The 56,131-nt window shown below is 64.9% G+C and carries 54 protein-coding genes and 1 pseudogene (2 of these 55 cut by a window edge); 17 read left to right on the top strand and 38 right to left on the bottom strand.

Annotated features, from left to right (window positions below):
• A protein-coding gene (locus tag DBY63_RS03760; protein WP_108581293.1) for an S-(hydroxymethyl)glutathione dehydrogenase/class III alcohol dehydrogenase crosses the window boundary here: on the bottom strand, nt 1-818 show its 5' portion. Its footprint begins 295 nt before the window's first position; only the first 818 of its 1,113 coding nucleotides appear in the window; its start codon is at nt 816-818; the stop codon falls past the left edge of the window.
• A 101-nt stretch (nt 819-919) separates the two neighbouring features.
• Between DBY63_RS03760 and DBY63_RS03755 the strand changes: the two genes are divergently transcribed.
• From DBY63_RS03755 to yedF, 4 genes and pseudogenes are all read left to right on the top strand, one after another.
• The gene (locus tag DBY63_RS03755; RefSeq protein WP_108581292.1) at nt 920-1,825 is read left to right on the top strand and encodes a LysR substrate-binding domain-containing protein; all 906 of its coding nucleotides are present in this window, start codon (nt 920-922) and stop codon (nt 1,823-1,825) included.
• 106 nt (nt 1,826-1,931) lie between these two features.
• Entirely contained in the window at nt 1,932-3,098 is a 1,167-nt protein-coding gene (locus tag DBY63_RS03750; protein ID WP_108581291.1) for a hypothetical protein, read from the top strand.
• Between the two features lie 71 nt (nt 3,099-3,169).
• A pseudogene (gene yedE, locus DBY63_RS03745) lies at nt 3,170-4,396 on the top strand (selenium metabolism membrane protein YedE/FdhT).
• Nucleotides 4,362-4,610 (top strand): sulfurtransferase-like selenium metabolism protein YedF, encoded by a 249-nt coding sequence (yedF, locus tag DBY63_RS03740; RefSeq protein ID WP_007159471.1) that lies wholly within the window; start codon nt 4,362-4,364, stop codon nt 4,608-4,610. Before yedE ends, yedF begins: the two are co-directional and overlap by 35 nt.
• 3 nt (nt 4,611-4,613) lie before the next feature.
• On the opposite strand, the gene ispD is transcribed toward yedF, so the two are convergent.
• From ispD to rpsB, 23 genes are all read right to left on the bottom strand, one after another.
• Complete coding sequence (gene ispD, locus DBY63_RS03735) at nt 4,614-5,315, bottom strand: 2-C-methyl-D-erythritol 4-phosphate cytidylyltransferase (RefSeq protein WP_074583784.1); 702 nt, start codon at nt 5,313-5,315, stop codon at nt 4,614-4,616.
• Nucleotides 5,315-5,593, bottom strand: a complete 279-nt coding sequence (locus DBY63_RS03730; protein ID WP_007159473.1) for a septum formation initiator family protein — start codon at nt 5,591-5,593, stop codon at nt 5,315-5,317. Before DBY63_RS03730 ends, ispD begins: the two co-directional genes overlap by 1 nt.
• Nucleotides 5,594-5,760: 167 nt before the next feature.
• A complete protein-coding gene (gene eno / locus DBY63_RS03725) occupies nt 5,761-7,050 on the bottom strand; it encodes a phosphopyruvate hydratase (RefSeq protein WP_007159474.1) in 1,290 nt (429 codons plus the stop codon).
• A gap of 79 nt (nt 7,051-7,129) precedes the next feature.
• On the bottom strand, nt 7,130-7,978 hold the full coding sequence (kdsA, locus tag DBY63_RS03720; RefSeq protein ID WP_007159475.1) for a 3-deoxy-8-phosphooctulonate synthase: 849 nt from the start codon (nt 7,976-7,978) through the stop codon (nt 7,130-7,132).
• A gap of 2 nt (nt 7,979-7,980) precedes the next feature.
• Nucleotides 7,981-9,609 carry a CTP synthase gene (locus DBY63_RS03715; protein ID WP_007159476.1) on the bottom strand — a complete coding sequence of 543 codons (1,629 nt, stop codon included), beginning with the start codon at nt 9,607-9,609 and terminating at the stop codon, nt 7,981-7,983.
• Between the two features lie 142 nt (nt 9,610-9,751).
• Nucleotides 9,752-11,068, bottom strand: a complete 1,317-nt coding sequence (gene tilS / locus DBY63_RS03710; RefSeq protein ID WP_108581290.1) for a tRNA lysidine(34) synthetase TilS — start codon at nt 11,066-11,068, stop codon at nt 9,752-9,754.
• Nucleotides 11,069-11,078: 10 nt separating this feature from the next.
• Nucleotides 11,079-12,029 carry an acetyl-CoA carboxylase carboxyltransferase subunit alpha gene (locus tag DBY63_RS03705; protein WP_017639042.1) on the bottom strand — a complete coding sequence of 317 codons (951 nt, stop codon included), beginning with the start codon at nt 12,027-12,029 and terminating at the stop codon, nt 11,079-11,081.
• A 140-nt stretch (nt 12,030-12,169) separates the two neighbouring features.
• Nucleotides 12,170-15,691: a DNA polymerase III subunit alpha gene (gene dnaE / locus DBY63_RS03700; protein ID WP_044341493.1), complete on the bottom strand. Its 3,522-nt coding sequence runs from the start codon at nt 15,689-15,691 to the stop codon at nt 12,170-12,172.
• 76 nt (nt 15,692-15,767) lie between these two features.
• On the bottom strand, nt 15,768-16,403 hold the full coding sequence (gene rnhB / locus DBY63_RS03695) for a ribonuclease HII (protein ID WP_108581289.1): 636 nt from the start codon (nt 16,401-16,403) through the stop codon (nt 15,768-15,770).
• Nucleotides 16,403-17,563, bottom strand: a complete 1,161-nt coding sequence (gene lpxB, locus DBY63_RS03690) for a lipid-A-disaccharide synthase (RefSeq protein WP_108581288.1) — start codon at nt 17,561-17,563, stop codon at nt 16,403-16,405. Before lpxB ends, rnhB begins: the two co-directional genes overlap by 1 nt.
• Nucleotides 17,547-18,323 carry an acyl-ACP--UDP-N-acetylglucosamine O-acyltransferase gene (gene lpxA / locus DBY63_RS03685; protein ID WP_108581287.1) on the bottom strand — a complete coding sequence of 259 codons (777 nt, stop codon included), beginning with the start codon at nt 18,321-18,323 and terminating at the stop codon, nt 17,547-17,549. Before lpxA ends, lpxB begins: the two co-directional genes overlap by 17 nt.
• Nucleotides 18,320-18,760, bottom strand: coding sequence for a 3-hydroxyacyl-ACP dehydratase FabZ (gene fabZ / locus DBY63_RS03680; protein ID WP_007159483.1), 441 nt, complete (start codon nt 18,758-18,760; stop codon nt 18,320-18,322). The genes lpxA and fabZ overlap by 4 nt, the downstream gene beginning before the upstream one ends.
• A 45-nt stretch (nt 18,761-18,805) precedes the next feature.
• Complete coding sequence (lpxD, locus tag DBY63_RS03675) at nt 18,806-19,882, bottom strand: UDP-3-O-(3-hydroxymyristoyl)glucosamine N-acyltransferase (RefSeq protein WP_169742423.1); 1,077 nt, start codon at nt 19,880-19,882, stop codon at nt 18,806-18,808.
• On the bottom strand, nt 19,879-20,382 hold the full coding sequence (locus DBY63_RS03670) for an OmpH family outer membrane protein (RefSeq protein ID WP_007159485.1): 504 nt from the start codon (nt 20,380-20,382) through the stop codon (nt 19,879-19,881). The genes lpxD and DBY63_RS03670 overlap by 4 nt, the downstream gene beginning before the upstream one ends.
• 38 nt (nt 20,383-20,420) lie before the next feature.
• Nucleotides 20,421-22,814, bottom strand: coding sequence for an outer membrane protein assembly factor BamA (gene bamA, locus DBY63_RS03665; protein ID WP_007159486.1), 2,394 nt, complete (start codon nt 22,812-22,814; stop codon nt 20,421-20,423).
• 73 nt (nt 22,815-22,887) lie between these two features.
• Complete coding sequence (rseP, locus tag DBY63_RS03660; RefSeq protein WP_108581286.1) at nt 22,888-24,240, bottom strand: RIP metalloprotease RseP; 1,353 nt, start codon at nt 24,238-24,240, stop codon at nt 22,888-22,890.
• Nucleotides 24,241-24,306: 66 nt separating this feature from the next.
• Nucleotides 24,307-25,488, bottom strand: coding sequence for a 1-deoxy-D-xylulose-5-phosphate reductoisomerase (gene ispC, locus DBY63_RS03655; protein ID WP_177411424.1), 1,182 nt, complete (start codon nt 25,486-25,488; stop codon nt 24,307-24,309).
• Entirely contained in the window at nt 25,485-26,300 is an 816-nt protein-coding gene (locus DBY63_RS03650; RefSeq protein ID WP_108581285.1) for a phosphatidate cytidylyltransferase, read from the bottom strand. The genes ispC and DBY63_RS03650 overlap by 4 nt, the downstream gene beginning before the upstream one ends.
• Nucleotides 26,300-27,049, bottom strand: a complete 750-nt coding sequence (gene uppS / locus DBY63_RS03645) for a polyprenyl diphosphate synthase (RefSeq protein WP_027602572.1) — start codon at nt 27,047-27,049, stop codon at nt 26,300-26,302. Before uppS ends, DBY63_RS03650 begins: the two co-directional genes overlap by 1 nt.
• 18 nt (nt 27,050-27,067) lie before the next feature.
• Nucleotides 27,068-27,625 (bottom strand): ribosome recycling factor, encoded by a 558-nt coding sequence (frr, locus tag DBY63_RS03640; protein ID WP_007159491.1) that lies wholly within the window; start codon nt 27,623-27,625, stop codon nt 27,068-27,070.
• Nucleotides 27,622-28,365 carry a UMP kinase gene (gene pyrH, locus DBY63_RS03635; RefSeq protein WP_007159492.1) on the bottom strand — a complete coding sequence of 248 codons (744 nt, stop codon included), beginning with the start codon at nt 28,363-28,365 and terminating at the stop codon, nt 27,622-27,624. The genes frr and pyrH overlap by 4 nt, the downstream gene beginning before the upstream one ends.
• A 192-nt stretch (nt 28,366-28,557) precedes the next feature.
• Nucleotides 28,558-29,427: a translation elongation factor Ts gene (gene tsf, locus DBY63_RS03630; RefSeq protein WP_007159493.1), complete on the bottom strand. Its 870-nt coding sequence runs from the start codon at nt 29,425-29,427 to the stop codon at nt 28,558-28,560.
• A gap of 131 nt (nt 29,428-29,558) precedes the next feature.
• Nucleotides 29,559-30,296, bottom strand: a complete 738-nt coding sequence (gene rpsB, locus DBY63_RS03625; RefSeq protein WP_007159494.1) for a 30S ribosomal protein S2 — start codon at nt 30,294-30,296, stop codon at nt 29,559-29,561.
• A gap of 286 nt (nt 30,297-30,582) precedes the next feature.
• On the opposite strand from rpsB, the gene map reads away from it, so the two are divergent.
• From map to dapC, 3 genes are read left to right on the top strand one after another with little or no spacing between them, the layout of a single operon-like run.
• The gene (gene map / locus DBY63_RS03620) at nt 30,583-31,365 is read left to right on the top strand and encodes a type I methionyl aminopeptidase (protein WP_007159495.1); all 783 of its coding nucleotides are present in this window, start codon (nt 30,583-30,585) and stop codon (nt 31,363-31,365) included.
• 10 nt (nt 31,366-31,375) lie between these two features.
• Nucleotides 31,376-34,075, top strand: coding sequence for a [protein-PII] uridylyltransferase (locus DBY63_RS03615; protein WP_108581284.1), 2,700 nt, complete (start codon nt 31,376-31,378; stop codon nt 34,073-34,075).
• A 24-nt stretch (nt 34,076-34,099) separates the two neighbouring features.
• Nucleotides 34,100-35,293, top strand: a complete 1,194-nt coding sequence (gene dapC / locus DBY63_RS03610) for a succinyldiaminopimelate transaminase (protein WP_042136070.1) — start codon at nt 34,100-34,102, stop codon at nt 35,291-35,293.
• On the opposite strand, the gene DBY63_RS03605 is transcribed toward dapC, so the two are convergent.
• Nucleotides 35,290-36,924: a Na+/H+ antiporter gene (locus DBY63_RS03605; protein ID WP_007159498.1), complete on the bottom strand. Its 1,635-nt coding sequence runs from the start codon at nt 36,922-36,924 to the stop codon at nt 35,290-35,292. The genes dapC and DBY63_RS03605 overlap by 4 nt on opposite strands.
• Before the next feature lie 211 nt (nt 36,925-37,135).
• On the opposite strand from DBY63_RS03605, the gene DBY63_RS03600 reads away from it, so the two are divergent.
• Nucleotides 37,136-37,450 carry a hypothetical protein gene (locus DBY63_RS03600; RefSeq protein WP_007159499.1) on the top strand — a complete coding sequence of 105 codons (315 nt, stop codon included), beginning with the start codon at nt 37,136-37,138 and terminating at the stop codon, nt 37,448-37,450.
• A 50-nt stretch (nt 37,451-37,500) separates the two neighbouring features.
• Here the strand turns inward: DBY63_RS03600 and cysN are convergent, their stop codons facing one another.
• The 3 genes from cysN to DBY63_RS03585 form a co-directional block, all read right to left on the bottom strand.
• A complete protein-coding gene (gene cysN / locus DBY63_RS03595) occupies nt 37,501-39,399 on the bottom strand; it encodes a sulfate adenylyltransferase subunit CysN (RefSeq protein WP_027597084.1) in 1,899 nt (632 codons plus the stop codon).
• Nucleotide 39,400: 1 nt separating this feature from the next.
• Nucleotides 39,401-40,318, bottom strand: coding sequence for a sulfate adenylyltransferase subunit CysD (gene cysD, locus DBY63_RS03590; RefSeq protein WP_007159501.1), 918 nt, complete (start codon nt 40,316-40,318; stop codon nt 39,401-39,403).
• Between the two features lie 165 nt (nt 40,319-40,483).
• A complete protein-coding gene (locus DBY63_RS03585) occupies nt 40,484-41,239 on the bottom strand; it encodes a Nif3-like dinuclear metal center hexameric protein (protein ID WP_027597085.1) in 756 nt (251 codons plus the stop codon).
• A gap of 115 nt (nt 41,240-41,354) precedes the next feature.
• Here DBY63_RS03585 and DBY63_RS03580 point away from each other — a divergent pair, with 115 nt between their 5' ends.
• Complete coding sequence (locus DBY63_RS03580) at nt 41,355-42,476, top strand: trypsin-like peptidase domain-containing protein (RefSeq protein WP_077171862.1); 1,122 nt, start codon at nt 41,355-41,357, stop codon at nt 42,474-42,476.
• Between the two features lie 13 nt (nt 42,477-42,489).
• Here DBY63_RS03580 and hisC read toward each other — a convergent pair whose 3' ends face one another.
• The 10 genes from hisC to DBY63_RS03530 all read right to left on the bottom strand — a co-directional run bounded on the left by hisC (nt 42,490) and on the right by DBY63_RS03530 (nt 50,450).
• Nucleotides 42,490-43,545 carry a histidinol-phosphate transaminase gene (gene hisC, locus DBY63_RS03575; protein ID WP_108581283.1) on the bottom strand — a complete coding sequence of 352 codons (1,056 nt, stop codon included), beginning with the start codon at nt 43,543-43,545 and terminating at the stop codon, nt 42,490-42,492.
• A complete protein-coding gene (gene hisD / locus DBY63_RS03570; RefSeq protein WP_042136077.1) occupies nt 43,542-44,861 on the bottom strand; it encodes a histidinol dehydrogenase in 1,320 nt (439 codons plus the stop codon). Before hisD ends, hisC begins: the two co-directional genes overlap by 4 nt.
• A 290-nt stretch (nt 44,862-45,151) precedes the next feature.
• Nucleotides 45,152-45,784, bottom strand: coding sequence for an ATP phosphoribosyltransferase (gene hisG / locus DBY63_RS03565; protein ID WP_077171860.1), 633 nt, complete (start codon nt 45,782-45,784; stop codon nt 45,152-45,154).
• 9 nt (nt 45,785-45,793) lie between these two features.
• Complete coding sequence (murA, locus tag DBY63_RS03560; protein ID WP_007159507.1) at nt 45,794-47,059, bottom strand: UDP-N-acetylglucosamine 1-carboxyvinyltransferase; 1,266 nt, start codon at nt 47,057-47,059, stop codon at nt 45,794-45,796.
• Between the two features lie 22 nt (nt 47,060-47,081).
• Nucleotides 47,082-47,321: a BolA family protein gene (locus DBY63_RS03555; RefSeq protein WP_007159508.1), complete on the bottom strand. Its 240-nt coding sequence runs from the start codon at nt 47,319-47,321 to the stop codon at nt 47,082-47,084.
• 73 nt (nt 47,322-47,394) lie between these two features.
• On the bottom strand, nt 47,395-47,709 hold the full coding sequence (locus tag DBY63_RS03550; protein ID WP_027597089.1) for an STAS domain-containing protein: 315 nt from the start codon (nt 47,707-47,709) through the stop codon (nt 47,395-47,397).
• Nucleotides 47,706-48,356, bottom strand: coding sequence for an ABC transporter substrate-binding protein (locus DBY63_RS03545; protein WP_007159510.1), 651 nt, complete (start codon nt 48,354-48,356; stop codon nt 47,706-47,708). The genes DBY63_RS03550 and DBY63_RS03545 overlap by 4 nt, the downstream gene beginning before the upstream one ends.
• A 14-nt stretch (nt 48,357-48,370) precedes the next feature.
• Complete coding sequence (gene mlaD / locus DBY63_RS03540; protein WP_007159511.1) at nt 48,371-48,847, bottom strand: outer membrane lipid asymmetry maintenance protein MlaD; 477 nt, start codon at nt 48,845-48,847, stop codon at nt 48,371-48,373.
• Nucleotides 48,847-49,641 (bottom strand): lipid asymmetry maintenance ABC transporter permease subunit MlaE, encoded by a 795-nt coding sequence (gene mlaE / locus DBY63_RS03535; protein WP_007159512.1) that lies wholly within the window; start codon nt 49,639-49,641, stop codon nt 48,847-48,849. Before mlaE ends, mlaD begins: the two co-directional genes overlap by 1 nt.
• A complete protein-coding gene (locus DBY63_RS03530; RefSeq protein ID WP_027597091.1) occupies nt 49,641-50,450 on the bottom strand; it encodes an ATP-binding cassette domain-containing protein in 810 nt (269 codons plus the stop codon). Before DBY63_RS03530 ends, mlaE begins: the two co-directional genes overlap by 1 nt.
• Nucleotides 50,451-50,654: 204 nt before the next feature.
• On the opposite strand from DBY63_RS03530, the gene DBY63_RS03525 reads away from it, so the two are divergent.
• The 8 genes from DBY63_RS03525 to rapZ form a co-directional block, all read left to right on the top strand.
• Entirely contained in the window at nt 50,655-51,629 is a 975-nt protein-coding gene (locus tag DBY63_RS03525) for a KpsF/GutQ family sugar-phosphate isomerase (RefSeq protein ID WP_108581282.1), read from the top strand.
• Between the two features lie 84 nt (nt 51,630-51,713).
• A complete protein-coding gene (gene lptC / locus DBY63_RS03520; protein WP_027597093.1) occupies nt 51,714-52,286 on the top strand; it encodes an LPS export ABC transporter periplasmic protein LptC in 573 nt (190 codons plus the stop codon).
• Nucleotides 52,273-52,815: a lipopolysaccharide transport periplasmic protein LptA gene (lptA, locus tag DBY63_RS03515; RefSeq protein WP_007159516.1), complete on the top strand. Its 543-nt coding sequence runs from the start codon at nt 52,273-52,275 to the stop codon at nt 52,813-52,815. Before lptC ends, lptA begins: the two co-directional genes overlap by 14 nt.
• Nucleotides 52,812-53,540, top strand: coding sequence for an LPS export ABC transporter ATP-binding protein (gene lptB, locus DBY63_RS03510; protein WP_027597094.1), 729 nt, complete (start codon nt 52,812-52,814; stop codon nt 53,538-53,540). Before lptA ends, lptB begins: the two co-directional genes overlap by 4 nt.
• A 102-nt stretch (nt 53,541-53,642) precedes the next feature.
• Nucleotides 53,643-55,142 carry an RNA polymerase factor sigma-54 gene (locus DBY63_RS03505; RefSeq protein ID WP_027602565.1) on the top strand — a complete coding sequence of 500 codons (1,500 nt, stop codon included), beginning with the start codon at nt 53,643-53,645 and terminating at the stop codon, nt 55,140-55,142.
• A gap of 89 nt (nt 55,143-55,231) precedes the next feature.
• On the top strand, nt 55,232-55,540 hold the full coding sequence (gene raiA, locus DBY63_RS03500; protein ID WP_007159519.1) for a ribosome-associated translation inhibitor RaiA: 309 nt from the start codon (nt 55,232-55,234) through the stop codon (nt 55,538-55,540).
• A gap of 18 nt (nt 55,541-55,558) precedes the next feature.
• A complete protein-coding gene (ptsN, locus tag DBY63_RS03495) occupies nt 55,559-56,023 on the top strand; it encodes a PTS IIA-like nitrogen regulatory protein PtsN (protein ID WP_007159520.1) in 465 nt (154 codons plus the stop codon).
• Nucleotide 56,024: 1 nt separating this feature from the next.
• Nucleotides 56,025-56,131, top strand: the beginning of a protein-coding gene (gene rapZ / locus DBY63_RS03490; RefSeq protein ID WP_007159521.1) for an RNase adapter RapZ. The gene runs 748 nt beyond the window's last position; the window shows 107 of its 855 coding nt (coding positions 1-107); its start codon is at nt 56,025-56,027; its stop codon lies off the right edge, out of view.

Below are 56,131 nucleotides of genomic sequence, written 5' to 3'. Positions count from 1 at the left end.
GCACGCATCAGGTTGACGTTGCCGACGCACTCGAAGCTGTAGTCGACGCCGCCATCGGTCAGCTCGACGACGACCTCCTGGATCGGCTTCTGGTGATCCTTGGGATTGATGAAGTCGGTGGCGCCCAGTTCACGGGCGATGTCGAACTTGGACGGATTGATGTCGATGGCGATGATGCGGCTGGCCTTGGCCATCTTGGCGCCGATGATGGCGGCCAGGCCGATGCCGCCCAGGCCGAAGACGGCGACGGTGGCGCCCTCTTCCACCTTGGCGGTGTTGAGCACGGCGCCGATGCCGGTGGTCACGCCACAACCCAGCAGGCAGACCTTTTCCAGGGGCGCTTCCTGGGGGATCTTCGCCACCGAGACCTCCGGCAGCACCGTGTACTCGGAAAAGGTGGAGCAACCCATGTAGTGGTAGATCGGCTCGCCGTTGTAGGAGAAACGGGTGGTGCCGTCGGGCATCAGGCCCTTGCCCTGGGTGGCGCGTACCGAGCTGCACAGGTTGGTCTTGCCGGATTTGCAGAATTTGCACTGACCGCATTCGGCGGTGTACAGGGGGATGACGTGATCGCCCACTGCGACCGAGGTCACGCCCTCGCCCACCGCCTCGACGATGCCACCGCCCTCGTGACCGAGGATGCAGGGAAAGACCCCTTCGGAATCCTGACCCGAGAGGGTGTAGGCATCGGTGTGGCAGACACCGGTGGCGACGATGCGGATGAGCACCTCACCGGCCTTGGGCGGCTCGACGTCCACTTCGACGATCTTGAGGGGCTCGTTGGGCGCGAAGGCTACGGCGGCGCGGGACTTGATCATGGTCGACTCCAGAGGGGCGAAAAAACGAGAGGACCAGTTTAGACGCCAGAATTCCTGGAACAATCGGGCATACTGGAATTCATTTTTGCCACAGGGAAACAATCATGGGCTGGGAGGGCATCGACGAATTCGTCGCCGTGGCGAGCACCCTGCACTTCGGCCAGGCCGCCGATCGGCTCGGCACCTCGACCTCTCACGTGAGCCGGCAGGTGGCTCGACTGGAAGAACGGCTGCAGGCGCGTCTGCTCTATCGCAGCACCCGCAGCGTCGCCCTCACCGAAGCCGGCCACACCTTTCTGCAGCACTGCCGCCGGCTGCAGGAGGCGCGCGACGAAGCCCTGCGCGAGGTCAGCGATCTCTCCAGCCAGCCCAAGGGGCTGATCCGCATGACCTGCGCCGTGACCTATGGCGAGCGCTTCGTCGTGCCCCTGGTCAACGACTTCCTCGCCCGTTATCCCGAGGTCAGCCTGGAACTGGACCTGACCAATCGCACCGTCGATCTCCTGCACGAAGGCTACGACCTGGCCATCCGCCTGGGGCGCCTGGCCGATTCACGCCTGGTAGCGACCCGCCTGGCGCCGCGGGAGCTCTATTTGTGTGCCGCGCCCAGCTACCTGGAGCGCTTCGGCGCACCCCATACCCTGTCGGAACTCGGGCGCCATCGCTGCCTGGTGGGCACCAGCGATATCTGGAGCTTTCGCGAAAACGATCGCGAGGTGCTGCACCGGGTCCAGGGTTCCTGGCGCTGCAACAGCGGCCAGGCGGTGCTGGACGCCGCCCTGCGTGGCTTCGGTCTGTGCCAGTTGCCGGACTACTACGTGCTGCCGCATCTGGCCCGTGGCGAGCTGCGCGCCCTGCTGGACAATCGCCAGCCGCCCAACAGCGCGGTCTGGGCGCTCTACCCGCAGCGGCGCTTTCTCTCGCCGAAGATTCGCCTGCTGGTGGAACACCTCAAACAGGGCCTGAGCACCCCGCGCCCAGGCGCTCGCCACCCATCCGGAAGCTGAGCGCAGCGGAGGAACCGGGTCTTTCGAGCGGCCTTCGAAAGGGTGTCGGTCGTCCTGACCCCGCCCTGCCGGTGGCGTCACGGCGACTCCTGCAGCCGGAGGTCCCATGAACGACACCCTCGATCATCACGCACTCGCCACCTGGATGAAGGAGGCGACCCCACCATGCCTGTCTCTCTACATGCCCACCGAGCGCGCCTTTCCGCAGCGTGAGCAGAATGTCATCCGCTTCAAGAATCTGTTGCGGCAGCTGGAAGCGGATCTCGTCGAGCGCTTTCCCGAAGCCGATCACGCCACGCTGCTGGCGCCGCTGCAGACCCTGGTGGACAACGCCGATTTCTGGCACTACCCGCGCGGCGGTCTGGCCATCCTGCGCGACCGCGATCAGTTCCGGGTGCTCAAGGTGCTGGACCCCCTGGAAGAGACCGCCCGGGTCAACCACCACTTCCAGCTGCAGCCGCTGCTGCGCCTGGCCCAGGCGCGGGATCGCTATCAGGTGCTGTGCCTGACCCGCAATCAGGCGCACCTGTTCGAAGGCAACCGCGACAACCTGGTGGAGGTGGAGCTGGGCGAAGGGGTGCCGCGCACCCTGGAAGACGCCCTTGGCACCGAGCTGACCGAAGGCAACCAGCGCGGCCTACCCCAGGGCTTCAGCCGGGCCGGCGAGCGTGGCGACTCCATGCAGCACAACGCCGGCGGCATCAGCAAGCATGACGAGCAGGACGCCGACCGCGAGCGCTACTTCCTGGCCCTGGACCGCGCCCTGACCCGGGTGCACAGCAACACCGCTCGCCTGCCCCTGGTGCTGGCCGCGCTGCCGGAGCACCAGGCCGCCTTTCGCCGCCTGAGCCAGAACCCCCATCTCTTGCCGGAAGGCATCGCCGGTGATCCCGGCCCCCTGGACAACGACGCCCTGCGTGCCAGGGCCTGGGCGGTGATGGCGCCCCGCATGGAACAGCGACTCGACGACCTGCTGGATACCTACGCCCAGCGTCATGGCCAGGGGCTGGCCTCGGATCGCCTGGAAGACATCGGCGGCGCCCTGCTGGACGCCCGGGTCGACACCCTGCTGGTGGAAGCCGATCGCCATATCCCGGGCTATCTGGACCTGGAACGGCGCATGCTGGTCCCCGCCAAGCCGGAGGGCGCCAATGCCGACGACCTGCTGGACGAACTCAGCTTCCAGGCCCTGCAGCAAGGTGGCGAGGTGCTGGTCCTGCCGCGCGAGCGGATGCCTGGCGGCACCGGCGTGGCGGCCATCTATCGCTACTAGCCGCTGCGCTGGACCGGATTGGCGCTTGAACTAGACTTCAGCGCCAATCCGCCCCTGCCAAGGTTGTAACCATGTCTGCCCTAGCCGCCTTTCGCGAGCGCTATCTGCTGCGCTTCTGGGCGCCCCTGCCCACGCTGATCGCCCTCGGCGTCGCCTCGGCCTACTACTTCGCCCTGACCGGAACCTTCTGGGCCGTGACTGGCGAATTCACCCGCTGGGGCGGCCATGTGCTGGCCTGGTTCGGCGTCCCGGTAAGGGACTGGAGCTATTTCCGGCTGATCGGCCTGCAGGGCACGCCCCTGGATCGCATCGATGGCGTCATGATCATCGGCATGCTGCTGGGCGCCCTGGCCTGCGCCCTCTGGGCCGGCAACGTCGGCCTGCGCTGGCCCACCAGTCGCCGCCGGCTGCTCCAGGGCCTGGCCGGCGGCATCATCGCCGGCTTCGGTGCCCGCCTGGCCATGGGTTGCAACCTGGCGGCCTTCTTTACCGGCATCCCCATGTTCTCGCTGCATGCCTGGGCCTTCATGCTGGCCACGGTGGCCGGCGCCTGGCTTGGCGTGAAGCTGACCCTGCTGCCCTGGCTGCGCATTCCGCTGAAGGTCACCGCCCACGCCGCCGTCCTGCCCGATGCCGGGCAACTGGCCCGGCGCGCGCGTCGCCAGGCGCGGCTGGGTCTCGCCGTGCTGGTGGTGGCGCTGCTCTTCGCCGCCTGGCGCTTCGAGGTCTCCCTGGTCCTGGGTCTGGCCACCCTCTTCGGCCTGGTCTTCGGCGGCCTGATCGAGCGGGCGCAGATCTGCTTTACCAGCGCCGCCCGCGACCTCTGGACCACCGGCCGCACCCAGGCGGCGACCGGCATCCTGCTGGGCATGGCGGTGGCCTGCCTCGGCACCTTTGGCGCCATCCAGCTGGGCATGGCGCCCAAGATCTTCTGGATGGGCCCCAACGCCGTGATCGGAGGCCTGCTGTTTGGCGTCGGCATCGTCCTCGCCGGTGGCTGCGAGACCGGCTGGATGTACCGCGCGGTGGAAGGCCAGCTGCATTTCTGGGTGGTGGGCCTGGGCAACGTCATCGGCGGGACCCTGGTGGCGGTCTACTAGGACCGCCTGGGCAGCGCCCTCGCCCTGCCCTATCCCAGGATCAATCTGCTGCAGCAGGCAGGCCCCGGCAGCGGCCTGCTGCTGACCTTTGCCGGCCTGGCCCTCTGCCTGCTGCTGGTCCAACTCAACGCCCGCCGTTTCACTCGCCCCCGGAAGCCTGTCCATGACACTCGCCAAGACGCCGACGCTGTCGCTTGATCTGCGCGGCGAACACTGCCCCTACAACGCCATCGCCACCCTGGAGACCTTGCAGACCCTGCAGCCCGGCGATCTCCTGGAGGTGATCACCGATTGCGCCCAGTCGATCCACGGCATTCCGGAAGATACCCGGCGCCAGGGCTACGATTGCCAGGCGGTGGAACAGCATGGCGCGCTGTTCCGCTTTCTCATCGAGGTGCCGCTGCGGGCCTGAGGGCTAGGCCTCGGCGAAGACACTTTGCAGTCGCTGCAGGTCTTCGGGGGTGGTGACCTTGATGTTGTCCGCGCGGCCTTCGACCAGGCGCGGCGCATGCCCCGCCCACTCCATGGCCGAGGCCTCGTCGGTGATGGCGGCGCCCGCGGCCAGGCCGGCGCTCAGGGCGTCACGCAGCGCGCCGAGGCGGAACATCTGCGGCGTATAGGCCAGCCAGACCTGGCTGCGGTCGACGGTCTCGCTCACCCGGCCATCGCGGCCGACGCGCTTGAGGGTATCCCGCGCCGGGACGCCCAGAAGACCACCCACCGGGTCCTGGGCCAGTTCGGCCAGTAGCCGATCCAGATCGGCGCGGCAGAGATTGGGCCGTGCGGCATCGTGCACCAGCACCCAGTCGCCATCGCTGGCGCCCTGCTCGCTCAGCAGCAGCAGGCCGCCCAGCACCGAGTCGGCGCGCTCACGACCGCCCGGGGCGCGCAGGATGCGGGCATCGCGGGCGCAGGCCAGCGTCGGCCACCAGGGGTCTTCCGGCGCCAGGCTCACCGCCAGCCCGCGCAGGCGCGGATGGTCGAGAAAACAGTCGAGGGTGCGCTCCAGCAGGCTGCGGCCGCACAGGTCGAGGTATTGCTTGGGTCGGTCGGCACGCATCCGCGCACCCACACCCGCGGCGGGAATGACCGCCCAGAAGGAAGGCAGAAGGGACATTATTTGGATTGCAGGAAAAGGGTTTCGCCTTGTTTGACCATGCCGAGTTCGTGGCGGGCACGCTCCTCGACGGTCTCCATGCCTTTCTTGAGCTCGACGACCTCGGCTTCGAGGATCTCGTTGCGCTCCAGCAGGCGCTTGTTCTCACCATTCTGGTCGGCGATCTGCTGCTTGAGTTCGCGCACCTGGGCGAAGCTGCCATCACCGACCCACAGGCGATACTGAAGACCGCCAAGCAGCAGGAGCAGGAAGGGGAACAGCCAGTAGGGACTTCGCATGGGAGATAACGGATTCGCGGACGGCGGATGCCGCAAAGGCGGCGGCAGAGACGAAAACAGGATAGAAGCCCGGCTCTACGCTTGTAAACTGGGCATCTATCCTGTGGTCCGTCGGACGTGGCGGAAGGCGACGATCTCTGTCATCGCCTCCCCGGTCGCGCAAACCCTTAGCTGCGGAATTCGGCACGACCGCGGTAAGGCGCCTTGGCACCCAGCTGCTCTTCGATGCGCAGCAGCTGGTTGTACTTGGAGACGCGATCGGAACGGCACAGCGAACCGGTCTTGATCTGACCGGCGGCGGTGCCCACGGCCAGGTCGGCGATGGTGGAGTCTTCGGTCTCGCCGCTGCGGTGGGAGATCACCGCGGTGTAGCCGGCGGCCTTGGCCATCTGGATGGCTTCCAGGGTCTCGGTCAGGGAGCCGATCTGGTTGAACTTGATCAGGATCGAGTTACCGATGCCCTTCTCGATGCCCTCCTTGAGGATCTTGGTGTTGGTGACGAACAGGTCGTCGCCCACCAGCTGCACCTTGCTGCCGATCTTGTCGGTCAGGGCCTTCCAGCCAGCCCAGTCGGACTCGTCCATGCCGTCTTCGATGGAGATGATCGGGAACTGCTCAGTCAGCCCGGCCAGGTAGTCGGCGAAACCGTTGGCGTCGAAGGCCTTGCCCTCGCCGGACAGGTCGTACTGGCCGTCCTTGTAGAACTCGCTAGAGGCGCAGTCCAGGGCCAGGGTCACGTCGGTACCCAGCTCGTAACCGGCATTCTTAACCGCTTCGGCGATGGCGGCCAGGGCGTCGGCGTTGGAGGCCAGGTTGGGCGCGAAGCCGCCTTCGTCACCCACGGAGGTGCTCAGGCCACGGGCCTTGAGCACGGCTTTGAGGTGATGGAAGATCTCGGCACCCACGCGCAGGGCGTCGGCAAAGCTCTTGGCGCCGACCGGCTGGACCATGAATTCCTGGATGTCGACGTTGTTGTCGGCATGCTCGCCGCCGTTGATGATGTTCATCATCGGCACCGGCATGGAGTACTGACCGGGGGTGCCGTTCAGGTTGGCGATGTGGGCGTAGAGCGGCAGGTCCTGGTCTTCGGCAGCGGCCTTGGCGGCCGCCAGGGACACGGCCAGGATGGCGTTGGCGCCCAGCTTGGCCTTGTTGTCGGTACCGTCCAGCTCGATCATGGCGCGGTCCAGGGCCTTCTGGTCGCTCGGATCCTTGCCCAGCAGCAGGTCACGGATCGGGCCGTTGATGTTGCCCACGGCCTTCAGGACGCCCTTGCCCAGGTAACGGCTCTTGTCGCCGTCGCGCAGCTCCAGTGCCTCGCGCGAACCGGTGGACGCGCCGGACGGCGCGGTGGCGCGACCGACGATACCATTGTCCAGGATCACGTCCGCTTCAACGGTGGGGTTGCCGCGGGAATCCAGGACCTCACGTCCCTTGATGTCGACGATGTTAGCCATTTTTGTATCGATCTCCATGTTACCGGTCATTGACGGATCAGCCTTCGGCTGCGCCTGGGCCTTTTGGTTCAGCCGCCGCTTAGGCAGTTTCGATCGGCGTGAACGACTTCACCAGCTCGTCCAGCGCCTTGAGCTGGGCCAGGAAGGGCTCCAGCTTGTCCAGGCGCAGGGCACAGGGGCCGTCGCACTTGGCATGTTCGGGATCCGGATGGGCTTCGAGGAACAGACCGGCCAGGCCCTGGCTCATGCCGGCCTTGGCCAGGTCGGTGACCTGGGCGCGGCGGCCGCCGGCGGAATCGGCACGCCCGCCCGGCATCTGCAGGGCATGGGTGACGTCGAAGAACACCGGGTAGCCGAAGCTCTTCATGATGCCGAAGCCGAGCATGTCGACCACCAGGTTGTTGTAGCCGAAGGAGGAGCCCCGCTCGCAGAGGATCAGTTGGTCGTTGCCGGCTTCTTCGCACTTGGCGAGGATGTGCTTCATCTCCTGGGGCGCGAGGAATTGCGCCTTCTTGATGTTGATCACGGCGTCGGTCTTGGCCATGGCCACCACCAGATCGGTCTGCCGCGAGAGGAAGGCCGGCAGCTGGATGATGTCGCACACCGCCGCCACTGGCGCCGCTTGGTAGGGCTCGTGGACGTCGGTGATCACCGGCATGCCGAAGGTGGCCTTGAGCTCTTCGAAGATGCGCAGGCCGGCTTCCATGCCCGGACCGCGATAGCTGGTCACGGAGGAGCGGTTGGCCTTGTCGAAGCTGGCCTTGAAGACGTAGGGGATGCCCAGCTTCTCGGTCACCTTGACGTATTGCTCGCACACCTGCATGGCCAGGTCGCGGGATTCCAGCACGTTCATGCCGCCGAACAGCACGAAGGGCTTGTCGTTGGCGATCTCGATGCTGCCGACGCGGACGATCTTCTGTGCGGTCATGATCAATCCTTCTTGGCGTAACGCAGTGCGGCGTTGACGAAGCCGCTGAACAGCGGATGGCCGTCACGCGGGGTGGAGGTGAACTCCGGGTGGAACTGGCAGGCGACGAACCAGGGATGATCCGGGGCTTCCACCACTTCGACCAGGGCGCCGTCGCCCGAGCGACCGGAGATCTTCAGGCCGGCGGCCTCGATCTGCGGCAGGAGGTTGTTGTTGACCTCGTAGCGGTGACGGTGGCGCTCGACGATAACGTCCTGGCCGTAGCAGTCGTGCACCTGGGTACCGCCGATCAGCTGGCACTCCTGGGCGCCCAGGCGCATGGTGCCGCCCAGGTCGGAGCCTTCGGTACGGATCTCGGTGGCGCCGGTGGAATCCTGCCATTCGGTGATCAGGCCGACCACCGGGTGGCCACTGGCCTTGTCGAATTCGGTGGAGTTGGCGTCTTTCCAGCCCAGCACGTTACGGGCAAATTCGATGACCGCCACCTGCATGCCCAGGCAGATGCCCAGGTAGGGGATCTTGTTCTCGCGAGCGTACTGCACGGTGGCGATCTTGCCTTCCACGCCGCGCAGGCCGAAGCCGCCGGGCACCAGGATGGCGTCCACGCCCTTGAGCAGATGGGTGCCCTGCTGCTCGATGTGCTCGGAGTCGATATAGCGCAGGTTGACCTTGGTGCGGCTCTGGATGCCGGCGTGGGTCATCGCCTCGATCAGCGACTTGTAGGCGTCGAGCAGCTCCATGTACTTGCCGACCATGGCGATGGTGACTTCCTGCTCGGGGTTGAGCTTGGCGTCCACCACGCGATCCCACTCGGACAGATCGGCCGGCTTGCACTCCAGGCCGAAGCGCTCGACGACGAATTCGTCCAGGCCCTGGGCGTGCAGCACGGAGGGAATGCGGTAGATGGTGTCGACGTCTTCCAGGGAGATGACCGCGCGCTCTTCGACGTTGGTGAAGAGGGCGATCTTGCGGCGGGAAGAGCTGTCGACGGTGTGGTCGGAACGGCAGATCAGCACATCGGGCTGCAGGCCGATGGAGCGCAGTTCCTTGACCGAATGCTGGGTCGGCTTGGTCTTGGTCTCGCCGGCGGTGGCGATGTAGGGCACCAGGGTCAGGTGCATCAGCATGGCGCGGCGCGCGCCGATCTCCACCCGCAGCTGGCGGATGGCTTCGAGGAAGGGCTGCGACTCGATGTCGCCGACGGTGCCGCCGATCTCCACCAGGGCCACGTCGGCATCGCCGGCGCCCTTGATGATGCGTCTCTTGATCTCGTCGGTGATGTGCGGGATCACCTGCACGGTGGCGCCCAGGTAGTCGCCACGACGCTCCTTGCGCAGGACGTCCATGTAGATGCGACCGGTGGTGAAGTTGTTGTTCTGGGTCACGGTGGTGCGGATGAAGCGCTCGTAGTGACCCAGGTCCAGATCGGTCTCGGCGCCGTCATGGGTGACGAACACCTCGCCGTGCTGGAAGGGGCTCATGGTGCCGGGATCCACGTTGATGTAGGGATCCAGCTTGAGCATGGTGACCTTCAGCCCTCTCGCTTCCAGAATGGCGCCCAGGGAGGCCGAGGCGATGCCTTTCCCCAAAGAAGAAACAACACCGCCCGTGACGAAAATAAAGCGCGTCATGAAAATTCCTAGAATCTGCGTTGAGGCGGAGAGCCGCCGATGAAAGCGAGAGCGGTCGGCCTGGCGCCGGACCAATGCACACCGTCCACTCGGGGCGAGCGGAAAATGCGATATAAGACGGGAGCGTAGTCTAGCCTAAAGGTCATCCCAGCTCAAACCCGCCCATGCCGTCTGCGGGCTGCCACTCAAGCCGCCCTCCCCCCGGCAGGCCATCCAGACCGGGCAGGTTGGCCACCGCCAGCAGTTCGTCGCCGCGCCAGAGCAGCGGCAATCGGCCGCGCAGGAACGGCGGCACCCCCTGTTCGTTGAGCAGACGCTTGAGATCGCGACTGCCGCGACCCGGTACGACCAGCCGCTCGCCGCCCTGGCGATAGCCGATTCGCCAGCCGGATACGACGACCGGTACGCTGAATCGCAGGCGACCATTCCCTTGGAGTTCCAGGGTGGTTTCCTGCCCGTTAATGACCTGGGGTGACGGCGTGACCTGCCAGGCCGCGGGCACCCACCAGATCCGCCCTGCCCCCCGGCGCAGACTGCCACCTTCGAGACGCCAGACGGGATCGCCGGCCTCGCCCGCCTCGCGCAATGCCTGCCAACCGGCCCAGTGGGCGCTGTCGGGCTGGCGGGTGAAGCTGTCCAGCCAGACCCGCAGGGCATTGCGCTGGCGTGCCTCGCTCAGGGACTGCAAGGGCGCCAGGGCCAGACTGGGCAAGGGGATCCAGGGGAAAGGCTGTTCGGCCCGCCGGGCCTGCTGCAGATCCAGGCTGGCCAGTTCGCCGAGCAATTCGTCGGCTTCGGCCAGATGCCGGGCACTGCGCGCCATGACCTGATCGACGCCCGGCCAGCGGTCGCGTAGCCGCGGCAGCACCTGGTGCCTCAGGTAATTGCGATCCAGCCGGGTATCGGCATTGCTGGGATCCTCGATCCAGTCCAGCCCCTCGGCTTCGGCATAGGCCAGCAGCGCGCGCCGCGGCTCGTCCAGCAGCGGTCGCCAGAGCCGACCGGCGGCCAAGGAACGGGTCTCGGGCATGCCGGCCAGGCCCTTGACCCCCGCGCCGCGCACCAGCCGCTGCAGCAGGGTCTCCAGCTGATCGTCGCGATGCTGGCCCAGCACCAGGCAGCCCTCCCTGGGCAGCACCCGGGCGAAGGCGGCATAGCGCGCCTCGCGGGCAGCCCGTTCGAGACTGGCGGCGCCATCGATGTGGACGTGCAGGATATCGAGAGGAATGGCCAGCGCTTGGCAGACCCGGGTGCAGTGCGAGACCCAGGCATCCGCCGCGGCTTGCAGACCATGGTGCACATGCACCGCCTGCAGATCGGCGAACAGGCCGCGCTCGCGCAGTCGCGCGAAGAGGTGCAGGAGAACGGTGGAATCGAGTCCGCCGGAAAAGCCCACCCGCCAGTGACGGGTGGGCGGCTGCCGCTCCAGGCGGGCGCGCAGCCGATCCAGCAGACTCATAGGGGCGGGATCAGGCGATGCCGTAGCTCATCAGGCGCTCGTAGCGACGTTCCAGCAGCGCCGGCATGTCGTAGCCCTTGAGTTCGTCCAGCTGTTCCAGCAGCGCGGTGCGCAGGCTGTTGGCCATGGCCTGGGGATCGCGGTGCGCACCACCCAGGGGCTCGTCGATCACCTGGTCGACGATGTTCAGGCTCTTCAGTCGCTCGGCGGTGATGCCCATGGCCTCGGCGGCATCGGGCGCCTTCTCGGCGGTCTTCCAGAGAATGGAGGCGCAACCTTCCGGCGAAATCACCGAGTAGGTGGAGTGCTGCAGCATGTTGAGCTGGTCGCAGACGCCAATGGCCAGGGCGCCACCGGAACCACCCTCGCCGATCACGGTGGCGATGATGGGGGTCTTCAGGCGCGCCATGACGCGCAGGTTCCAGGCGATGGCCTCGCTCTGGCCACGCTCTTCGGCGTCGATGCCCGGGTAGGCGCCGGGGGTATCGATGAAGGTCAGGATCGGCATCTTGAAACGCTCGGCCATTTCCATCAGGCGGCAGGCCTTGCGATAGCCTTCCGGACGCGGCATGCCGAAGTTGCGACGGACCTTCTCGCGGACTTCACGACCCTTCTGGTGACCGATGATCATCACCGGACGGCCTTCCAGACGGGCGATGCCACCGACGATGGCCGGATCGTCGGCGAAGTGGCGGTCGCCGTGCAGCTCTTCGAAATCGCTGAACAGGTAGTTGATGTAGTCGAGGGTGTAGGGACGCAGCGGATGACGCGCCAGACGAGCCACCTGCCAGCTGGACAGGTCGCTGAAGATGCTCTTGGTGAGCGCCTGGCTCTTCTCCTGCAACCGGGCGATCTCGTCACTGATGTTCAGCGCATTGTCGTTACCGACCAGTCGAAGTTCTTCGATCTTGGCCTGGAGATCGGCGATGGGCTGTTCGAAATCGAGATAGTTCGGGTTCATGGGCATCCGTTAGTGCAATCTAGAGCCAAGGGCCGGGGCGCCTACCTTAAGGGATCGGACGGGACAGGTCGAGACTCCTGCCACGTCACCGGCGCCCGCCGCTGGCGAGGGTTGGGACGAAGCGCACGCGGCGCTCGGACTTAACGATAGTTCAGAAAGACGTTCTCCCTGCCGAACTGGTCACGCAGGGTTTGAATCAGGCCGTCGGCCGGGTCGATCCGGTAGTTCTCGCCGAACTGCAGCAGCGCCCGCGCGGTGGGGCCCTGGTAGTCGATGGTGACCGGACAGGCGCCGCGATGACGGCCGCACAACTCGCCCAGCCAGCGCAACCGGTCGCCGGCCAGCGCCTCGCTGCGCACCGCGATCCTGAGGCTTTCCGCCAGGGCGGTCCGGGCCTCTTCCAGACCCAGCACGCGCTTGGCGCGCAGGCGCAGGCCACCGGAGAAATCGTCCTGGCTGACCTCGCCCTCGACGATCACCAGGGCGTCGGTCTGCAAGAGCGCCTGGGCGGCGTTGAAGGCTTCGGCGAACAGCGAGGCCTCGATGCGCCCGGACCTGTCGTCCAGGGTGACGAAGCCCATCTTGTCGCCGCGTTTGTTCTTCATCACCCGCAGGTTGACGATCAGCCCGGCTACGGTCTGGGTCTCGCGCGACGGCTTGAGGTCGACGATGCGCTGGCGCGCCAGCCGGCGCACCTCGCCTTCGTATTCCTCGATGGGGTGACCGGTCAGGTACAGCCCCAAGGTTTCCTTTTCCCCGCGCAGGCGCTCCTTGAGATTGAGCTCGCGGGCGCGCCGGTGGTTGGCATAGACGTCGGCTTCGGGTTCGGCGAAGACGCCACCGAAGAGATCGACATGGCCGCTGTTGTGGCTGCGGGCGGTCTGCTCCGCCGAGGCGATGGCCTCTTCCATGGCCGCCAGCAGCACGGCGCGATTCTGGTCGATGGTCGCCTGATAGGCCTTGAGCTCGTCATGGTAGTGCGGACCCAGGCGGTCCAGGGCACCGGAGCGGATCAGGGCTTCCAGGGTGCGCTTGTTGATGCGCTTGAGGTCGACCCGGGCACAGAAGTCGAAGAGATCCTTGAAGGGGCCTTCGGCCCGCGCCTCGACGATGGCCTCCACCGGGCCCTCACCGACACCCTTGATCGCCCCCAGGCCGTAGACGATGCGCCCGCCGTCGTTGACGGTGAACTTGAACTCGGAAATGTTCACGTCCGGCGTGTCGATGCGCAGCTTCATGTGGCGGCATTCCTCGATGAGGATCACCACCTTGTCGGTGTTGTGCATGTCCGCCGACAGCACCGCGGCCATGAAGGGCGCCGGATAGTGGGTCTTCAGCCAGGCGGTCTGGTAGGACACCAGGCCATAGGCCGCCGAGTGCGACTTGTTGAAGCCGTAGCCGGCGAATTTTTCCACCAGGTCGAAGATGTTGCCGGCCAGGTCCGCATCGATGCCGTTGTTGGCGCAGCCTTCGATGAAGCCGCCGCGCTGCTTGGCCATCTCCTCGGGCTTCTTCTTGCCCATGGCGCGGCGCAGCATGTCGGCCTGGCCGAGGGTATAGCCACCCATGACCTGGGCGATCTGCATCACCTGTTCCTGATAGAGAATGATGCCGTAGGTCGGCGCCAGCACCGGCTGCAGGCCGTCGTACTGGTAGTCCGGGTGCGGATAGGCCAGCTCGGCGCGGCCGTGCTTGCGGTTGATGAAGTCGTCCACCATGCCCGACTGCAGCGGACCGGGACGGAACAGCGCCACCAGGGCGATGAGGTCTTCCAGGCAGTCCGGCTTGAGCTTCTTGATCAGCTCCTTCATGCCGCGGGATTCCAGCTGGAAGACGGCAGTGGTCTCGGCCTTCTGCAGCAGGGCGTAGGTCGGCTTGTCGTCCAGTGGGATGAAGTCGATGTTGAGCGGCTCGCGCCCCTCTGCCACTTCCGTGCGGTTGATGGTCTCCAACGCCCACTTGATGATGGTCAGGGTACGCAGCCCGAGGAAGTCGAACTTGACCAGACCGGCCTGTTCGACATCGTCCTTGTCGAACTGGGTCACCAGGCCATTGCCGTCCTCATCGCAGGCGATGGGCGAGAAATCGGTCAACTTGGTCGGCGCGATCACCACACCACCGGCGTGCTTGCCGGTACCCCGGGTGATGCCCTCGAGCTTCAAGGCCATGTCCCAGATTTCCTTGGCGTCCTCGTCGGTCGCCAGAAAATCGCGCAGCGGCTCCTCCTGCTCGAAGGCTTTCTGCAGGGTCATGCCCACTTCGAAGGGGATCATCTTCGACAGGCGATCGGCCAGGCCATAGGACTTGCCCTGCACCCGCGCCACGTCGCGCACCACCGCCTTGGCGGCCATGGTGCCGAAGGTGATGATCTGGCTCACCGCCTCGCGGCCGTACAGGTCGGCCACGTATTCGATCACCCGGTCGCGACCGTCCATGCAGAAGTCGACGTCGAAGTCGGGCATGGAGATCCGCTCGGGGTTGAGGAAGCGCTCGAACAGCAGGTCATAGGCCAGCGGATCGAGGTCGGTGATCTTGAGTACGTAGGCGACCAGGGAGCCGGCACCCGAGCCCCGGCCGGGGCCGACCGGCACGCCGTTGTTCTTCGCCCACTTGATGAAGTCCATCACGATGAGGAAGTAACCGGGGAAGCCCATCTGGATGATGATGTCGAGCTCGAAGTTGAGTCGGTCGACGTACTCCTGGCGCTTTTCCTCGTAGTTCGGCGTGGTCTCGCGCGGCCAGAGCACGGCCAGGCGCTCTTCCAGGCCCTCGAAGGACACATGGCGCAGGTAGTCGTTGATGGTCATCCCGTTGGGGATCGGGAAGTTGGGCAGGAAGTACTTGCCCAGCTGGATCTCGATGTTGCAGCGCTTGGCGATCTCGACGGTGTTTTCCAGCGCCTCGGGCAGGTCGCTGAACAGCTCGGCCATCTCGGCCGCCGACTTCAGGTACTGCTGGTCGCTGTACTTGCGCTCGCGCCGGGGATCGTCCAGCGGCCGGCCCTCGCCGATGCAGACGCGGGTCTCGTGGGCCTCGAAGTCCTCGGCCTTAAGAAAGCGCACGTCGTTGGTCGCCACCAGGGCGCCCCCGCAGCGATCGGCCAGGGCCACGGCGGCATGCAGGTGCTCTTCGTCACCGACTCGCTCGGTGCGCTGCACCTCCAGATAGAAGCGATCCTGGAAGACCTGCTGCCATTCCTCGAACAGCTGATCGGCCAGCGCCAGGTCACCTTCGAGCAGCGCCAGGCCGATCTCGCCCTCCTTGGAACCGGACAGGGCGATCAGGCCTTCGCTGGCGTCCTTTACCCAGTCGCGCTGGATGACGATCTGACCGTCCTGCTGGCCTTCCTGGAATCCGCGGGACAGCAGCTCGGTGAGGTTGCGATAGCCCTTGGCGTTCATGACCAGCAGGGTCATGCGGCTTAGGGGCGCGTCGCCTTCGCGGCCGGCCAGCCAGATGTCGGCGCCGGCGATGGGCTTGATCCCGGCGCCCATGGCCGCCTTGTAGAACTTGACCAGCGAACAGAGGTTGCCCTGGTCGGTCACCGCCACGGCCGGCATCCCGGCGGCTTCGGCAGCCTTGACCAGCCCCTTCACCCGCACGATCCCGTCGACCAGGGAGTATTCCGTGTGGAGACGCAGGTGGACGAAGGATGCGGACATGGCAGAGACCCCTTGATGCATGAGGCGCGAGATTGTACTGGATTGTCGACCCGGGGTCAGAACGCCACGACGGCCGTCAGTAGGTCGCGATGATCTGGGTGGAGGCCTGGGTCTCGAGGGCGTGCCAGGCATCGCGCACCGGCGCGAAGGAGCGCCGGTGGATGGGCGTGGGCCCCAGGCGCCGGAGCGCGTCGAGATGTTCGCCGGTGGGATAGCCCTTATGCCCGGCCAGGCCATAGCCCGGATAGAGGGCATCCAGCACCTGCATCTCGCGATCGCGGGTCACCTTGGCCAGGATGGACGCCGCGGCGATCGCCGGGACCTGGCTGTCGCCCTTCACCACCGGCGCACTGGGCACCGCCAGCTTGGGACAGCGATTGCCATCGATCAGGGCCAGCCGCGGCTGCACCTGGAGCCCTTCCACCGCGCGCTGCATGGCCAGCATGGTGGCGTGCAGGATGTTCAGCCGGTCGATCTCGGCGACCTCGGCGCGGGCCACGCACCAGGCCAGGGCCTTTTCCTGGATCTCGTCGAACAGGGCTTCGCGGCGCGCCAGCGACAGCTTCTTAGAATCGTTCAGGCCGAGGATGGGCTTGCCCGGATCGAGGATCACTGCGGCGGTGACCACGGCGCCGCACAGCGGACCGCGACCGACTTCGTCGACGCCGGCGACCAGCGCCTCGACCAGATTGAAATCCAGGCCCAGCTGCATCAGCCACGCTGCCGCAGGAGATCCAGCACGGCAGCCGCCGCCTGGACCGAGGCATCGCGCCTCAGGCTGTGATGAATGGCGGCGAAGCTGTCGGTCTGCTGCTGCGGCTGCTCCAGCAGCGGCAGGAGTTCGGCCACCAGCCGCTCCGGCGTCGCGTCGTGCTGGATCAGCTCGGGCACCAGCTTGCGCCCGGCCAGGAGGTTGGGCAGCGAGATGTAGGGACTCTTCACCAGCTGCTTGAGGATCAGATAGGTCAGGGGCGCCACCCGATAGGCCACCACCATGGGTCTCTTGAACAGCAGCGTCTCCAGGGTCGCGGTGCCCGAGGCGATCAGCACGCCATCACAGGCGGCCAGCACCTCATGGGATCGCCCATCGGTCAGCAGCAGCGGCAGCGGCGGCCGACCTTCCAGCAACTGCTCCACCTGCGCCCGCCGCGCCGCATTGGCACAGGGCAGAACGAAGCGCACACCAGGACGTACGGCCAGCAACTGGGCGGCAGCGTCGAGGAACAGGGCACCCAGGCGCCCTACTTCACCGCCGCGACTGCCCGGCAACAGGGCGACGACCTGCCCCTCTTCCGGCAAGCCCAGGGCCTGCCGGGCGGCCAGGCGGTCGCTGTCCAGAGGGATGGTATCGGCCAGTGGATGGCCGACGAAGCGCACCGGCACCTGCTGTTCTTCGTAGAAACGCGCTTCGAAAGGAAACAGGGTCAGCATCAGGTCGCAGCCGTCGCGGATCTTTAGCACCCGCTTCTGTCGCCAGGCCCAGACCGAGGGACTGACATAGTGCACGGCCGGAATGCCGGCGCGATGCAGCTGGGCTTCGATCTCGAGGACGAAATCCGGGGCGTCGATGCCGATGAAGACATCGGGACGGGCGTCGAGCAACTGACTGATCAGCGCCTTGCGCCGACCCAGGAGTTCCCGCAGGCGACCGAGTACCTCGACCAGCCCCATGACCGCCAGACGTTCCATGGGAAATTCGGACACCAGCCCTTCGGCTTCCATCCGCGGACCGCCCACGCCCATGAAGGAGATATTCGGATGCTGCGCACGCAGCGCCTGCATCAGACCGGCGCCGAGCAGATCACCCGAGGCCTCTCCCGCCACCAGCGCCACGCGTAGCGGGCGCTGGGCGAACTCAGCGGGTGATGCCACGCGTCGCACTCAGGATGGAATCGCGGAACACCGCCACTTCGGGAAACTGCTGAGCCACCGGCTCCAGCTCGCGCAGGGCGTCATCGACGGTGAGGCCCTGGCGGTAGACCACCTTGTAGGCGCGGCGCAATTCCTTGATGGCTTCGGCCGAGAAACCCCGGCGGCGCATGCCTTCGAAGTTCATGCTGCGGGCTTCGGCCGGATTGCCGAACACCGTGACATAGGCCGGTACGTCCTTGCCGATGGCCGTGCCCATGCCGGAAAAGCTGTGGGCGCCGATGCGGCAGAACTGATGCACCAGGGTATAGCCGGACAGGATCGCCCAGTCATCGACGTGCACGTGCCCGGCGAGGGCCGTGTTGTTGACCAGGATGCAGTGATTGCCGATCACGCTGTCATGGCCGATGTGCACATAGGCCATCAGCAGGTTGTGATCGCCAAGGGTCGTCTCTTCCCGATCCTGCACGGTACCGCGATGGATGGTGACCCCTTCGCGGATGGTGTTGTGATCGCCGATCCGCAGCCGGGTCGGTTCGCCATGATACTTGAGGTCGGGCGTATCCTCGCCGATCGACGAGAACTGGAAGATACGATTGTGACGCCCGATCACGGTCGGACCCTTGAGGATGACGTGAGGCCCGATGACGGTCCCCTCGCCAATCTCGACATCCGGTCCGATGATCGACCAGGGGCCGACCTGGACATCGGCGGCGAGCCGTGCCTTGGGGTCGACGATAGCCCTGGGGTCAATCAACGTCATAGCTTGCGTTCCGCACAGATGATTTCAGCCGAGCAGACCGGCTTGTCGTCCACACTGGCGTGGCATTCGAATTTCCAGATGCCGCGCTTGGTGCTGATGAAGCGAGCGTCGAGCATCAGCTGATCGCCCGGCGTCACCGGCTGGCGAAACCGCAGCTTATCCGATCCGACGAAGTAGTACAGGGTGCCATCGGCCGGCGAGGAATTCATCATCTTGAAACCGAGCACGCCGGCAGCCTGGGCCATGGCTTCGACGATCAGCACGCCCGGCATGATCGGATGCTGGGGGAAGTGGCCGGTGAAGAAGGGCTCGTTGATGCTGACGTTCTTGTAGGCACGAATGCGCTTGGCTTCGATATCCAGCTCCAGCACGCGATCCACCAATAGAAAGGGATAGCGATGCGGGAGATATTCACGGATCTCGTTGATGTCCATCATGGTCGGGGAAGGCCTGTTCAGAAAGGGGAAACATCCGATGCAGAATCAAGCATCAGAAGCAGCGTCATCCCGCGAGGTCACGGTAGCAACGATTTTTTCCAGATGTTGCAGACGGCGGGCCATGTCGTCGAGGTGACGAATCCGCGCGGCGCTCTTCTTCCATTCGCCGGCCGGCTGCATGGCCGTACCGGAGGAATAGGCGCCGGGCTCGGTAATCGAGCGGGTCACCATGGTCATACCGGTGACGAACACGTGGTCGCACACCTCGATATGACCGACCATGCCCACGCCGCCGGCGATGGTGCAGTGTTTGCCGATCTTGGTGCTGCCAGAGATGCCGACGCAGGCGGCCATGGCGGTGTGCTCACCGACCTGGACGTTGTGCGCGATCATGATCTGGTTGTCGAGTTTGACGCCATTGCTGATGACCGTGTTGGCCAGGGCGCCCCGGTCGATGGTGGTGTTGGCACCGATCTCGACGTCGTCGCCGATCAGTACGCCACCCAGCTGGGCGATCTTCTGCCACTGGCCACGTTCGTTGGCGAAGCCGAAGCCCTCGGCGCCGATCACGGCACCCGATTGCACCACGGCACGCTCGCCGATGGTCACGTCATGATAGAGCGTGACCCGCGGTGCCAGCCAGCTGTCGGCACCGATGACGCTGCGCGCACCCACCACGCAGTGGGCGCCCAGACTGACACCGGCGCCGATGCGCGCCTGGGCCTCGATCACCACGTAGGGACCGATGGCCGCCGTCGGATCGACCTGGGCATCCGCCGCGACCAGCGCGGTGGGATGGATACCGGCTGCGCTGCGCGGCTTGCGATCGAACAGATGGGAAAGGCGCGCATAGGCCAGATAGGGATTCGCCAGGATCAGGGCGTCACCGGCGTAGCCGTCGGCGTCCTTTTCCGTCAGCAGCACGGCCCCGGCCTGGGTGTCGGCCAGGTAGCGGCGGTACTGCGGATTGGCGAGAAAACTCAACTGCTCAGGACCGGCCTCGGGCAGGGTAGCCAGACCGGTCACCAGGCGCTCGGACGAACCGCGTAACTCCACGGTCAACTGGCGGCTTTCCAGCCACTGCGCCAGTTCGCCCAGCGTAAAGGTGCTATGGCTCATCAACGACCCGCGTTCATGCGCTCGATGACCTGGCGCGTGATGTCGTACTGCGGCTTCACGTCCACCACGGCGCCACGCTCCAGCACCAGATCGTAATCGCCCTTCTTCAGCACCTCTTCCACGGCCTTGTCCAGGCGCGGCTTGAGCAGCTTGAGCATGTCGCGATCCGAGGCCGCCTTGGCATCGTTGAGTTCCTTGGACTGGAACTGGAAGTCACGGGCCTTCTGGCGGAAGTCGTTCTCCAGGCGGGTGCGCTCGGCCTGGGCCATCTTGTCACCGCCCTTGTTGAGCTTGTCCTGGATGTCCTTGGCGGAGCTTTCCAGACCCTTGAGCTTGTTCAGCTGGGGACCGAACTTCTTCTCGGAATCCACCGCGTACTTCTTGGCGGCATCGGATTCCAGCAGGGCCATCTGGTAGTTCAGGACAGCTATCTTGGTATCGGCGAACACCGGAGCGGCGACGAGAACGGCAGCGAACAGAGCGTAGCGGGTGTACTTGTGCACAGTTGACTCCTGCGTAAAGCGCAAAGGTGTAGCCTGGGTCAGAACGTCTGACCCAGCGAGAACTGGAAGACCTGCGGATCGGAGTTGCTCGGCTTCTTGACCGGCACGCCCAGGCTGAAGCTCAACGGACCGAGGGCGGTAACCCAAGTCACACCGACGCCGACGGAGCTGGCCATATTCGAGAAGCTGACGTCGCCGCAGTTTTTGGTCGAGTTCAGGTAGCACTTGGTGCTGAACACGTTACCCACGTCCCAGAAAAGCACGGTCCGCAGGGACTTCTGGTCCTTCACGAAAGGCAGAGGGAACAGGTATTCCATACCGCCGGTGATCAGGACGTTGCCACCGAAGGCCTCGTCGTTCTCCCGATCACGATAGCCCTGACCTTGGGCGCCATACTTGGTACCCAATTCAGGTCTTTCAGGATCTTTATATTGCGGAGGCGTTGTACGCGGCCCCAGGCTGCTGTCTTCGAAACCCCGTACCGAGTTGAAGCCGCCGGCGTAGTAGTTCTCGTAGAACGGCAGGCCATCGGTGCTGCCATAGCCGTCGCCGTAACCCAGCTCGGTATGGAAGCGCAGCGCCGTATTGTCGGTCAGCGGGGTGAACAGCTGGCCGCGATAGTCAAGCTTGTAGAAGCTCAGGTCGCTGCCCGGGATGGTGATCTGGCCGGTCAGGCTCTGGGAGGCCCCACGGGTGGGCAGGACGCCACGGTTCAGCGTCGAGCTCGACCAGCCGATGCTGGCCTTGAAGTTGGTGAAATTGTCCCCTTCGCGCTCGACGAAATCATAGATCTCGTCGGCACTGTAGGTACCGGGATTGATCTCGTCGTTCTGCACGCTCAGACCATAGGTCAGGCGCGAGGTCTCGCTGATCGGATAGCCCAGAGTGACACCGGTACCCAGGCTGTTGATCGAGTAGTAGGAGACGTCACTGTCGTACAGTTTGCTGTAGTCGGTGCTGCGATAGAAGATGTTGTAGCCCAGGCTCACGCCATCCGGCGTGAAGTAGGGATCGGTGAAGCTGAAGTTGTAGCGGCTCTGGTACTGGGAACGGGTCAGACCGATGCTGACCTGATTGCCGGTACCCAGGAAGTTGTTCTGGCTGATGGAACCACCCAGGATCAGACCGGCGCTCTGGGCGAAGCCGATGCTGGCGGTGATGGAGCCCGACGGCTGCTCTTCGACGTTGTAGTTGACGTCGACCATGTCGTCAGTGCCAGGTACCTGGGGCGTCTCGACCTTGACTTCCTTGAAGTAGCCCAGGCGCTCGAGGCGGGTCTTGGACTGGTCGATGAGGTAGGTGGAAGCCCAACCGCCTTCCATCTGGCGCATCTCGCGACGCAGCACCTCGTCCTCGGTCTTGGTGTTGCCGCGGAAGTTGATGCGATTGACGTAGGCACGCTTGCCCGGATCGACCACATAGGTGAGGGACACGCTGTGGTCGTCGTCATGGGGCTCGGGCAGGCCGTTGACGTTGGCGAAGGTATAGCCTTCGTTACCCAGCCGGCGGGTGATCAGGTCCGAGGTGCTGGTCATGACCTTGCGCGAGAAGACCTGGCCCGGCTGGACCAGCATCAGTTTGCGCAGCTCTTCCTCCGGCACCTTGAGGTCGCCGGACAGTTTGACTTCACGAACGGTGTACTTCTGCCCTTCGTTGACATTGACCGTGATGTAGACGTGCTTCTTGTCGGGCGTGATGGACACCTGGGTCGAGGTGATGTCCATGTTGATGTAGCCGCGGTCCAGGTAATAGGAACGCAGGCGCTCGAGGTCACCCGCCAACTTTTCCCGGGAGTACTTGTCATCGTTGCGGAAGAACGACAGCCAGTTGCTCGGCTTGAGCTCGAACAGGGAGGTCAGGTCATCCTCGGCGAAGACCGTGTTGCCCACCACGTTGACGTGGGAGATGGTCGCCACCTCGCCTTCGTTGATGGTGATCTTCAGCTGCACCCGGTTACGGGGCTGCGGCACCACCTCGGCGTCGATGCTGGCGGAGTAGCGACCCTGGGCGACGTACTGGCGCAGCAGTTCGTTGCGCACGCCTTCCAGCGTCGCGCGCTGGAAGATCTCGCCTTCGGCGAGACCGGCCTGCTTGAGACCCTTCATCAGGTCGTCGCTGGAGATCGCCTTGTTGCCTTCCAGGGTGATGCTGGAAATGGAGGGACGCTCGACCAGGTTCACGACCAGGACGTTGCCGTCACGACCCAGCTGGATGTCCTGGAAGAATCCGGTACGGAAGAGCGAGCGGGAGGCTTCGGCCAACTTGTTGTCGTCGACGGATTCGCCGACATTGAGCGGCAGGGCACCGAAGACGCTGCCGGACGATACTCGTTGCAGTCCGTTGACGCGGATATCGGAGATGGTGAAGGACTCGGCGTGTACCTCGCCGATCATCAGCGCGGCTATTACCGCAGGTAGCAGCAGGCGTTTCATGAGTCCCTTTTATTCCAACTGGCAAATAAAGAATCTGCCGCACTGGGCGGCAGATTCGGCAATCAGCAGAGTGTCAGAGGCGACCGAGGTCATTGACCAAGGCCAGCAGCATCACACCCACGACGAGGCTAATACCGATCTGCATGCCCCATGTCTGTACACGCTCGGACAAGGGCCGCCCGCGAATCCACTCGACGAAGTAGAAGACCAGATGACCGCCGTCGAGCACAGGGATAGGCAACAGATTCAGAACCCCCAGGCTTATGCTCAGGTACGCCAGAAAATTGAGGAAATCCCCCAGGCCTGACTGAGCTGAAGCGCCCGCCACTTTAGCAATGGTTATCGGCCCGCTCAAGTTTTTTACCGACAGCTCTCCCAAGAGCATCTTCTTCAGGGAAACCAGCGTCAGCACGCTCATCTGCCAGGTTCGGCTGATACCTTCGCCCACGGCCGCCACGGGTCCGTAGCTGATTTCGCGAACCATTTCCGCTGGCCACTTGACCGGCGCCACACCGGCGCCGAGGTAACCGGTCTCGGCGGTATCGACGCGCCGCGCGCCCAGGCGCAGGGACAGCTCGCGTCGCTGACCCTCGCGCTCATAGGCCACCTTGACCTGCTGTCCGGGGTGCGCCCGCACCCAGTCCACGGCCTGCTGCCAGTCACCGATGGGCGTATCGTTCAGGGCGATGAGGAGATCACCCGCCTGGAGGCCGGCGGCTTTCGCCGGACCGGCCGGATCCAGCTCGGCGAAGATGGCCGGAATCTGCGGCCGCCAGGGCTTGAGACCCAGCGCCTGGATCGGGTCCGGATCTTCCGCGCCGCGCAGCCAGCCGTCGAGCTGGATGACCGTGCTCTGCTCGGCAGTGGTGCCCGGGACCCGGTAGCTCAGGCGTAGCGGACCGCTTTCACCCAGGCGATCGACCAGGCGCAGATTGACCGCCGACCAGCTGTCTACCGCCGCGTCATCGACCGCGGTCAGTTCGGCGCCCGCCGGGATACCCGCGGTGGCAGCCAGGGTATCAGCCGTGACCGATCCCACCACCGGACGTGGCTGCTGGGAGCCGAGCATGGCCAGCACCCAGAAGAACAGGATGGCGAGCAGGAAGTTGGCGATCGGACCGGCGGCGACGATGGCGATGCGCTGGCGTACCGTCTTGCGATTGAAGGCGGCATGCTGTTCTTCAGGGGCCACCGGCGCTTCGCGCTCGTCCAGCATCTTGACGTAGCCGCCCAGCGGGATCGCGGCCACCACGAATTCGGTGCCCTGGCGATCGTGCCAGCGCAGCAGCGGTTTGCCGAAGCCAACGGAGAAGCGCAGGACCTTGACGCCGCAACGGCGCGCCGTCCAGAAATGGCCATACTCGTGGATGGTCACCAGCACGCCCAGGGCGATCAGGGTTCCCAGAATCGTATAAAGGATAGACATTGGCTGCCTCCGCTACCTCAGTGTGCAGATTCTGCGGACTCGCAGGCCAGGTGTCGAGGCGCGGGATCAGCGTCTCGACAGCCACTCCTGAGCCAGCTGCCGAGCGGTGCTGTCGGCCGCGAAGACCGTGTCGAGATCGCTGGCCGGACATGGCTCGACAGCCTTGAGCACCGCTTCGATCAGCTGCGGGATCTCGGTAAAGCCCAGTCGCCCCTCGAGAAAGGCCTCGACGGCGACCTCGTTGGCCGCATTCAGCGTAGCCGGCATGCAACCACCCGCCTGAGCCGCCTCCCGCGCCAGCCGCAGGCAGGGAAAGCGTTCTTCGTCGGGCCGCTCGAAGTCGAGCCGGCCGATCTCGAACAGGTCCAGCGCCGCGACGCCGGAGTCGATGCGCTCGGGCCAGGCCAGGGCGTGGGCAATAGGGGTGCGCATGTCGGGATTGCCCAGCTGGGCCAGTACCGAGCCATCCACGTAGTCCACCAGCGAATGGATCACGCTCTGGGGATGGATGACCACCTCGACCTGCTCCGGCGTCGCCTCGAACAGCCAGCAGGCTTCGATCAGCTCCAGCCCCTTGTTCATCAGGGTCGCGGAGTCCACCGAAATCTTGCGCCCCATGGACCACTTGGGATGGGCACAGGCCTGATCCGGCGTCACCGCGGTCAGTTGTTCGGCCGGCGTCTCGCGGAAAGGGCCGCCCGAAGCGGTGAGCAGGATGCGTCTTACGCCCTTGCGGGCCAGGCCGGGCGTCGCCGGATCGGCCAGGCACTGGAAGATGGCATTGTGCTCACTGTCGATGGGCAGCAGGGTTGCGCCACTGGCCTGCACGGCCTCGATGAAGAGTGCGCCGCTCATGACCAAGGCTTCCTTGTTGGCCAGCAGTACGCGCTTGCCGGCCTTGACCGCCGCCAGGGTGGGCTTCAGACCCGCCGCGCCGACGATGGCCGCCATGACGGTATCCACCCGGGGATGTGCCGCGATGGCCTCCAGGCCACCCTCCCCCACCAGGATCTCGGGGCGGGCTTCAGCCCCTTGCAGCAAAGCGGCCAACTGATCGGCGGACGCCTGATCCGGCACGGCTGCATAGACCGGCTGAAAACGCCGGCAGAGGTCTGCCAGCTCGCTCAGTCGACGATGCCCGCTGAGGGCGAAGATGCGATAGCGATCGGGATGCCGGGCCACGACATCCAGGGTGCTGGCGCCGATGGAGCCCGTCGCACCCAGGACGCAAAGCTGCTGGAGACTCACTGGACACCCCAGCCGGCCCACCAGAGCAACAGGGCGAAAAGCGGTACGGCGGCCGTGAGGCTGTCGATGCGATCCAGCACGCCACCGTGCCCCGGCAGCAACTGGCTGCTGTCCTTGAGCCCGGCCTGACGCTTGAACATGCTTTCGGTGAGATCACCCACCACCGAGATCAGCACCACGCAGGCGGCGCCGATGAGTGCCTGCGAGAGGTCGCCCAGGCCCCAGCCACGGACCAGACCGAGTACCAGGGTAGCCACCAGCGCGGCGGCCAGGCCGCCATAGAGACCTTCCCAGCTCTTGCCCGGACTCACGGCCGGCGCCAGCTTGCGCTTGCCGAAGGCCCGTCCGGAAAAATAGGCGAAGATGTCGGCCAGCCACACCAGCATCATCACTTCGAGAATCAGCAGATTGCCACCCGGTGCCGCCTTGAGCAGCATCAGCCCCTGCCAAGCCGGAACCAGCACCACCAGACCGATCAGCAGGCGCCGCCAGGAGGCCTGCCAGGCGCGAGCGCTGTCGGGATAGGTGAGCACCAGCACAGTCGCATAGAGCCACCAGGCCAGACTGATGAACAGCAGCCCATGGGCACCGGCGGGGAGCCACCAGCAAAGCAGCAGCGCCAGCGCGACCACGGCGGCATAGGCACAACGCAGTGGCTGGGCTTCCAGACCCGCCAGCCGCGCCCATTCCCAGGCGCCCAGGACCACGACCACACCGATGAACAGGGCGAAAGCCGCCCCTTCCAGCCAGAAAAATCCGGCCAGGGCGATGGGCAGGAGCACCATCGCCGTGATAACTCGCTGCTTCAGCATTAGGCGCGTAGCTCCGCTTCCACCTGTTCGCAGGTCCGGCCAAACCGCCGCTGGCGGGTGGCAAAGTCCGCCAGGGCGGCGTGCATGGCCTCGTGCTTGAAGTCCGGCCAGAACAGGTCGGAGAAATACAGCTCGGCATAGGCGATCTGCCAGAGCAGGAAGTTGCTGACCCGACGCTCACCACCGGTACGGATGCACAGGTCGGGCAAAGGCAGGTCGGCGGTCGCCAGACAGCCTTGCAGCAACTCGGGCGTGATCTCACCCGGCTGCAGCGAACCCTGCTGGACCCGCGCCGCCAGTTGCTGGGCGGCCTGGGTGATATCCCACTGCCCCCCGTAGTTGGCAGCGATCTGCAGCACGAACCGGGTGTGATGGGCAGTGAGCGCCTCGACTTCCGCCATGGCCGCCTGCAGCTCCGGATGGAACAGCGAGCGATCGCCGATGATGCGCAGCCGGATGCCATTCTGGTGCAGCTTCTTCGCCTCCCGCCGCAGGGCGGACAGGAAGAGCTCCATCAGGGCGCCGACCTCGTCGGCCGGACGCCGCCAGTTCTCGCTGGAAAAGGCGAACAGCGTCAGCACCTCGACGCCCGCATCGCCGCACACCTCGATGACCGCGCGCACGGCGTCCACTCCGGCCTTGTGACCGGCGACGCCCGGCAGCAACCGACGGCGCGCCCAGCGATTGTTCCCATCCATGATGATCGCCACGTGACGCGGCACCACCTTGCCTGGCTTGCTCATGCCCATGTTACGTCCCAACCGTTGTCAAACAGCCATCAAGTCGGCTTCCTTGGCCTCCAGAGCCTTGTCCACCTCGGCGACGAATTTATCAGTCAGCTTCTGGACTTCATCCTGAGCGCGACGATCCTCGTCTTCACTGATTTCCTTTTCCTTGAGCAGATCCTTGAGCTGAGCCAGGGCATCGCGACGGATGTTGCGCACGGAAACCCGCGCCTGCTCGGCCTCGGCACGCGCCTGCTTGGTGAAGCCCTTGCGGGTCTCTTCGGTCAGCGCCGGCATCGGTACGCGAATGGTGGTACCGGCGGTGGCCGGATTGAGGCCCAGGTCGGAGGTCATGATGGCCTTCTCGACCGCCTGGATCATGCTCTTGTCGAACACGCTCAGGGCCAGGGTCCGCGAATCCTCGACGGTGACGTTGGCCACCTGACGCAGCGGGGTGTCGCTGCCGTAGTAGGACACCATGACGCTATCCAGGATGCTCGGATGAGCGCGTCCGGTACGGATCTTGGCAAAGGCGTGGCCCAGGGCTTCCAGGGTCTTGGTCATGCGCGTCTGCGCATCCTTCTTGATCTCGTTGATCATGCTGCTCCCTCCTCGATCAGGGTGCCCTCACCACCGCCCACCACGATATTGAGCAGGGCGCCGGGCTTGTTCATGTTGAAAACCCGCAGGGGCATGCTGTGGTCACGGCAGAGACAGATGGCCGTGAGATCCATGACACCCAGCTTGCGGTCGAGCACCTCGTCGTAGGTCAGGCGCTCGAATTTTTCGGCATTGGGATCCTTGAAGGGATCGGCCGTGTATACACCATCCACCTTGGTGGCCTTGAGCACCAGGTCGGCCTCGACCTCGATCGCGCGCAGGCAGGCGGCGGAATCGGTGGTGAAGAAGGGGTTGCCGGTACCGGCGGAGAAGATGACGACTTCGCCATCCTTCAGCTGACGCAGGGCCTTGCGCCGATCGTACTGATCGGTCACGCCGACCATGGAGATGGCGGACATCACCGTGGCGGGAATGTTGGAACGCTCCAGGGCGTCGCGCATGGCCAGGGCGTTCATCACCGTGGCCAGCATGCCCATGTGGTCACCGGTCACCCGATCCATACCGGCAGCGGACAAGGCTGCGCCGCGGAACAGGTTGCCACCGCCGATCACCAGACCGACCTGGACACCGATACCCACCAGTTGGCCGATCTCCAGCGACATGCGATCCAGCACCTTCGGGTCGATCCCGAAGTCTTCACTTCCCATCAGGGCTTCGCCACTGAGCTTCAGCAGAATACGCTTGTAACGGGGTTGGCGACCACTCATCTGCTGTGCCATTCACTCTCTCCTGTGGCGATGAACATGTGCGGGGGATTTTGATCCAGCGATAGGAAAGCGCAACCGCAGTTGCGTTCACTCCAATCGGCAAAAAACTCCTTGGAAGAGCAGAAATCAGACCTGCCTTCCAATTTGACAAAGAGGCCGCGCGCTCGAAGCGGGCGGCCTCCTGGTCAACGGCAGATGCCGGGCTTACTGCTTGCTGGCAGCCAGCTGGGCAGCCACTTCGGCAGCGAAGTCTACTTCGGCCTTCTCGATGCCTTCGCCCACTTCGTAACGCACGAAGGAGACGATTTCGGCGCCGGCTTTCTTGGCCAGTTCACCGACCTTGACTTCCGGATCCTTGATGAAGGGCTGCTCAACCAGGCTGGCTTCGGCCAGGAACTTGTTGATACGACCCTTGACCATGTTCTCCACGATGTTTTCCGGCTTGCCGGCGATCTTGTCGGCGTTCAGCGCCAGGAAGATTTCCTTTTCCTTGGCGACAGCTTCTTCGGAAACCTGGGAGGGATTCAGGAACTGGGGATTGCTCGCCGCGACGTGCATGGCGATTTCCTTGGCCAGCTCGGCGGTGCCACCCTGCAGGGTAACGACCACACCGATGCGGTGACCGTGGAGGTAGGCGCCAACGACATCGCCTTCGACACGGGTCAGACGACGGATGTTGACGTTCTCGCCGCACTTGGCGACCAGGGCCTCACGGGCGGCTTCCTGAGCGGCGATCAGCGGAGCGGCATCGCTCATCTTCTCGGCGAAGGCCTTGTCCAGGCTGGCGGCGACGAAGCCCTTGAAGTCGTCCTGCAGAGCCAGGAAATCGGTCTGGGAGTTGACTTCGATGATGACGGCAGCCTTGTGGTCGTCAGCGACCTTGACCGCGATGGAGCCTTCGGCAGCCACGTTACCGGCTTTCTTGGCGGCCTTGATGGCGCCAGCGGCACGCATGTCGTCGATGGCTTTCTCGATGTCGCCACCGGCAGCGGCCAGGGCCTTCTTGCAATCCATCATGCCTTGGCCGGTGCGCTCGCGCAGTTCTTTGACCAGGGCTGCAGTGATTTCTGCCATGTTTGAAATCCTCTTGAATCGGTTTCGAGGTCACTCCGCACGGAGACGGAGCCAATGAAACGCCAGTAGGCAAAAAGGGGGCTAGGCCCCCTTCTCGCACGTCGAACCGCTCGACCCTAGGGTCGACCTGCTCAGCCCTCGACGGCTTCGGCAGCGGTTTCTTCGACGAATTGCTCGTTGGCACCGCCGTTGTTGCCGCCACGGATCACGGCATCAGCAACGCTGCTCAGGTACAGCTGAACGGCGCGGAAGGCGTCGTCGTTGCCGGGGATGACGTAGTCAACGCCTTCCGGGCTGCTGTTGGTATCGACTACGCCGATGACCGGGATACCCAGCTTGTTGGCTTCGGTGATGGCGATGCGCTCGTGGTCGACGTCGACGACGAACAGGGCATCCGGCAGACCGCCCATGTCCTTGATACCACCCAGGCTGCGCTCGAGCTTTTCGAGGTCGCGGGTGCGCATCAGGGCTTCTTTCTTGGTCAGCTTGTCGAAAGTACCGTCCTGGGACTGGACTTCCAGATCGCGCAGACGCTTGATCGAGGCACGGATGGTCTTGTAGTTGGTGAGCATGCCGCCCAACCAGCGATGGTCGACGAAGGGCTGACCGCAACGAGCGGCTTCTTCGCGAACGATCTTGCCGGCGGAACGCTTGGTGCCGACGAACAGGATCTTGTTCTTGCCGGAAGCCAGGCGCTCAACGAAGGTCAGGGCCTCGTTGAACATCGGCAGGGTCTTTTCGAGGTTGATGATGTGGATCTTGTTGCGTGCGCCGAAGATGTACTTGCCCATCTTCGGGTTCCAGTAACGGGTTTGGTGGCCGAAATGCACGCCGGCTTTCAGCATGTCACGCATGGAGACTTGAGACATTTAGATGTTCCTCGTAGTCGGGTTGGGCCTCCACGCATCCCAATGACCAACTTCCCATCGGGAAGCACCCAGGTCATCGTGTCGATGCGTGTGTGGGGTTAGGAGCGCTAAAGGGCGGAGCCCCGAAAAAGCGCGCGACTTTATATCACGCCTTGCCGGATACCACCAGCGGCGATTGCCGGACACCGGAGATCCGGGGCCGCGCCGGTGACCACAGTGCGGGCGCCGGCTCTGATAGAATAGCGGATCGAAAGCTGACACCCGGCGTGATACCTAGAGATTTCCGATGACCGTCATCCTCAAGACCCCTGAAGACATCGCCAAGATGCGCATCGCCGGCCAACTGGCCGCCGAGGTGCTCGAAATGCTGGACGAGCACGTGCGTCCCGGCATCACCACCGAAGAACTGGATCGACTGGCCCACGACTATATCGTCAACGTGCAGCAGGCCATCCCCGCCCCGCTGAACTACAAGGGCTATCCCAAATCCATCTGCACCTCGCTCAACCACGTGGTCTGCCACGGCATTCCCAATGACAAGCCGCTCAAGAGCGGCGACATCATGAACGTGGATATCACCGTGATCAAAGACGGCTACCACGGCGACACCAGCAAGATGTACCTGGTGGGCGACGTGCCCGAGTGGGCCGAGCGCCTCTGCCAGATCACCCAGGAATGCCTCTACAAGGGCATCGACCTGGTCCGCCCCGGGGCGCGCCTGGGCGATATCGGCGAGGTCATCCAGAAGCACGCCGAGAAGAACGGCTTCTCGGTGGTTCGCGAATACTGCGGCCACGGCATCGGCAAGGGCTTCCACGAAGAGCCGCAGGTGGTGCACTACGGTCGCGCCGGCACCGGCCTCGAGCTGCAGGCCGGGATGATCTTCACCATCGAGCCGATGATCAACCAGGGCCGCTACGAGACCCGCCTGCTGGGCGATGGCTGGACCGCCATCACCAAGGACCGCAAGCTGTCCGCGCAGTGGGAGCACACGGTGCTGGTCACCGAACAGGGTTACGAGATCCTGACCCTCAGAAAGGACGAAACCTTTCCCCGCGTTTCTGCGTGAGTGAGCGCCCATGCCCCAGGTCGATTCGGAGTTGTTCGACGCCGGCCAGTTCCAGGCTGAGCTTTCACTGAAAGCCAGCCCCATCGCGGCCTTCAAGAAATTCATCCGGGCCGCGAACGCCACCCTCGATGCCCGCTTCCTGGCCGGGCGCAGCGTGCGCCGGCTGGTCGAGGATCGCGCCTGGTTCATCGACCAGATGCTGATCGCGGCCTGGAGTCGCTTCAGCTGGCCGGACGATGGCATCGCCCTGCTCGCGGTGGGCGGCTATGGCCGTGGCGAACTGCATCCGCACTCGGACATCGACCTGCTCATCCTGCTCGCCGAAGAAGAGCAGGAGCGCTTCCGTGACTCCATCGAAGGCTTCCTGACCCTGCTGTGGGACGTGGGCCTGGCCGTGGGGCAGAGCGTCAGATCCCTGCGCGAATGCACCACCGAGGCGCTGGCCGACCTGACGGTGATCACCAACCTGATGGAAAGCCGCACCCTCGCCGGCCCCGAGCACCTGCGCCAGGCGATGCTGGCGGCCACCAGCGTCGAGCACCTCTGGCCGGGACGAGCCTTCTACCTGGCCAAGCGTGCCGAGCAGAGCGCCCGACACGCCAAGTACAACGACACCGAGTACAACCTGGAACCCAACGTCAAGGGTTCCCCCGGCGGCCTGCGCGACATCCAGACGCTGCTGTGGATCGCCCGGCGGCAATTCGGCACCCTCAATCTGCAGGCCCTGGTGGGCCAGGGCTTTCTCACCGAGAGCGAGTGCAGCCTGCTGATCTCGGCCCAGGAATACCTGTGGAAGGTCCGCTATGCCCTGCACATGCTGGCCGGTCGTCCGGAGGATCGCCTGCTGTTCGACCACCAGCGGCGCATCGCCAACCTGCTCGGCTACGAGGACAACGACGCCAAGCTGGCGGTCGAGCGCTTCATGCAGAAGTACTACCGGGTGGTGATGGACGTCTCCCAGCTCAGCGACGTGGTGATGCAGCACTTCGAGGAAGTGAATCTGCGCGACGAGCAGCTGCCCGCCGCGGTGACGCCGCTCAACAACAGATTCCAGATCCGCAACGGCTATCTGGAGGTGGTGCATCCGCAGGTGTTCCTGCGCACCCCCTTCGCCCTGATGGAGCTGTTCGTCCTGCTGGCGCAGAATCCGGCGATCAAGGGGCCAAGCGCCGGCACCATCCGCCTGTTGCGCGACAGCCGCCACCTGATCGACGACGCCTTCCGCCAGGACATTCGCAACACCAGCCTGTTCATCGAACTGCTCAAGAGCGAATCCGGCATTCATCGCAATCTGCGGCGGATGAATCGCTACGGACTGCTGGGGCTCTACCTGCCCGAATTCGGCCAGATCGTCGGCCAGATGCAGCATGACCTCTTCCACATCTATACGGTGGACGCCCACACCCTCAATCTCATCAAGCACCTGCGCAAGATGAGCTACGACGTCTTGGCGGAAAAGTATCCGCTGGCGACGAGGGTGATCCACAAGCTGCCCAAGCCGGAGCTGATCTACATCGCCGGTCTCTACCACGACATCGCCAAGGGCCGTGGCGGCGATCACTCGGAACTGGGGGCGGAAGACGTGGAAGCCTTCGGTCGCCGTCACCAGCTGCCGGAGTGGGACACCCGCCTGGTCAGCTGGCTGGTGCGCAACCACCTGGTGATGTCCACCACCGCCCAGCGCAAGGACCTCTCCGATCCCCAGGTGATCCACGACTTCGCCCTGACGGTGGGCGACCACACCCATCTCGACTACCTGTACGTCCTCACCGTGGCCGACATCACCGCGACCAATCCGTCGCTGTGGAATTCCTGGCGCGCCACCCTGCTGCGGCAGCTGTACACCGAGACCAAGCGTGCCCTGCGTCGTGGCCTGGAGAATCCGGTCAATCGCGAAGAGCAGATCCGCAGCACCCAGCAATCGGCCCTCGACACCCTGATGCGTCGCGGCATCGATGCCGATGACGCCGAGCAGCTGTGGGCGCAGCTGGGTGACACCTATTTCCTGCGGCATACCGCGCTGGATGTCGCCTGGCACACCGAGGCCATCCTCGGCCACGGCGATACCGCCGAGCCCCTGGTGCTGATCCGCGAGACTACCCAGCGTGACTCCGAAGGCGGCACCCAGATCTTCATCTATGCCGCGGACCAGCACGATTTCTTCGCGGTGACCGTGGCGGTGATGGACCAGCTCAACCTGAACATTCAGGACGCGCGCATCATCACCTCCACCAGCCAGTTCACCCTGGACACCTACATCGTGCTGGATACCGATGGTGGCTCGATTGGCAACAATCCCGCGCGCATCGCCCAGATCCGCGGCGGCCTGATCGAGGCGCTCAAGCATCCCGAGGAATACCCGAGCATCATCAACCGGCGCGTGACCCGCCAGCTCAAGCATTTCGCCTTCTCGCCCCAGGTGAACATCTATACCGACACCATGCGCTCGGCGAGCCTGATCGAGCTGACGGCGCCGGACCGCCCCGGTCTGCTGGCACGGGTGGGCCGCATCTTCCTCGACTTCGACCTGTCCGTGCTCAACGCCAAGATCGCCACCCTCGGCGAGCGCGTGGAAGACGTCTTCTACGTCACCGACGCCGATGGCCGTCCGTTGGCGGATCCCGGTCTGTGCAGCGCCCTGCAGCAAGCCCTGATCAAGCAGCTGGGCGAGCCGGACAGTCAGACGCCACTTAGCCGCATCAGCATCTAGCCTCGAACGAAGGACCACCCGACGATGAACCCCACCCTCGACCTGCTGCAGCCCTACCCGTTCGAGAAGCTGCGCGCCCTCCTCGCCGGCGTGACCCCGCCGGCGGCGCTCAAGCCGATTCCGCTGTCGATCGGCGAGCCCAAGCATCCGTCCCCCGCCTTCGTCGCCGAGGCGCTGACGGCGAATCTGGATCAGCTGGCGGTCTATCCGACCACCCTTGGCATCGCCGAGCTGCGCGAGGCCATCGCCAGCTGGGCTGGCCAGCGCTTTGGCGTACCGGCCGGCTGGCTGGATCCGGCGCGTCATGTGCTGCCGGTGACCGGCACCCGGGAGGCGCTGTTTTCCTTTACCCAGGCGGTGGTGGATCGCAGCCAGGCCGGCCTGGTGCTGAGCCCCAACCCCTTCTACCAGATCTACGAAGGCGCGGCCCTGCTGGCCGGCGCCGAGCCGCACTACCTGCCATGCCTGGCGGACAAGGGTTTCAATCCCGATTTCGACAGCGTGCCGGACGAGGTCTGGCAGCGCTGCCAGCTGCTGTTCCTCTGTTCGCCCGGCAATCCCACCGGCGCCCTGCTGCCGGTGGCCACGCTGAAAAGGCTCATCGCCCTGGCCGATCGCCACGACTTCGTGATCGCCGCCGACGAGTGCTACAGCGAACTCTATTTCGACGAAGCCAGTCCGCCGCCCGGGCTGCTGACCGCCTGCGCCGAACTGGGGCGCAGCGACTTCGCCCGTTGCGTGGTCTTCCACAGCCTGTCCAAGCGCTCCAACCTGCCGGGCATGAGATCCGGCTTCGTCGCCGGCGATGCCGCCATCCTCAAGCGCTTCCTGCTCTATCGCACCTACCACGGTTGCGCCATGCCGGTGCAGGTGCAGAAGGCCAGCGCCGTGGCCTGGCGCGATGAAGCCCATGTCCGCGAGAACCGCGAACTCTATCGGCAGAAGTTCGCCGCCGTGCTGGACATCCTGCAGGGCAGCCTGGAGGTGTCACTGCCGGACGGTGGTTTCTATCTCTGGGCCAGGACGCCGGGCGATGACGAAGCCTTCGCTCGCGATCTGTTCGCCCGCGAACACGTGACCGTGGTGCCGGGTTCCTACCTGTCGCGGGAAGTCGCGGGCGTCAATCCGGGTGCCGGACGGATCCGCATGGCCCTGGTCGCCCCTCTGGCCGAATGCGTGGAAGCGGCGGAGCGCATCCGCCGCTTCTGCCAGGGCTAGCGGTTGCCCTGATCGCGCATCAGCGCGGTCTCCTGGATGTCCAGCTCCCGGAGGAATTCGGTGACCACCAGGTCATCGATCACGCCGGCGATACGCAGCCGATAGAGTTCACGGCGTTGGGCACGGATGGCGAGCAGGCGCAGCTCGCCATCCAGGGTGTCCCGCAGACGCGCCAGCGAACGGGCATCCTCGCTGTCATCGGCGGAACTCAGCTCGTCACGGAATTCGGCGATGATGCCGGCCTTGATCTCCGCCTGCAGCGCCGCCCGCGCCGGCTCGTCGGCATCGCTGGACTCCACGTCTTCCAGTGCCGTGATGGCGGCGCGGGCGGCGTTGATCCGCACCTCGCAGCGTTCCCGCTCCAGCAGGTCGTTGGATTGCTCCGGCAGCCGCGCCAGCAGCAGCGGAATACCGATGCTCGCCACCACCAGGGACAGCAGAATCACCCCGGCGGCGATGAACACCAGGACGTCACGCAGGGGAAAGGGCGTGCCATCCGAGAGCAGCAGCGGCAGCGACAGCACACCGGCCAGGGTCACGGCGCCGCGCACCCCGCTGAGGGAGGCGATGGCGGCGATCAGGCGCGGATCGCCCGCGATGGTCATGGGTCCGCTGCCAGGCTGGGTCAGGTGCCAATAGCCGAGGATGACCCCGAAGCGGATGGCCATGATTACCAGATAGGCACCCAGCACATAGAGCGTCAGCCAGCCCGCGGCCGGCCAGAGCGCCTGGGAAGCCGGCAGGGCCGCCGCCAGGATGTCCGGCAGTTGCAGCCCCAGGATCAGGAACACCAGGCCGTTGAAGGCGAATTCCACCAGTCCCCAGACGCTGTGGTTGAGCAAACGGGTGGCGGTCTGCCGGGGCAGCATGTCGACCCGGCTCTGCATCATCCCGGCGGCCACGGCGGACAGGATGCCGGAAACGCCCAGTCGCTCGGCCAGGACATAGGCGGCGAAGGGCAGCAACAGCATGAAGACCACATGGGGCGCGGCGTCGCTCCAGCCGCGCTTCACCACCATCCAGGCGCGCGCCCGCCCGACCAGCCAGCTCAGCACCCCACCGACCAGCACGCCGCCCACCGCGACGATGACGAATTCCAGACTGGCCTGGCTCAGCGAAAAGGCGCCGGTCAGGGCCGCCGCCACGGCGAACTTGAAGGTCACCAGACCCGAGGCGTCGTTGAGCAGGGCCTCGCCCTGGATCACATGCAGCAGGGCGCTGGGCAGCCGGCCACGGACGATGCTGGACACCGCCACGGCATCGGTGGGCGACAGCACCGCCGCCAGGGCGAAGGCCACCGCCCAGGGCAGGTGCAGCATCCAGTGCAGGAACCAGCCGGCACCCAGCACCGTGAGGAACACCAGGCCAAAGGCCAGGACGAAGATCGGTCGACGCAGCCGCCAGAATTCGCGCTTGGGCATGCGCCAGCCATCGGAGAACAGCAGCGCCGGGATGAACAGCAGCAGGAAGAGTTCCGGGTCCAGGGCCACGTGCAGCCCCAGGGTGGGCCAGGCGAGCAAGGCGCCGACCACCACCTGGATCAGCGGCAGCGGGATGGGAATCAGATGGGCGCTGAGTCGGGTGGCACCCACCATCAGCAAGAGGATCAGAGCGGTATAGAGAATCTGCACGGTGGTCTCGTGGTCAGGGCACCGGTCGCGGTGCCAGATACAGGAGATGCATCCCGCGGGAGTGGGGACACGTCGACCTCGAGTTGTTAGGACTGATGTCCCCGGATTTGGTTTTACCCAAACTTTACCCGAGGCGATCTAGGCGACTGGCCACCGTTGCGGTCTGATAGACATACCCGGTTTCATTTCCCCGGGTCGCAGGAGAAAGATCATGCTACGTCGCATCACTCAAGTCGTGGTGCTTGCCGGTTGCCTCGCCATCGCCGGTCAGGCGTCCGCCCACGGTCGTGGCCCCGGTCCGGCCTTTCTCGGTGCCGTAGTGGGCGCCGTGGTCGGCGGAGCCATCGTCTCCCATTCCTACGCCCGCGAGCCGGTCTATGTCGAAGGCCCCCCGCCGCCTCCGCCGCCGCGCGTGGTCTACTACGAGCCGGCACCGGTCTACGAATATCGCGTGGTGGAACCCCGCCCGGTGTACTACGGCCCGCCGCCCGGCGCCTACTACTACGGCCCACCACCGCGCTGGTAAGGCCCATGAAAAAACCCGCCTCTCGGCGGGGTTTTTCATGGCTGGACGCCCTAGACCACCTGGCGCCGACGCAGGACGTCGAGGATCTGCTGGACCCCCTCCTCCACCGACAGCTGCTCGGTGTCGATCACCAGATCGGCATCTTCCGGTGCATCGTAGGCGAAGGAGATACCCGGGATGTTGTCGCCACCGGCGGCATAGAGACCCTGGGGATCACGCTCGGCGCAGGCCTTGGGCGACGCCTTGACGTGCACGGTCAGCAGACGCTCGGCACCGATCAGCGCCTGGGCCTGGGCACGGCCCTCGGCATCCGGCGCGACAAAGGCTGCCAGGGCGATCAGACCCGCTTCGTTGAACTGGCGGGCTACCTGGGCGGCACGCAACCAGTTCTCGCGACGCCCGGCGCGATCCTGTGGCAGACCCTTATTCAGGTCGTGGCGCAGATTCTGACCGTCCAGCACGAAGACCGCACGACCGGCATCGAACAGGCGACGCTCCAGGGCATAGGCCAGGGTGGTCTTGCCGGCGCCGGAAAGACCGGTGAAGAGCACGGTGCTGGGCTGCTGACCGAAGCGCGCGGCCCGCTCGCTGGTGCCGACGTGCAGCTGGTGCGCGCCCTGGCCATGACCGCCCCTGCCCACCGGGTCGGCGATGATCATGCCGGCACCGACGGTGCCATTGGTCAGGCGATCGATGACGATGAAGGCGCCGGTGGTCCGGTTGACGCCATAGCCATCCAGGGCGATGGACGCATCGAGAGCCACCTTGACCCGGGCGATCTCGTTGAGCTTGAGCTCGCTGGCGGCGCCACGTTCCAGGGTATTGACGTCAACCGTGTGCACGATGCTCGGCAGCGAGCCGGGCACGTAGCTGGTGGCGCGCTTGATGTCGTACTTCTTGCCGGGCCGCATGGGTTCTTCGGCCATCCACACCAGCATGGCCTCGAAGCTGTCGGTGACCTGGGGACGGTTGTCGGCATGCACCAGGACGTCGCCCCGGGAGATGTCGATCTCGTCTTCCATGGTCAGGGTCACCGCCTGGCCAGGTCCGGCCTGCTCCAGCTCGCCTTCGTAGGTGACGATGGACTTGATGCGGCTGCCCTTGCCCGACGGCAGAACCACCACGGCATCGCCCTTGGTGACCACGCCCGAAGCCAGGGTCCCGGCGAAGCCGCGGAAGTTGAGGTTGGGCCGGTTGACGTACTGCACCGGGAAGCGCAGATCGTCGAGATTGCGATCCGCGGCGATCTCCACGGTCTCGAGGATTTCCATCAGCGGCTTGCCGCTGTACCAGGGCGTCTGCTCGCTGCGATTCACCACGTTGTCGCCCTTGAGCGCCGACATGGGGACGAAGTGGATGTCCTTGGCGTTGAGGTCGATGCGCTGGGCGAAGGCCAGGTAGTCGTCCTTGATGCGCTCGAACACCGCCTCGTCGAAGCCCAGCAGGTCCATCTTGTTGATGGCGACCACGATGTGCTTGATGCCCAGCAGCGAGGCGATGTAGCTGTGCCGGCGGGTCTGGGTCTGGATGCCGTGACGGGCATCGACCAGGATGATCGCCAGGTCGCAGGTGGAAGCCCCGGTGGCCATGTTGCGGGTGTACTGCTCATGGCCGGGGGTATCGGCGATGATGAACTTGCGCTTGGCGGTGGAGAAGTAGCGGTAGGCCACGTCGATGGTGATGCCCTGCTCGCGCTCGGCCTGCAGGCCATCCACCAGCAGCGCCAGATCGACCTCTTCGCCGGTGGTGCCGACCTTCTTGGAATCGCGGGTGATGGCTTCCAGGTGATCCTCGTAGATCATCTTGGAATCGTGCAGCAGGCGCCCGATCAGGGTGCTCTTGCCGTCGTCGACGTTGCCGCAGGTGAGGAAGCGCAGCAGTTCCTTGCGTTCGTGCTGTGCGAGGTAGGCCAGGATGTCCTGGCCGATCAGATCGGATTGGTGCGACATCTTAGAAATACCCCTGACGTTTCTTCTCTTCCATGGATCCGGCGCCATCGTGGTCGATGACCCGACCCTGGCGTTCGGAGGTGCGGGTGAGCAGCATCTCCTGGATGATGTCCGTCAGCGTGGTCGCCTGGGACTCCACCGCGCCGGTCAGGGGGTAGCAGCCAAGGGTACGGAAGCGCACCTGGCGCTTGTGGATGCGGGCCTTCTCCTCGGGCGAGAGGTGCTCGAGGATACGGTCGTCGTCGATCATGAGCAGGGTGCCGTTCTTCTCGATCACCTCGCGCTCGGCGGCGAAGTACAGCGGCACGATCGGGATGCCTTCGAGGTAGATGTACTGCCAGATGTCCAGCTCGGTCCAGTTCGACAGCGGGAAGACGCGGATCGACTCGCCCTTGTTGGTCTTGCCGTTGTAGATGTTCCACAACTCGGGACGCTGGTTCTTGGGATCCCAGCGGTGCTTGCTGTCCCGGAAGGAGTAGACGCGCTCCTTGGCGCGGGACTTCTCCTCGTCGCGGCGGGCACCGCCGAAGGCGGCGTCGAAGCCGTACTTGTCCAGCGCCTGCTTGAGGCCCTGGGTCTTCATGATGTCGGTGTGCTTGGCACTGCCATGGGTGAAGGGGTTGATGCCCTGGGCGACCCCTTCCGGATTCTTGTGCACCAGCAGATCGAGGCCCATGTCGGCGACCATGCGATCGCGGAATTCGTACATGGCCTGGAATTTCCAGCCGGTGTCCACGTGGAGTACCGGGAACGGCAGCTTGCCGGGAAAGAAGGCCTTGCGGGCCAGGTGCAGCATCACGGCCGAATCCTTGCCGATGGAATACAGCATGACCGGATTGTCGAACTCGGCGGCCACTTCACGGATGATGTGGATGCTTTCCGCCTCAAGCTGTTTGAGGTGCGTCTGTTTGTCGAGCATGGCTACTCACGATTGCAGAAAGGTGGCCTAGGAGATGTCCGTTGCGGCATCCAGTCGACTGGACACACCGGACAGAGCGGGCCGTGGACGAACCTCAACCTTACCATAGGCAACGGTTATGGCCCGCCAGGCTATTTAGAACCAGAAGTTCTATGCTTATGACGCTCAGGCGGGATTGTCGCAGTCGATGAAGAGGTGCTGGATCCCCAACTGCGCGGCCAGATGGTCGCCCAGCGCCTGCACCCCGTAGCGCTCGGTGGCATGGTGGCCGGCGGCGAAGAAACTCACGCCGTTCTCGCGAGCGCTGTGCACCGTCTGCTCGGACACCTCTCCGGTCAGGTAGGCATCCACTCCGCCGGCGATGGCCTGATCGATATAGCCCTGGGCGCCACCGGTGCACCAGGCCAGGCGCCGGATCGAGCGCCCGCCGTCGACCACCAGCGGCTCGCGCTGCAGCACGTCCGCCACCTGCCGACCGAAGTCCGCGGCGGATTGCGCCTGCGGCAACTCCCCTTGCCAGATCAGCCCCTTGGCATCGCCTGGCAGCGGCCGGATATCCTGCAGCCCCAGGCGGCGTCCCAGCTGGACGTTGTTGCCCACCTCGGGATGGACATCCAGGGGCAGGTGGTAGGCCAGCAGGCTGATGTCATGGCTCAGCAGCGTCTTGATCCGCCGGTGCTTCATGCCGATGAGGCGGGCATCCTCGTTCTTCCAGAAATAGCCATGGTGCACCAGGATGGCATCGGCACCGGCGGCGACGGCGGCGTCCAGCAGCTGCTGGGAAGCCGTGACGCCACTGACCAGCAGGCGCACCTGCTCACGGCCCTGGACCTGCAGGCCGTTGGGGCAATAATCCTGGATCCGGGCCGATTCCAGGTAGCGGTCGGCGGTCTCTACCAGTTGCTCAAGGGACAGGGTCACGTGCGGCTTACCTCCTCGTTGGCGGCGCCAGCGTGTCTTCGGCTGGCGCCGCTCCTTATAATGGCCGCCAGCTTATCCGGCGCACCCCGGGTGGACAAATTCAAGGATGTGATCGATGTACAAGGCTTTGCGTTATCTCGGCTGGCCCGTGCTGTGCGGTCTGCTCGTTGCAGCCCTGATCATGCAGCGCTATCCCCAGTGGCTCGGCCTGCCCGCCCAGCCGCCGCTGTTCGAGGCCGCCCAGGCGCCCACCAATTCGCGCCAGGAGGGACCGGTCTCCTATGCCGACGCGGCCAGTCGCGCCGCGCCCGCGGTGGTGTCGTTGCGCTCGACCAAGGCCGCCAAGCCGGGCAAGGCCGGGGATACGGCCAGCGACCGCAAGGGCGCGACCAAGCCGGTGGAAGAACTCAGCCTGGGTTCCGCCGTGCTGATGAGCCATGACGGCTATCTGCTGACCAACAACCACGTGACCCTGGACGCCGAATCCATCGTGGTGGCCCTCGCCGACGGTCGTCAGACCCTGGCCAAGCTCATCGGCAACGATCCGGCCACGGACCTCGCCGTGCTCAAGATCGACCTGCCCAACCTGCCGGCCATCTCGGTGGGCGATTCGACCGCCATCCGCATCGGCGACGTGGTGCTGGCCATCGGCAACCCCTTTGGCGTCGGCCAGACGGTGACCATGGGCATCATCAGCGCCACCGGTCGCAACCAGCTGGGTCTCAATACCTACGAGGACTTCATCCAGACCGATGCGGCGATCAACCTGGGCAATTCCGGCGGGGCGCTGGTGGATGCCAGCGGCAATCTGATCGGCATCAACACCGCCATCCTCTCCGGCGGCTCCCAGGGCATCGGCTTCGCCATCCCGATCAAGCTGGCCATGGAGGTCATGCGCTCGATCATCCAGCACGGCCAGGTCATCCGTGGCTGGCTGGGCGTGGCGGTGGAGGTGATCACCCCGGAGCTGGTCAAGACCTATGGCCTCAAGGTCGACCAGGGCATCGTGGTGACCGACATCGATCCCGATGGACCGGCGCACAAGGGCGGTCTGCGCGCGGGCGACGTGCTGGTCAAGCTGGCTGGCCAGCCGATCAGGGACGGCCGGCTGGCGATGAACCAGATCGCCCGCAAGCAGCCTGGCGACAGCATCCCCATTGAGGTGCTGCGCCAGGACAAGACCGTACAGGTCAAGGTCACCGTCGGGATGCGCCCCCTGATGGAGAAGGCGCGCTAGCCGCGAACGAGGCTCAGAGGGTGTCGAGGGCCGTGATCAGCGCCTGATTCTGCGTCGGCGTGCCGATGGTGATGCGCAGGAAGTCGGCGATGCGTTCGGGGCGGCTGAAGTGGCGCACGATGACGCCGTGCTCACGCAAGCCCGCGGCCAGCGCCGCGCCACCCTTCTGCACATGACGGGCGAAGATGAAGTTGGCGGCCGAGGGCAGGACCTCGAAGCCGCGCTCCAGCAACTGGCCCACCAGCGCTTCGCGACTCTCGATCACCTGCCGGCAGGTCTCGTCGAAATAGGCGCGATCCTCGAAGGCCGCGGTCGCGCCGGCCAGGGCCAGGCGATCCAGCGGATAGGAGTTGAAGCTGTTCTTGATCCGCTCCAGGGCTTCCATCAGCGGCGCCTGTCCCAGGGCCAGCCCTACCCGCAGACCAGCCAGCGAACGGGACTTGGACAGCGTCTGGGTCACCACCAGGTTGGGATGGCGCTCGATCAGGGCGACCGCCGACTCCGCCCCGAAGTCGACATAGGCCTCGTCCACCACCACCACCGAGGTCGGATTGCCGGCGACGATACGCTCGATGGCGTCCAGCGCCAGGGCGCTGCCGGTCGGCGCATTGGGGTTGGGGAAGATGATCCCGCCATTGGGGCGCAGATAGTCCTCGGGGACGATCTGGAAATCCTCGTCCAGCGCCGGCGTCTCGAAGGCGATGTCGTAGAGGCCGCAATAGACCGGATAGAAGCTGTAGCTGATGTCCGGAAACAGGATCGGACGGCCATGGCCGAACAGACCCAGGAAGATGTGCGCCAGCGCCTCGTCCGAGCCGTTGCCGACAAACACCTGGTCGCTCTGGAGGCCGTAGTAGCGGGCGACGGCGTCCTTCAGCGCCTGACCGTTGGGGTCGGGATAGAGGCGCAGGTCGTCGGTGGCCGCGGCGCGAATGGCGTCCAGCGCCCGCGGTGACGGACCGTAGGGATTCTCGTTGGTGTTGAGCTTGACCAGGTTGGTCAGCTTGGGTTGCTCACCCGGCACATAGGGCACCAGGTTCTTGACGAAGGGACTCCAGAGCTCGCTCATGCCTGCTCCTCCTGAATACGGTATTCGGCGCTGCGGGCGTGGGCGGTCAGGGACTCGCCACGCGCCAGGACCGAGGCGACCCGACCCAGCGCGGAAGCGCCCGTGGCCGAGCAGTGGATGATCGAGGAACGCTTCTGGAAGTCGTACACGCCCAGCGGCGAGGAGAAGCGCGCGGTGCCCGAGGTCGGCAGCACATGGTTGGGACCGGCGCAGTAGTCGCCCAGGGCCTCGGCGGTGTAGCGACCCATGAAGATGGCGCCGGCGTGGCGGATGCTGGGCAGCCACTGCTCGGGTTCGGCGACCGACAATTCCAGGTGTTCGGGGGCGATGCGGTTGGCCACCTCGATGGCCTGGGCCATGTCGGTGACCTGGATAAGGGCGCCGCGGCCTTCCAGGGAGGCGCGGATGATCTCGGCACGCTCCATCTCCGGCAGCAGGCGGGCGATGCTTTCCGCCACGGCGTCGAGGAAGGCGGCGTCGGGACTGACCAGGATGGCCTGGGCGTCTTCGTCGTGCTCGGCCTGGGAGAACAGGTCCATGGCGATCCAGTCGGGATCGGTCTGGCCGTCGCAGACCACCAGGATCTCCGACGGGCCGGCGATCATGTCGATGCCGACCTTGCCGAATACATGGCGCTTGGCGGTGGCGACATAGATGTTGCCGGGGCCGACGATCTTGTCCACCGGCGGTACGCTTTCGGTGCCATAGGCCAGGGCGGCCACGGCCTGGGCGCCACCGATGGTGAAGACGCGATCGACACCGGCCAAGGCTGCGGCGGCCAGCACCAGTTCGTTGACCTCACCGCGGGGCGTGGGCACCACCATGACCACTTCTTTTACGCCGGCGACCTTGGCGGGGATGGCGTTCATCAGCACCGAGGAGGGATAGGAGGCCTTGCCCCCCGGCACATAGAGCCCGGCACGATCCAGCGGGGTGACCTGCTGGCCGAGCACGGTGCCGTCAGCCTCCTGGTACTGCCAGGAATCCTGGCGCTGCTTTTCGTGATAACGACGGACTCGCTCGGCAGCGGCTTCCAGCGCGGTGCGCTGCTCCGGCGTGATGCGGGTCAGGGCTTCTTCCAGACGCGCCCGCGGCAGGATGAGATCGCTCATGGCGGTCGCCTCTACGGCATCGAAGCGCCGTGTGTATTCCAGCAGCGCGGCGTCGCCCTGGTGGCGCACGTCGGCGATGATCGCCAGGACCCGCTGGTTGATGTCGGCATCCGACACCCCTTCCCAGCTCAGCAGATGATCCAGATGCTCGGCGAAATCCGGAGCGGCGGCGGCGAGTCGGCGGATGGCGAGCGGAGCGGTCATGGCGGATCCTCTTCAGGAGAGCGAAAGGGGCGCCCGAGAGTAACAGCCGGTTCCGTGTGGGCGCCCGACAATTTGGCTATGGCACGGATAGGCGAAGCTGGAGGGATGGAAGCAGTCTGAGCCGGCATTCGGCATGCCGACCAGGACGTAGAGCCTGTTCAAAGTCTCGCGAGCTAGAGACAAACAAGGCAAAAATGGCTGAGGAAGCGGAGTTTACGAGTGGTAAATGAGCATTCCGAAGCCATTTTTAACGCAGTTTGGCCGACGCGTAACAGGCTTTGAACAGGTTCTCAGGCGCCGCGCGCCTCGACGGCGTGTCTCAGGGTCTCGATGAGGGCCTGAATGCGGCCATGCTGCATCTTCATCGAGGCCTTGTTGACGATCAAGCGCGAGCTGATATGGGCGATCAGCTCCTGGGGTTCGAGTCCGTTGGCCTTGAGGGTATTGCCGGTGTCGACCACGTCGATGATCTTGTCGGCCAGGCCTACGAGCGGTGCCAGCTCCATGGAGCCGTACAGCTTGATGATGTCGACCTGCCGACCCTGCTCGGCATAGTAGCGCTTGGCGACATTGACGAACTTGGTCGCCACCCGCAGCCGGCCACGCGGCACCGGAGCGCCCACGGCGCCCGCGGTCATCAGCTTGCAGCGGGCGATGCGCAGGTCCAGCGGCTCATAGAGACCGTCGCCGCCGTATTCCATCAGCACGTCCTTGCCGGCCACGCCCAGGTCCGCGGCGCCATGTTCCACATAGGTGGGCACATCGGTGGCGCGGACGATGAGCAGCCGTACATCGTCCTGGGTGGTCGGGATGATGAGCTTGCGGCTCTTGTCCGGATTCTCGGTCGGGGCGATCCCCGCCGCCGCCAGCAGCGGCAGGGTGTCGTCGAGGATACGGCCCTTGGACAGGGCGATGGTCAGCATCGGAGGTCCTTACTTGGGCGTGCGACGGATCTTGGCGCCGAGCAGCTGGAATTTCTCCTCGATGCATTCGTAGCCGCGGTCGATGTGGTAGATGCGATCGATCAGGGTATCGCCTTCGGCCACCAGGGCGGCGATGACCAGACTCGCCGAGGCGCGCAGGTCGGTCGCCATGACCGGCGCGGCCTTGAGGCTGGGCACGCCGGTGACGATGGCGGCATTGCCTTCGATGGCGATGTTGGCGCCCATGCGCACCATCTCGTGAACGTGCATGAAGCGGTTCTCGAAGATGGTCTCGACCACGGTACCGGTGCCTTCGGCGACGGCGTTCATGGAGATGAACTGGGCCTGCATGTCGGTGGGGAACGCCGGGTAGGGCGCCGTGCGGATGTTGACCGCGCGGGGGCGATTGCCCTTCATGTCCAGCTCGATCCAGTTGCTGCCGGTGGCGATGTGGGCACCGGCCTCTTCCAGCTTGGCCAGCACGGCCTCGAGGATGGTCGGATCGGTGTCCTTGAGCTTGACGCGACCGCGGGTGGCGGCGGCGGCGACCAGGTAGCTGCCGGTTTCGATGCGGTCCGGCAGCACCGAATAGGTGGCGCCACCCAGGCGCTCGACGCCTTCCACGGTGATGGTGTCGGTACCGGCGCCCTGGATGTTGGCACCCATGGCGATCAGGCAGTTGGCCAGGTCGACGACCTCGGGCTCGCGGGCGGCGTTCTGGATGACGCTGCGGCCCTTGGCCAGGGTGGCGGCCATCAGCACGTTCTCGGTACCGGTCACGCTGACGGTGTCGAAATAGTAGTGGGCGCCGCGCAGGCCGCCGGCCGGCGCCTTGGCCTTGATGTAGCCGCCTTCGACGGTGATCTTGGCGCCCATGGCTTCCAGGCCGCGCAGGTGCAGATCGACCGGCCGCGAACCGATGGCGCAACCGCCGGGCAGGGCGACTTCCGCTTCGCCGAAGCGGGCGACCATCGGGCCCAGCACCAGGATCGAGGCGCGCATGGTCTTGACCAGCTCATAGGGCGCGACCAGGGTCTTGATGCTGGAGGCATCGACCTCGACATTGAGCTTTTCACCGATCACCGGCTGGACGCCCATGCGGCCGAACAGCTCGATCATGGTGGTGATGTCGTGCAGGTGCGGCAGGTTGGCGATGGTCACCGGGGTGTCGGCGAGCAGGGTCGCGGCCAGGATCGGCAGGGCGGAGTTCTTGGCCCCGGAAATGCGAATTTCACCGTTCAGGCTGTTGCCGCCGGTAATGATCAGTTTGTCCATAGCGAGTTCTCGGCGCTGCGAATCAGGCGCGTTCGGCCCAGGCAGCACGGGTGAAGAATTTCATGGTGACAGCATGGATGCTGCCATCGGCGATCTGCGGCTGGAGATGGGAGTAGACCTGCTGCTGACGCTTGACCGGGCTGAGTGCCTGGAGCTCGTCGCTGATCAGGTAGAGCTGGAAGTTGCAGCCCTCGCCTTCCACTTCGACCTGGGTATCGGCCAGTTTTGCCTCCAGGAGGCTTTTGACTTCTTGGGCCTGCATGGCGGCACCTCGGCAATCTAGTACAGCCGGCGATCATACAAAAAAACCGGCTGTACGGCGACTGCGATGACCGCTACCCGTGCGCGTCTTCCGCCAGGGGCAGCAGGGCGAGGGCATCCGAGACGTCGGCGATCTGCCGCAACTCGGAAGGCAGGCTGGCGATGGTCAGCGTGCGCCCCGCGGCCTGGGCATCGCGCAGCCAGGCCAGCAACAGCGCGAGGCCGGCGCTGTTGGAGCGTTCGACACCGGCGCAATCGAGCACCAGCGGACCACTGCCCTGGCCGATCAGCGCCCTGCCCTGCTCGCGCAGGGTGGGCACATTGGCGTGATCGAGCACGCCCGACAGTTGCAGTCGGGCGCCTTCGCCGGTGATGGCGGCGCGACTCACGAACCGACCTTGGCCTTCTGGGCCTCTGGAGAATCCTTGGCCTTGGCCACGGTGCCCGCCCAGTTGTTGATGGTCTTGTCCAGGTCGTTGCCGTTTTCCTGCATCGCCTGGGCGAACTGGTCACGGAACAGCTTGCCGAGGTTCAGGCCATTGATGATGACGTTGCGCACCTTCCACTCGTTGCCCTGCTTGACCATGCTGTACTGCACGGGGTACACGGCGCCGTTATTGCCCTTGACCTCCATGCCCACGCTGGTGCGATCGGGACCGTCGGACGGCCCTTCGGGCAGCACCCGGATGCCTTGGTTGTTGTACTCCAGCAGCGCATTGCCATAGAACTGCATCAGGCTGCGCTTGAAGTTTTCCTGGAAGCGCGCCATCTGCTCGGGCGAGGCGCTGCGGCTGTAGCGCACGGTCATGATGCTGCGCGAGATGCCTTCGGCATCCACCACCGGGCCGAGGATGTTGTTGAGCGACTCGTAGAAGGCTTCCGGGCTGCTGCGATACTTGTCGCGGTTGGCCTCGAGGTCGCTGAGCAGGGTGGTGGTGGTCTGCTGGATCACGTCGTGGGCCGAGGGCGCCGCCTGGGACACCAGGGGCAGCAGGGCCAGGATCGCGATCACTCCGTGACGAAGTAGCTTGAGCATGGAAAAGCCTCTCATCATTTATTGGCGGAAGAGTCTTTATTGACCGAATTGAGCAGGAATTTGCCGATCAGGTCTTCGAGAACCAGCGAGGATTGTGTATCTCGAATGGTCGAGCCTTCCTTGAGCACCTGCTCGTCACCGCCCACGCTGATGCCGATGTACTTCTCGCCGAGCAGGCCGGCAGTCAGGATCGAGGCGATGGAGTCGGTCGGCAGGTTGTCCACCTGCTTGTCGATCTGCATGGTGACCCGGCCGCGGTAGCTGTTGCGGTCGAGATCGATGGCGGTGACCTTGCCGATGGTCACGCCCGACATGGTCACCCGCGATCTCACGGTGAGACCGGCGATGTTGTCGAAGTAGGCGTAGACCTTGTAGGTATCGTGATGGTCGCTCATCGTCAGACCGCTTACCCGCAGCGCCAGCAGCAGCAGTGCGAGCACGCCGGCCAGCAGGAAGAGTCCGACACCGATTTCCTGGGTGCGGGTTTGCATCAGAGATCTCCAAACATCAGGGCGGTAAGAATGAAGTCGAGGCCGAGCACGGCAAGCGACGCATAGACGACGGTACGGGTAGTGGCGCGGCCGATGCCTTCGGAGGTGGGCTCGCAGTCATACCCCTGGAAGACGGCGACCCAGGTCACCACGAAGGCGAACACCAGGCTCTTGATCACGCCGTTGAGCACGTCGCTGAGCATCACGCTGTTCTGCATGGTGGCCCAGAAGGAACCGTCATAGACGCCGAGCCAGTCGATGGCGACCATGGCCGCGCCCCAGATGCCCACCACGTTGAACATGGCGGCCAGCAGCGGCATAGAAATGAAGCCGGCCCAGAAACGCGGCGCGACGATGTACTTGAGCGGGTCCACGCCGATCATTTCCAGACTGGACAGCTGCTCGGTGGATTTCATGTTGCCGATCTCGGCGGTCAGGGCGGAGCCTGCCCGGCCGGCGAACAGCAGGGCCGTCACCACCGGGCCGAGTTCACGCAGCAAGGTGAGGGCGACCATCTGCCCCACCGCCTGCTCGGAGCCGTACTTGACCAGGATGTTGTAGCCCTGCAGGGCGATCACCATGCCGATGAAGAAGCCCGACACCACGATGATCGGCAGCGACATCACCCCTACCGAATAGAGTTGCTTGCCCAGCAGCTGCAGACCGCTGCCTACGCCACCGCGACCGAACACCGCCAGCAGCAGGACGATGACCGAGCGGCCTATGGCCGCCACGACATCCAGCCCGGCGCGGCCCAGTCGACGAATCCGCTCCACGGCGGAGACCTTACGCATCAGTGTTTCCCCAGCAAGGCATCGCGCAGATCCGGCGCGGCGAAGTGGAAGGGTACCGGGCCATCGGGGATGCCCTGCATGAACTGGCGAACCCGCGGATCCGGCGATTCGCGCAATTCCTTCGGCGTGCCCTGCCCAAGCACCTTGGTATCGCCCACCACATAGAGGTAGTCGGCGATGCTGGCGGTCTCGGCCAGGTCGTGGGAAACCACGATGCTGGTCAGTCCCAGCGCTTGGTTGAGCAGGCGGATGAGGCGCACCAGCACGCCCATGGCGATGGGGTCCTGGCCGACGAAGGGCTCGTCGTACATGAGGATCTGCGGATCCAGGGCGATGGCCCGCGCCAGGGCGACCCGGCGCTTCATCCCACCCGACAGTTCGTCCGGCATCAGTTCGATGGCGCCGCGCAGTCCCACCGCCTGCAGCTTGAGCAGGACGATGTCGCGGATCATCTCCTCGGGCAGCTTGGTATGCACGCGCAAGGGAAAGGCCACGTTCTCGAAGACATCGAGATCGGTGAACAGCGCGCCGCTCTGGAACAGCACGCCCATCTGCCGGCGCATCTCGAACAGCTCGCCGCGGGACAGCTGCGGCAGGTTGGCGCCATTGACCCAGATCTCGCCACTGCTCGGTCGCAACTGGGCGGCGATGAGGCGCAACAGGGTGGTCTTGCCACTGCCGGACGGTCCCATGATCCCGGTGACCTTGCCCCGCGGGATGCGGATATCGACCCGGTCGTAGATCAGACGCGTGCCGCGCTTGAAGGAAACGCCCTTCAGCTCCACGGCGTACGGGCTATCGACGGTCATCAGGACTCCTAAGGTTCAACTCTGTGCAGGGAGACGCCGCTCCGCCGCTTCAGGGCACGCGACACTCGCGTTCGGCGGCCCCGGCAAAAGGGCGGCACTATAGCATTCGTTGCCGATGAGACTCCTGAGCCACGGGCGGCGTTGCTGAGTGTCGCGGCTTTGCGCATATAATTTCCGATTGTCCCGTCACCTGCCTTCTGACCCATGTCCGACTCAATAGATTTCATCGCCTCCGCCAAGCGCACCATAGATGTAGAGCGAGCGGCAGTGGCCGCCCTGGGCGAACGCATCGACGACAGCTTCGCCGCCGCCTGTCGCCGGCTGCTGGCCTGCCGCGGGCGCATCGTGGTCCTGGGCATGGGCAAATCCGGGCATGTCGGCAACAAGATCGCCGCGACCCTGGCCAGCACCGGCAGCCCGGCCTTCTTCGTGCACCCGGCGGAAGCCAGCCATGGCGACATGGGCATGATCACCCGCGATGACGTCATCATCGCCATCTCCCAATCGGGCACCTCCAGCGAGATCCTGACCCTGCTGCCGCTGATCAAGCGCCTGGGCGTCCCGCTGATCAGCTTTGCCGGCAATCCCGTCTCGCCCCTGGCCAAGGCCGCGGACGTCAACCTGGACACCAGCGTCGCCACCGAGGCCTGCCCGCTCAATCTGGCGCCCACCTCCTCCACCACCGTCGCCCTGGTACTGGGCGATGCCCTGGCCATCGCGCTGCTCGAGGCGCGCGGCTTCACCGCCGAGGATTTCGCCTTTTCCCACCCGGGTGGCGCCCTCGGCCGGCGCCTGCTGCTCAAGGTGGAGAACGTCATGCATGCCGGCGCCGACCTGCCGCAGGTCGGCGAGGACACCCTGGTCTCCGACGCCCTGCTGGAGATGTCGCGCAAGGGCCTGGGCATGACCAGCGTGCTGGCCGCCGATGGCCGTCTCGCCGGCATCTTCACCGACGGCGACCTGCGTCGCGCCCTGGATCGCGGCATCGACGTGCGCACCACGGCGATCGCAACCGTGATGACCCGCGGCGGTCGAACCGCCAGGGCGCAGATGCTCGCCGCCGAGGCGCTGAAGATCATGGAGGAGCACAAGATCAACGCCCTGGTGGTGATCGATGACGAGCGCCGCCCGATCGGCGCCCTCAACATGGGTGACCTGCTACGCGCCGGGGTGCTGTAGGCCGGGTTATACTGCTCGACTAAATGCGCCGACATCTCGTGTTCAACCCGCCGCCCCCTGGTGCGGCCCACCACAGGTACCCTCATGTTTCGCAGCTTGCGCCGCCCCGTGCTGTTGGTCCTGATCGCCGCCGCGCTCATCGCGATCGGCTACTGGAACATCCTGCCGCAGCGCTTCGTCGATGCCCCGGCCTCGGCGACCCCGCAAGACAGCGCCATCGACGGCTATGCCCTCAATACCCGGACGATTCAGTATCGCCTGGACGGCAAGATCCAGTACGAACTCAAGGCCGAGCGCAGCGAACACGTCAAGGCGACCGACGTCACCCTGGTGACCCGCCCCGACATGCTGGCCTTTCGCGGTACCGACTATCCCTGGCACATTCGCAGTGCCCGCGCCGAGGTCGCCCCCGGTGGCAGTCAGGCGGAGCTGATCGATGACGTGCGCGTCGAGCGTACCGATGAGAAAGGCCGCCCGGTGGTGTTGACCACCACCCGCATGACCGTCTTTCCTGACAAACAATATGCGCAAACCGAGCAAGCCGTTAGAATCGAGGCCGCCAATGGGGTGACCACGGCCAATGGCATGAAAGCGTATCTAGAAGACGGCAGAATGCTCCTGCTGTCCAACGTAAGAGGCCAGCATGAGGTTCGTTAAAACCCTCCCCTTCCTGTTCACCCTCGGCGCCACCTTTGGCAGTGCCGCGGCTTGGGCCCTGCCGACCGATCGCACCCAGCCGATCCGCGTGCAGGCCGATAGCGCCGAGCTCGATGACAAGCAGGGCGTGGCCGTGTACCGCGGAGACGTGGTCATCACCCAGGGCAGCATGAAGATCACCGGCAACACGGTGACCCTGACCCAGGACAACCAGGGCAACATCAAGGTCGCCACCGCAGTGGGCAAACCGGCCTACTACGAGCAGAAGCCCTCGGCGGACAAGGACATCGTCAAGGCCTATGGTCTGACGATCCAGTATTTCGCCCAGGAAAATCGCATCATCCTGATCGATCAGGCCAAGGTGGTCCAACAGGGCAACACCTTCGAAGGCGAGAAGATCGTCTACGACACCCAGCGCCAGATCGTCAACGCCGGGCGCGCCAACGGCAGCAAGGTCACCACGCCGCGGCCGCGGATCGACATGGTCATCCAGCCCAAGGATCAGCAGCAGTCGGGGCAGGGACAATGACGGTTACGCTCAAAGCCCAGCATCTGGCCAAGAGCTACAAGGGTCGCCAGGTCGTTCGCGACGTCAGCGTCAGCATCGACAGCGGGCAGATCGTCGGCCTGCTCGGTCCGAACGGCGCCGGCAAGACCACCTGCTTCTACATGATCGTCGGCCTGGTCAAGGCCGATCAGGGTCGCGTGCTGATCGACGACCAGGACGTCACCGCCCTGCCCATGCATGGCCGTGCCCGTGCCGGGATCGGCTACCTGCCCCAGGAAGCCTCGATCTTTCGCAAGCTGACCGTAGCCGACAACATCCTCGGCATCCTGGAAACCCGCAAGGACCTGGACAAGGCCGGCCGGCTGCGTGAGCTGGAGAGCCTGCTGCAGGAATTCCACATCACCCACATCCGCGACAACCGCGGCATGAGCCTGTCGGGTGGCGAGCGGCGCCGTGTCGAGATCGCCCGCGCCCTGGCCACCGCGCCCAAGTTCATCCTGCTGGACGAACCCTTCGCCGGCGTGGACCCCATCTCCGTGGGCGACATCAAGCAGATCATTCGTCACCTCAAGGCCAAGGGCATCGGTGTCCTCATCACCGACCACAATGTCCGGGAAACCCTGACCATCTGCGAGACGGCCTATATCGTCAACGATGGCCAGCTCATCGCCGAGGGTACCGCCGAGGAAGTCCTCGCCAACGAGCTGGTGAAGGAAGTCTATCTGGGCCACGAATTCCGCCTCTAGGCAAACCCGGGGAAACAAGGCATATAATTTGCTAACGCTCGCAGGGTTCGCGAGGTTCGGTGGCGCTGTTCGCGTCGGTAGACAAGGTGTATTTCCGCAGCCATGAAACCATCGCTAGTCCTCAAGATGGGCCAGCAGCTGACGATGACGCCGCAGCTGCAACAAGCCATACGTCTGCTCCAGCTCTCGACGCTCGACCTGCAGCAGGAGATCCAGGAAGCCCTGGAATCCAATCCGATGCTGGAACGCCAGGAAGAAGGTGAAGACTTCGACCAGAGCGACGCCTCGGGCGAAGGCGACGAGTTGGCGAATCCCGGCGGTACCGAAATCAACTTCAAGGAAACCTCGGTCGCCACCAACGAGATGGCCGACGAGTCCGAGTGGAGCGAACGCATCCCCAGCGACAGTGAGCTGCCGGTGGACACCGCCTGGGAAGACATCTACCAGACCAGCGCCAGCAGCCTACCCAGCAACGACGACGACGAGTGGGACTTCACCACCCGCACCTCGGCCGGCGAAAGCCTGCAGACCCACCTGCTCTGGCAGCTCAACCTGGCGCCCATGTCGGATCTCGACCGCCTGATCGCCCTGGCGATCATCGACGGCATCGACACCGATGGCTATCTGCAGGAAAGCCTGGAAGACATCCATGCCTCTCTCGATCCCGAACTGGAAGTCGATCTCGACGAAGTCGAGGTGGTGCTCCGACGCGTCCAGCAATTCGAGCCGGCCGGCGTCGCCGCGCGCAATCTGCGCGAGTGCCTGCTGATCCAACTGGCCCAGCTGCCGGCCAGCCTCCCCCTGCTCGGCGAGGCCAAGCGCCTGGTGGGCGACTACCTGGATCTGCTCGGCAGTCGCGACTATGCGCAGCTGATGCGCCGCATGAAGATCAAGGAGGACGAACTCAAGCCCGTCATCGAACTGATCCAGACCCTGCACCCGCGCCCCGGCTCGCAGATCGAGTCCGGCGAGGCCGAATACGTGGTACCGGACGTCATCGTGCGCAAGCACAACGAGCGCTGGCTGGTGGAGCTCAACCAGGAAGCCGTGCCGCGCCTACGGGTCAATCCCCAGTACGCCGGCTTCGTCAAGCGCGCCGACAGCAGCGCCGACAACACCTACATGCGCAACCAGCTGCAGGAAGCGCGCTGGTTCATCAAGAGCCTGCAGAGTCGCAACGAGACCCTGATGAAGGTGGCGACCCAGATCGTCGAGCACCAGCGGGGCTTTCTCGAATACGGTGAAGAGGCCATGAAGCCGCTCGTCCTGCACGACATCGCCGAGGCGGTGGGCATGCACGAGTCGACCATCTCCCGGGTGACCACCCAGAAGTTCATGCACACCCCGCGTGGCATCTACGAACTCAAGTACTTCTTCTCCAGCCACGTCAGCACCGCCGAGGGGGGCGAATGTTCCTCCACCGCGATCCGCGCGATCATCAAGAAATTGGTGGCGGCGGAAAACGCGAAAAAGCCGTTGAGTGACAGCAAGATCGCTGGTTTACTGGAATCGCAAGGTATACAAGTCGCTCGTCGCACGGTGGCTAAGTATCGGGAATCCCTGGGTATCGCTCCGTCCAGCGAACGCAAGCGTCTCATCTGACGCGTCCTGATGTGACCGTGCCTCGATCGACCCTTGTCATGTCGGCGAGCAGCTTCGCCGATCGTAGCCCGGCAATAAGGAGAAGCGGTATGCAAGTCAACATCAGTGGCCATCAGCTTGAAGTGACAGAAGCCCTGCGTGACTACATCGGCGAGAAACTCGCCCGCCTCGAACGGCACTTCGACCGTATTACCAACGTCCAGGTGATCCTGGAAGTGGACAAGCTCAAGCAGAAAGCCGAAGCCACCCTGCACGTCGCCGGCGCCGCAGTGGTCGCCAATGCCGAGCACGACGACATGTATGCCGCCATCGATCTCCTGGCCGACAAGCTCGACCGCCAACTGATTAAACACAAGGAAAAATCGATCGAACGCCAGCAGGGCGTCGGCGTCCGCTGAGGTTTCGATCGCCGCTTTATGATCAGACTCGAAAACATCCTGACCCCCGGCCGCACCCAGACGGGTGCGCCGGGCGGCAGCAAAGCCGCTGTACTGGAACGCATCGCCGAGCTGGCCGCGCAGGAACTGCCCGGCCACGACGCCGCGCACATCCACGAATGCCTGATGGCGCGCGAGCGTTTGGGCTCCACTGGTTTCGGCAATGGCATCGCCATTCCCCACTGCCGCCTGGCGGGTCTGCAGCAACCGCTGTGCGTGCTCTTCCACCTGCAGCAACCAGTGGACTTCGATTCCCTCGACGGCGCGCCGGTAGACCTGGTGTTCGTCCTGCTGGTCCCGGAAGCCGCCACCGAACAGCACCTCACCCTGCTGCGCCAGATCGCCGGCATCCTGGATCGCGCCGACATCCGCGAGCGGCTGCGCAAGGCCAAGGATAGCCAGGCGCTCTATCAGATCGTCGTCGAGGCCCAGAGCGGACACTGACATGCACCTCATCATCGTGAGCGGACGTTCCGGGTCGGGCAAGAGTACGGCGCTCAACGTGCTTGAGGACAATGGCTTCTATTGCATCGACAACCTGCCGGCCAGTCT

This window comes from Pseudomonas sp. RIT411, assembly GCF_003057735.2.
Lineage (GTDB): Bacteria > Pseudomonadota > Gammaproteobacteria > Pseudomonadales > Pseudomonadaceae > Chryseomonas > Chryseomonas oryzihabitans.
This window is presented reverse-complemented; position numbering and strand designations above follow the sequence as displayed.

Bases quoted from the DNA above. Each gene is read 5' to 3' on its own strand.
- raiA (WP_007159519.1), top strand. From the start codon at position 55,232: ATGCAAGTCAACATCAGTGGCCATCAGCTTGAAGTGACAGAAGCCCTG.
- frr (WP_007159491.1), bottom strand. From the start codon at position 27,625: ATGATCAACGAGATCAAGAAGGATGCGCAGACGCGCATGACCAAGACC.
- DBY63_RS03705 (WP_017639042.1), bottom strand. From the start codon at position 12,029: ATGAACCCGAACTATCTCGATTTCGAACAGCCCATCGCCGATCTCCAG.
- hisG (WP_077171860.1), bottom strand. From the start codon at position 45,784: ATGCTGACCATCGCCCTGTCCAAGGGCCGTATCCTCGACGACACCCTG.
- murA (WP_007159507.1), bottom strand. From the start codon at position 47,059: ATGGACAAACTGATCATTACCGGCGGCAACAGCCTGAACGGTGAAATT.
- kdsA (WP_007159475.1), bottom strand. From the start codon at position 7,978: ATGACCGCACAGAAGATCGTCCGCGTCGGCAGCATCGAGATCGCCAAC.
- hisD (WP_042136077.1), bottom strand. From the start codon at position 44,861: ATGACCGCTCCGCTCGCCATCCGCCGACTCGCCGCCGCCGCTCCGGAT.
- rseP (WP_108581286.1), bottom strand. From the start codon at position 24,240: ATGTCTATCCTTTATACGATTCTGGGAACCCTGATCGCCCTGGGCGTG.
- DBY63_RS03545 (WP_007159510.1), bottom strand. From the start codon at position 48,356: ATGCTCAAGCTACTTCGTCACGGAGTGATCGCGATCCTGGCCCTGCTG.
- mlaE (WP_007159512.1), bottom strand. From the start codon at position 49,641: ATGCGTAAGGTCTCCGCCGTGGAGCGGATTCGTCGACTGGGCCGCGCC.
- dnaE (WP_044341493.1), bottom strand. From the start codon at position 15,691: ATGTCCGCATCCTTCGTCCACCTGCGTCTCCACACGGAATACTCCCTG.
- DBY63_RS03505 (WP_027602565.1), top strand. From the start codon at position 53,643: ATGAAACCATCGCTAGTCCTCAAGATGGGCCAGCAGCTGACGATGACG.
- fabZ (WP_007159483.1), bottom strand. From the start codon at position 18,760: ATGATGGACATCAACGAGATCCGTGAATATCTCCCGCATCGCTATCCC.
- DBY63_RS03650 (WP_108581285.1), bottom strand. From the start codon at position 26,300: ATGCTGAAGCAGCGAGTTATCACGGCGATGGTGCTCCTGCCCATCGCC.
- DBY63_RS03580 (WP_077171862.1), top strand. From the start codon at position 41,355: ATGTACAAGGCTTTGCGTTATCTCGGCTGGCCCGTGCTGTGCGGTCTG.
- DBY63_RS03615 (WP_108581284.1), top strand. From the start codon at position 31,376: ATGCCCCAGGTCGATTCGGAGTTGTTCGACGCCGGCCAGTTCCAGGCT.
- uppS (WP_027602572.1), bottom strand. From the start codon at position 27,049: ATGGGCATGAGCAAGCCAGGCAAGGTGGTGCCGCGTCACGTGGCGATC.
- hisC (WP_108581283.1), bottom strand. From the start codon at position 43,545: ATGAGCGAGCTCTGGAGTCCCTTCGTCAAGAACCTGGTGCCCTATGTG.
- dapC (WP_042136070.1), top strand. From the start codon at position 34,100: ATGAACCCCACCCTCGACCTGCTGCAGCCCTACCCGTTCGAGAAGCTG.
- DBY63_RS03730 (WP_007159473.1), bottom strand. From the start codon at position 5,593: ATGCGAAGTCCCTACTGGCTGTTCCCCTTCCTGCTCCTGCTGCTTGGC.
- ptsN (WP_007159520.1), top strand. From the start codon at position 55,559: ATGATCAGACTCGAAAACATCCTGACCCCCGGCCGCACCCAGACGGGT.
- rnhB (WP_108581289.1), bottom strand. From the start codon at position 16,403: ATGCAGCTGGGCCTGGATTTCAATCTGGTCGAGGCGCTGGTCGCCGGC.
- eno (WP_007159474.1), bottom strand. From the start codon at position 7,050: ATGGCTAACATCGTCGACATCAAGGGACGTGAGGTCCTGGATTCCCGC.
- cysD (WP_007159501.1), bottom strand. From the start codon at position 40,318: ATGCTCGACAAACAGACGCACCTCAAACAGCTTGAGGCGGAAAGCATC.
- ispD (WP_074583784.1), bottom strand. From the start codon at position 5,315: ATGTCCCTTCTGCCTTCCTTCTGGGCGGTCATTCCCGCCGCGGGTGTG.
- map (WP_007159495.1), top strand. From the start codon at position 30,583: ATGACCGTCATCCTCAAGACCCCTGAAGACATCGCCAAGATGCGCATC.
- DBY63_RS03530 (WP_027597091.1), bottom strand. From the start codon at position 50,450: ATGACCGTCGATAGCCCGTACGCCGTGGAGCTGAAGGGCGTTTCCTTC.
- yedF (WP_007159471.1), top strand. From the start codon at position 4,362: ATGACACTCGCCAAGACGCCGACGCTGTCGCTTGATCTGCGCGGCGAA.
- lptA (WP_007159516.1), top strand. From the start codon at position 52,273: ATGAGGTTCGTTAAAACCCTCCCCTTCCTGTTCACCCTCGGCGCCACC.
- DBY63_RS03525 (WP_108581282.1), top strand. From the start codon at position 50,655: ATGTCCGACTCAATAGATTTCATCGCCTCCGCCAAGCGCACCATAGAT.
- DBY63_RS03715 (WP_007159476.1), bottom strand. From the start codon at position 9,609: ATGACGCGCTTTATTTTCGTCACGGGCGGTGTTGTTTCTTCTTTGGGG.
- lptC (WP_027597093.1), top strand. From the start codon at position 51,714: ATGTTTCGCAGCTTGCGCCGCCCCGTGCTGTTGGTCCTGATCGCCGCC.
- pyrH (WP_007159492.1), bottom strand. From the start codon at position 28,365: ATGGCACAGCAGATGAGTGGTCGCCAACCCCGTTACAAGCGTATTCTG.
- lptB (WP_027597094.1), top strand. From the start codon at position 52,812: ATGACGGTTACGCTCAAAGCCCAGCATCTGGCCAAGAGCTACAAGGGT.
- tilS (WP_108581290.1), bottom strand. From the start codon at position 11,068: ATGAGTCTGCTGGATCGGCTGCGCGCCCGCCTGGAGCGGCAGCCGCCC.
- rpsB (WP_007159494.1), bottom strand. From the start codon at position 30,296: ATGTCTCAAGTCTCCATGCGTGACATGCTGAAAGCCGGCGTGCATTTC.
- lpxA (WP_108581287.1), bottom strand. From the start codon at position 18,323: ATGACGTTGATTGACCCCAGGGCTATCGTCGACCCCAAGGCACGGCTC.
- tsf (WP_007159493.1), bottom strand. From the start codon at position 29,427: ATGGCAGAAATCACTGCAGCCCTGGTCAAAGAACTGCGCGAGCGCACC.
- DBY63_RS03600 (WP_007159499.1), top strand. From the start codon at position 37,136: ATGCTACGTCGCATCACTCAAGTCGTGGTGCTTGCCGGTTGCCTCGCC.
- DBY63_RS03750 (WP_108581291.1), top strand. From the start codon at position 1,932: ATGAACGACACCCTCGATCATCACGCACTCGCCACCTGGATGAAGGAG.
- DBY63_RS03555 (WP_007159508.1), bottom strand. From the start codon at position 47,321: ATGCAGGCCCAAGAAGTCAAAAGCCTCCTGGAGGCAAAACTGGCCGAT.
- mlaD (WP_007159511.1), bottom strand. From the start codon at position 48,847: ATGCAAACCCGCACCCAGGAAATCGGTGTCGGACTCTTCCTGCTGGCC.
- bamA (WP_007159486.1), bottom strand. From the start codon at position 22,814: ATGAAACGCCTGCTGCTACCTGCGGTAATAGCCGCGCTGATGATCGGC.
- cysN (WP_027597084.1), bottom strand. From the start codon at position 39,399: ATGTCGCACCAATCCGATCTGATCGGCCAGGACATCCTGGCCTACCTC.